The following is a 55485-nucleotide window of genomic DNA, read 5'->3' as shown; positions in this document are numbered from 1 at the left end:
GAGGTGCCCGGTGCCCTGGTGGTGATCCGGCCGGCCGCCGTGTCGATCCCCGCCACGCACCGCAGTTCCACCGTCGCCGAGTGCGTTTCCGCGGCGACGCGGCGGGCGAGGGCGCGCAGCCGCGGATCCCGCCAGGTGCCGTCGAGGATCACCGATTGCCCTTCGCCCAGCCGCGTGCGCGCCTGCCCCAGCGCGGCCTCGTAGACGGTCCCGACGTTGCCGGGGTGGTACAGCCCCTCGTTCAGCACGCCGGCGTCCCCCCTGATCGTGCCCGCATCCCGCAATTCCCGCCGCACGTCGTCGGTGGAGATGACCTGCGCGCCAGTCTGTTCGGCGAGCGCCCGGGCGACGGTGGACTTGCCGGTGCCCGGGTTGCCGCCGACGAGTGCCAGGCGCACGCGAGAAGTCTCCAGGTGCTCGACGGCGATGGCCAGGTGCCTCGCGGCGTCCCCGGCGGCCTGCGGCTTGCCCTGGGACAGCCGCACGCAGTCGACCTTCGCCCGGACGCCGGCGCGGTAGGCGATGTAGAAGTGCGCCAGCGCCGGCGGCACCGCACGCTCCGAATGCGCCGCATACCGCTCGAGGAAATGCTCGCCAAGGTCCTTGCGGCCCAAGAACTCCAGATCCATCGCGAGGAAGGCCGCGTCGTCGACGCAGTCGACGTAGCGGAGCTTGTCGTCGAACTCGAGGCAGTCCAGCAGCGCGGGTTCGCCCCGCACGCAGAAGATGTCGTCGGCGAGCAGATCGCCGTGACCGTCGACGATGTGTCCTTCCGCGACGCGCCGCCCGAACAGGGGCCCGCGTCCCGCGATGAATTCGGCGACGAGCTGCCGAACCCGCGACAGGGACTCGGGCGGCAGCGTGCCCGCGCAACGGTCGAGTTCGGCCAGGTTGTCCCGCCAGCGCCGGTCGACGGCGCCCGCCTCGCCCTCCGCGCCGATCGCCGGGCCGCGCTCGGCGCCCCGGTGAAACCGCGCCAACACGGCGGCGATGGCGTCCAGCAAGTCCCCGACGGTCTCGCCCGCGCCGTTCGTCACGAGGGACGCCAGCCGATCCTCGTCGCGGTAGCGACGCATGACGACGACCGGTTCGGCCGGCCCGCCGGCCGGGTCGCTGAGGTGCGCGAGGCCCAGGTAGCTGTCGGGCGACAGCCGACTGTTCAGCTCCACCTCGCGCAGGCACGCGCGCTCGCGTTGTTGCGCGGTGCGAAAGTCGAGAAAGTCGGTCAGCACCGGCTTTTTGGCCTTCAAGGCCCGGTCGCCCACCAGCACAACCATGCCCGTGTGGGTTTCGTGCACGTCGATGTAGGGCACCGCAGCGTTGGTCACCGACCCAGCGTCCGTCGCCGGGGCCGTCCGTGCCAAGTCCTAGATCGGCCGCGCCACGATCACCGGCATCCGGACCGAGTGCACGACGGCGTTGCTGACCGAACCCAGCAGGGTGCGCGCGATGCCGCCCCGGCCGTGGCTGCCGACGACCACCAACTGCGCGGACTCCGACTTCTCGATCAGCTGGCGCGCCGGTCGGTCGCACACCAGCAGGCGCTGGACCGTGACGTCGGGGTAGCGTTCCTGCCAGCCGGCCAAGCTTTCGGCCAGGCTGCGCTCGGCCTCGGCCTGCACGACGGCCCAATCGAATCCGGGAAGTTCGAGCACCTCGACGTCACTCCACGCATGCAACGCGTGCAGCTCGACCCCGCGGCGGGATGCCTCGTCGAAGGCGATGGCCGTGGCAAGCTCGGAGGCCGGCGACCCGTCCAAGCCCAGGAGCACCGGAGCTTGCTGGGGGTGCGGCATCAACGGGTCCTCGTCGCGGATGACCGCGACCGGACACTTCGCGTGCTGGACCACGCCCGTGCTGACCGAGCCCAGCAGCAGCCGGCCGACCGCCCCGCGGCCGTTGCTGCCGACGACGACCATCTCGGCCTGTTCGGACAGCTCGACCAGCGTCGCCACCGGGGGCGAACACTTCAGTTCGCTGCTGATGGAAAGCCGTTGGTGTCCCTGGACGGCGTCCTCGGCGATCTTGACCGCCTGCTCGAGGGCCTGCCGGCCGTCCTGTTCCTGCCACACCGTGACGCCGGCCGGAAGCGGTATCTGGGGGAAGGTCGGCACGTAAGTGCTGTACATGTGGACGAGGGTCAGCGGCACGTTCCGCATCGCCGCGTCGCGGGCCGCCCAGCAGACGGCGGCGTTGGACGCGGGCGAGCCGTCGACGCCGACGACGATGCCGTGGCGGTTCATGGATGTGGACATGGAGTTCCTCCCTCGGTCAGTGAAAACGCTATTGTCCGAACGGTCGTCGATCATGAGGCTTTAGTCCCCAAAGCCGTGGACATGAGGCCCCGTTGACCGGGCCCGCCAAGTGGCATCGTCACAGGGGTGACCGAATGGCCCGCCACCGTCGACAAGCGCTACCACGACGCGGTGATCGTCAGCCTCGACAGCCTTGTCACCGAGACGGAAACGGCTGCCGCCGAGCCGCGGGACTCGACCGTCCCGCTGCTGCGTCGGCTGCGCGACGTCGGCGTGCAGACGGCCGTGAACTCGCCCGGCCGGGACTGCACGCAGGCGTTGCGCGCCGCAGGAATTGACGATCTCGTGGGAGCCGTGGCCGACGGCCTGACCGAGACGGCGAACCTCCTGGGGGTGCGCCCGGTGCGTTGCGTGGCTATCGACCGGCGCCCGGGCGGGGTCAAGGCCGGCAGGGAATCCGGCTTCGGCCTCGTCATCGGGTTCGAGGGAAACGGGGGCGCCGACGAGTTGCTGGCGTCCGGCGCCGACACCGTGGTTGCCGACCTGGCCGAGATCACGGTGCGGCGCGGCGGCGCGGCCATGTCGGAGATCGCGGACGCGATGCAGGCCTACGGCCAGGTGAAAGAACTCGCGGCGACCCGACGGCCGGTGATCTTCCTCGCCTTCGACGGCACGCTGTCCGACAGCGTCGAGCACCCCGACTCGGCGACGCTCGTCGAGGGAGCCGAAGAGGGGTTGCGCGCCTTGGCCGCCCAGTGCCCCGTCGTGGTGGTCAGCGGCCGCGACGTCGCCGACGTCCGCGAACGCGTCAAAGTGGACGGGCTGTGGTATGCGGGCAGCCATGGCTTCGAATTGACGGCACCGGACGGCACCGACCAGGAGTATCCGGCCAACGGTGCCGCCGAGGCCCTGACCCGCGCCGCGGACCGCCTGAGCCGGACACTGACCGGTGTCGCGGGAATTGCCTTGGAACGCAGGCGGTTTGCGGTCGCTGTGCACTATCGCGACGCCGATGCCAACGACGTCGACCGGGCGATACTGGCAGCCCGCGAGGTCGGCCGCTCCGAGGGCCTTCGGGTCACCGCCGGCCGCAAAGTCGTAGAGCTCCGCCCCAACATCGAGGGCGACGAGGGCACGACGCTGGGCTGGCTCCTGCAGCGCATCGTGGGCGGCGACGACGCCGGCCCCACCGCCGTGCTGCCGATCTACGTCGGCGGCGACATCACCGACGAGGACGCGTTCGACGCCGTCCAATTCCACGGCCTGGGGATCGTCGTGCTGCACGACGAGGACGGCGATCGCTCGTCGGCCGCGCAGTTCAGCCTCGAAAGCCCGGCCGCCGTGGCCGAGTTCGTCGGTCGGCTGGCCAACGACCTGCAAGCCGCCACGTCGACAACCGACGACGCCTGGGAGCTCGTGTACGAGGGCTATGACCCGCAGTACGAGCGGCTGCGCGAGGCGCTGTGCACCGTCGGCAACGGCTACGTCGCCACCAGGGGTTGCGCGCCGGAGGCCGCCGCGTCCGACGCCCATTACCCGGGCACCTACGCCACGGGTGTGTACAACATACTGGCCGATCGGGTCGCGGGCCGGACCATCGAGAACGAGAGCCTGGTCAACCTGCCCAACTGGCTGTCGCTGACGTTCCGGATCAACGGCGGGCCGTGGTTTCACGTCGACGACGCCGAAATCCTGTTCTACCGGCAAACTTTCGACCTGCGCCACGCGACGCTGACCCGCAGCATGCGATTCCGGGACGCCGCGGGCCAGATCAGCACGCTGACGCAGCAGCGTTTCGTATCCATGCACCAGCCCCACCTGCTGGCCATGCGGACCACGCTGGGTGCCGAAAATTGGTCGGGCACACTCGAATTCAGGTCTCTGTTGGACGGAAGCGTGCAAAACACCATGGTCGAGCGCTATCGGTCGTTGTCGAGCGCTCACCTGCGGCCGTCCGTGATCGGCGAAACGACATCCGGCTCGGTGATATTGCGGACCGAAACGTCGCAGTCGCACATCTCGATCGCGATCGCCGCCCGAACCAACGTGTGGCTCGACGACGCCCTGGCCGACGCCGAATACGTTTTCGTGCGCGAGGGCGACCGCGGCGGCCACGACATCCGGGTTGCGCTGACGCCCGGACAGTCGGTCGCCTGCGAAAAGATCGCGACCATCTTCACCGGCCGGGACAGCGCGATATCCGAACCGGCAAGTGCCGCGCAGCAATATCTGGACGCGGCCGGCCGGTACGACGACCTCCATCGGCAGCACGCCCGGGCGTGGGCCCGGTTGTGGGAACAATGCAACGTCGGCCTGGCCGACGGAACACCGGCGCTGCGGGTCCTGCGGCTGCATCTGGTGCACCTGCTGCAGACCATCTCCCCGCACACCGCCGAGCTCGACGCCGGGGTCCCGGCGCGCGGTCTGCACGGTGAGGCGTATCGCGGCCACGTCTTCTGGGACTCGCTGTTCGTCTCCCCGGTCTTGAGCCTGCGCATGCCGAACGTGTCCCGTTCGCTGCTGCTCTATCGGTACCGGCGCCTTGCCGAGGCGCGCCGCGCCGCCAGCAGGGCCGGTTACCTCGGCGCGATGTATCCCTGGCAGTCGGGCAGCGACGGGCGTGAGGTGAGCCAGGAGGTGCACCTCAATCCGCAGTCGGGCCGGTGGAATCCCGACGCCAGCGCGCGTGCCCATCACGTCGGGCTCGCGGTCGCGTACAACGCGTGGCAGCACTATCAGATCACCGGTGACCGGCAATATCTCATCGACTACGGCGCCGAGATGCTGGTCGAGATCGCCCGTTTCTGGGTGGGCCTGGCCACCTTCGACGACAGCCGCGGCCGCTACACGATCCGCGGAGTCATCGGTCCCGACGAGTTCCACTCGGGCTACCCGGGCAAGGAATACGACGGGATCGACAACAACGCCTACACGAACGTCATGGCCGTCTGGGTGATCATGCGGGCGATGGATGCGCTGGACCGGTTGCCGCTGCGCGACCGGCTCGACCTCGTCGGAAAAGTCGAACTGACGGCCGACGAACTCGATCGGTGGGACCACGTGACGCGCCGGATGTACGTGCCGTTCCACGACGGGGTGATCAGCCAGTTCGAGGGCTATTCCGAACTGGGCGAACTGGATTGGGAGGGCTACCGGCGGCGCTACGGCAACATCCAGCGGCTGGATCGCATCCTGGAAGCCGAGAACGACAGCGTGAACAACTACAAGGCGTCCAAGCAGGCCGATGTGCTGATGCTGTTCTTCCTGCTGTCGTCCGAGGAGCTGCTGGGCCTGTTCGGGCGCCTCGGCTACCGCTTCGCACCGGAGCAGATCCCCACGACGATCGAGTACTACCTGTCGCGGACGTCGGGCGGTTCGACGCTGTCCGCGATCGTGCACGCGTGGGTGCTCACCCGCGCCCACCGGCACCACGCCATGCGGTACTTCGTCGAGGTGCTGGGCTCCGACGTCGTCGACATCCAGGGCGGCACCACCTCGGAGGGCATCCACCTGGCGGCGATGGCGGGCAGCGTCGACCTGCTGCAGCGGTGTTTCACCGGGCTGGAAACGCGCGACGACCGGCTGGTGCTGGGCCCGCACTGGCCCGAGGCCTTGGGCCCCATCGAGTTCCCCTTCGTCTACCGTGGCCACCGCGTTCATCTGCGGATCAGCGGGCGGACCGGCGTTCTGACATCCGAGGCCGGCAACGCCGGAGAAATCACGGTCGAATGCCGCGGCCGGGTGCAGCGCCTGTTGCCCGGGCGCAGCATCGAGGTGGCCTGACGGTGCAATGGACCATTGCCCCCGAATGTGGGTCGAACGGCCCTCCTGACACGCCGCCGTCGGCCAATAACGTCATCGAATAGCGGTTCCCCGGGACTGACCGGCGGGGAGGCCATGTAGATCGGGAGGAATCATGAATCATCCGCAGGCAACGGCGCGGATCGTGGTAGGGATCGATGGCTCACAGGCGGCAATCAACGCGGCGAAGTGGGCGATCATCGAGGCGGTCAGCCGCAACGTGCCGTTGCGGCTGATCCATGCCATCCCGGACCGGCCCGCCGATGCGGCGGGCGACGAAAGCATGGAGGTCGGCTACGCCCAGGCGTCCCTGCGCGACGCCGACGCCGCGCTGCAGGCGACGGGCAAGCCGGTCAAGGTGGAATGCGACATCGTGCGGGGGTCCCCGGAGGCCATCCTGATCGACGAATCGCGCCGCGCCGCAATGGTCTGCGTGGGCTCCGTGGGGATCGGCCGCATCGCCCGCAAGCTGCTCGGCTCGACCGCCGATGCCGTCGCGCGCAAGGCGCAATGCCCGGTGGCGATCGTTCGCAGCAACGGCCCCAAGCCGGATCCCGGCTGGGTCGCCGTCGTGGTCGACGATTCGCCGGCCAACGACGCGGTGCTCGAGCACGGGTTCCGCGAGGCGCGGCTGCGGAGGGCACCGATACTGGCGCTGGGGGTGTGGCGATGGGGCCTGGGCGAGATCCCCTACCGGCAGCTCGAGCAGCGGCTGGGCCCGTGGGTGTCGCGGTATCCCGAGGTGCATGTCATGCCGGCCGCCGCGCGGCGCGGGCCCGCTGAATTCCTCGCCCACACGCAGGAATCCGTGCAACTCACGGTGGTGGGAAGCGAGGACGCTGACAAGGTGGCCCGGATGGTCGGTTCGACCGGTCCGCACTTCGCCGGCCCCGCCGGGTGTTCCGTGCTGGTGGTCCGCGACTGACGCGCACTACCGAGGGTTAACCGGCGGCCCATTCCTTGGCGCGGTCGAGCTCCTCGAGCCCGAACACCGCGAGCTCGCCGGGGATCATCCACGCGACGGCGTGCAGGGCATGGCCGACCCAGTCCTTGTCGGACACGATCGCGATCCGCTTGAAGGCCGAATGGTGCGCAAAGACCATGCCGAAACCCAGCTTGATGTCCTCGGCGAAGCCGCCTGGCCCGAAGCCCTCGTAGTCGGGGGCGATGACCTCCACGATCCTGATCTCGCCGGCGTTCAGCATCTCTTCGATCTCGGGCTTGAAGTGGCGCAGCTCGTCGCCGCGCAGCCGACCCGACACGCGGACACCGGTCACCCCCTCCGGCATGTCCGGCAGCAGCTCGATCATCGAATCCTCCTAACGAACGACAATCACGGGAACTTTCGCAGATTGCGCCACCGCCGAACTCACCGACCCGAGCAGCATCCCGGGAAAACCCCCACGACCGCGACTGCCGACCACGACGAGCTGGGCGCGTTCGGACTCCTCGAGCAGCCACCGGGATGGCTTGTCGCAGAACAGCAATCGCTCGACGTGCACGTCCGGATACCGTTCCTGCCAGCCGGCCAGGCGTTCGGCGAGGATCTCCTGCCCCTCGCGCTCGCGGTCGCGCCAGTCCATCCCGAGGATGGGGAACACCCCGACGTCGCTCCACACGTGCAGCGCGCGCAGCCCCACCCCGCGGCGCGAGGCCTCGTCGAAGGCCAGGGCGGTCGCGGCTTCCGACGCGGGCGATCCGTCGACGCCCAGGAGGACCGGCGCGTTGGTGTCAGGCGCGGCGTCCTCGCTGGAGTGGATGACCGCGACCGGGCAGCGCGCGTAGTGGATCAGTCCCGTCGTGACCGAGCCCAGCAGCAGCCGGCCCAACGCGCCCAGGCCCTGGCTGCCCGCGACGACCATCGCCGCGTCCGTCGAGGCCTCGACCAGCGCCGGCACCACGCCGGAATAGACCACCTCCGTGCGGATTTCGGGTGGCTGCGCGCCCGCCAGGCCGGCGGTCAGCGTCTTGCGGGCCTGATCGACGACGTGCTGTGCGTCGTCGTGCTGCCACTGCGGCATGTCGGCATACAGTTGCCCCTCCGGCCAGCCGACGACGACCGGCGCCACGGCGTGCATCAAGGTGACGGGCAGTTTGCGCATGATGGCCTCGCGGCTGCCCCAGGCGACGGCGGCGTCGGACGCCGAGGATCCGTCGACGCACACCAGCACTCCGAATTTCTTTGTCATGTCAGACATTTCGCATCCTCGTCGCTCACATCGGGCAGCTCGATCTCCAGGTGACGCACCGATCCGTAATCGGCCGGCTCGCAACGCCAGCCCAGATCGAAGACGACCGTCAGCATCAGGTGATTCTCGCCCAGGACGTCGGCGACGAAGCGCCCGATCCCGTGCACCCGGGCGACGCGGGCGAGCTGCCTGAGCAAGGCCGTGCCCACGCCGACCGAGTGATCCTCATGGGCGACCACGATGGCGAACTCGGCGGCTTTCGGCGCCTCGCGGACGACGACGTAGTGGGCCACACCGATCAGCCGGCCGGCGTCGAACGCGCCGAGCGCGCACAACCCGTCGGGGGGCTCGGTCAGCTTGCCGACGAGTTCGGCCAGCTCCACCGGCTGCAGCGTGAAAAAACGAAAGTAGCGGTCGTGGTCGGACAGGTGCTGGTGCAGCGCCAGGACCGCCGCGCCGTCGTCGGCGCCGAGCCGGCGCAGCGCCACCACCCGCCCGTCGAGCAGCCGGGCCGTCGCCGCGAATTCCACCGCCTGATCGCCCATGATGAACGACGTTATTCGGCGGCGGGGCGGTTCGGCAGGGGCCGTTGGACCCCACCCCCGCGGATTTGGTCCCGCACGGTCCGGATTATTGCCCGGAGAGCGGCGCGACCCAGTGGACCCGGGTGCCGCCCTCCAGCGGATTGCTGATCTCGCAGCTGCCGCCGAGCCGTTCCGCCCGGTGCTTCATGTTGGCCAGGCCGCTGTGCCGCGAGTTGTCGGCCGGGATGCCGCAGCCGTTGTCGCTCACGTCGAGGACGAACATGTCGGCGACGTCGACCTCGACGGTCAGTCGCGAGGCGCCCGAGTGGCGCAGCGCGTTGCTGACGGCCTCGGCGGTCACCGCTTCGGCGTGCTCGGCGAGCTCATCGGCTACGGCGGTCATCGGTCCGTGCAGCCGCATCGTCGTGACGATCTCGCGATTCTCGGTCAGGTCGGCGACGACCTGCTGAATCCGCTGCCGGAAGTCGCCGTTCTTTCCCAACGGGGACTTGAGCTGGAAGATCGTCGTGCGGATCTCCTCGATGATGGTCTGCAGGTCGTCGAGGGTGCGGTTGAGCCGCTCGGCCACCTCCGGGGACCGCGCCCGGGCCAGCGTGCCCTGCAGGTCCATCCCGGCGGCGAACAGCCGCTGGATGACATGGTCGTGCAGATCGTGCGCAATGCGCTCCCGCTCGGCGAGGATGGTCAGCTGGCGCGCGTCGTCGCGCGCGGCAGCCAGGAGCAGGGCCATCGCGGCATGGGTGGCGAAGTCGCTCACCAGGTCGACGTAGCTCTCGTCGAACGGTGGCTGGTCGGCGGCGCGGGCGATCGCGATCACCCCCGCCACCCGATCGTCGGCCCGCAGCGGCATCAAGATGGCAGGGCGCTGCCCGACATCGGTGAATGCCTGGATCGGGTACTGCAGCGACTCGGTGATCAGCGGTTTGCCGGAACGGAAGACCGCGCCGCTGCTGGACTCGTCGACCGGGACCCGCCGGCCCATGACCTCCTCGGCGTGCACCCCCACCGCGGCGGACACCACCAGCGTGTCGGTTTCGTCGTCCGGCACGTCCGCGTCGGCCGGGACCAGCACGATCGCCTGCTCGGCGCCGGTCAGGATCCGCGCGCTCTCGGCGATCAGCTGCATCGGCCGCCGGTGCGGCTGGGTGCTGGACAGCAGGGCGGTAGTGATCTCGCGGCTGGCCTCCATCCACTTCACCGACATCCGCTCCCGCTCGAAGAGCTGCGCGTTGTCGATGGTGGCCGCGGCCGCGAACGCCAGCGCCCGGGCGGCGACCTCGTCGGACTCGGAGAACACCCGGTCGGGGTCGACGTGCGTCAGGTAGATGTTGCCGAACACGATGTCGCGGATGGTGATCGGCACCGCGAGAAAGCCCCGCATGGGCGGGTGGTGCTCGGGAAACCCGACGGCGGCCGGGTGCTCGGTCAGGTCGTCCACGCGCAGGGCCGGTGTGTCGAGCAGCGACAGGCTCAACAGCCCCTTGCCCACCGGCAGATGCCCGATGAGCTTGACGGTTTCGGCGTCCATTCCCTCGTGGATGAACCTGAGCAGGTTGCCGTCGGGATCACGGATGGCCATCGCGCCGTAGGGGGCCGACGTCAGCTCCCTGGCCGCGGCGATGATCCGGTGCAGGGTCGCGTCGAGGTCACCGACGTTCCCGCCGATGTCCACGAAGACGCGGAGTAGGTGCTCCATCTGGTCGCGGGCGGCCAGCAGCTCGTCGAGCTGGGCATGCATCCTGCTGACCAGCCCACGTTGGCCAAGCCCGGCAAAAGCCGAGCTGCGTTCGTCGCCGGCCACCCGACCTGCACCTCCACGACGCCTTCAGCGATGGGGCAGCCCGCGCCGGGCAAGCCGAAACGTAGAAATTGAGCGACGCGAGATGCCTGGGGTCAGCTTAACCCCTGGGGGTAAAGCACCCAAGGTGACCGACCGCGCGCCAGCTGGCCGCCGGCGACGTGAAGCCGACCTCACAGCAAACCCGGACTAGCCGGGCGGCCCCTCCGTGGGCCGGCCGGACCGCTGATCCAGCTTGGAGGCGAACACCGCCGCCTGCGTCCGCCGCTCCATGCCCAATTTGGCCAGCAAACGCGAGACGTAGTTCTTCACGGTCTTCTCGGCGAGAAACATCCGCGCGGCGATCTGCCTGTTGGTCAAACCTTCACTGAGCAGCCCGAGCAACGTCCGCTCCTGTTCGGTCAGCCCCGACAGCGGGTCTTCCCGTTCCGTGGAGCCGCGCAGCTTTGCCATCAGCGCGGCGGCGGCCCGGTTGTCCAGCAACGACTTACCGGCACCGACCTCCTTGATCGCGTGGGCCAGCTCCATGCCTTTGATGTCCTTGACGACGTAGCCGCTGGCACCCGCCAGGATCGCCTCGAGCATCGCCTCGTCGGAGGTGAAGGAGGTCAGCATCAGGCAGCGCAGGTCCGGAATGTCGGACACCAGGTCGCGGCACAATTCGATGCCGTTCCCGTCGGGAAGGCGCACGTCAAGGACGGCGACGTCCGGGCGCAGCGCCGGAATTCTGGCTTTGGCCTCCGACACGGACCCGGCTTCGCCGACGATCTCGAGCTCGGGGTCCGACGCGAGCAGATCGGCGAGGCCGCGCCGGACCACTTCGTGGTCATCGACGAGGAAGACCTTGACCATGACGAATTCTTTCTGCCGGGCGGGTGAGGCAACGGCCGTGAAGCCCCGCCTCAATATCCCACAGTTTTATGGTTGCCCGGGCTCACAAGTGCTGCTGATCGACGATCAGCACCGAGCAGTCGGTGTCCTGGAGAACGGCGCTGCCGGCCGGGCCGAGGAGCTCCCGCACCTGCTGACCGTTGCGGGCGCCGACAACGACCAACCCGACGGACCTCCGGTGGTAGGTCAGGTACTCGAGCAGGCCGCCGTGCACGGCCGTCGAGTCGACCCGCAGGTCCGGATAGCGGCGCTTCCACCGGGCCAGCCGGCGGTCCAGGCCGGCAAGCGCCCGGCGATCGTCCTCGGCCTGGCCTTGCGGCGCGGGTCGGCGGCAGATGATCGCCCGGACGGCCGCGCCGCGCAGCCGGGCCTCCTCGACGGCGGCGCCCAGCAGGACTCCGTTGTCGGGCGACCCGTCCAGTTCGACGAGGATGGAATCCGCGGCGGGGCGGCCGTCGCGGCCTCGAATGATCGCCACCGGGCACCGCGCGGAAATCGCCAATGCGGCCGCGACGGAACCCATCCGGCCGGGTTGGAAGTGGCGCAAGCCGACCGCGCCGACGCACACCATGGCCGCCGACGCCGACGCGCTGATCAGCGATCCGATCGCCCGCCCCGGGACGACTTCGGTTTCTATCTTGACGGGCTTGCCCGCGGCTTCAATTGCCTTGACGGCGCGGCGAATCGACGTCGCTGCGGCCTCTCGCGTGTCGCCCGGCTCGGCCGCGCACAACAGGCGTAAGGGCGCGTCACGGCTCACCGCCTCGTCGATCGCCCAGAGCGCCGCCCGCATCGCCGACTTCGAGCCGTCGATGCCGACGACGACCGATTGCGGAATGGCCAACTCTGGCATCGAAATGGCTCTAGTGGCGGACCACAAGCACCGAACAGTCGGGGTAGCCCACGATCGGATGGCAGTTCGGGGTGGCCAGACCGGCGATCTCGGCGGCGTCGGCGCTCCCCACCACCGCCAGTTCGATGGCGCCGGTGTGCTTCTCGCCGGTTTTCACCCCGGTGCCCGCGGCGACGGTCTGGACGTGCACGTCCGGGTAGCGCCGGACCCAACTGTTCAGGCGCCGGTCGATCTGGCGGACGGTGGCGTGGCGGCGTCGGCCCTGCTCCATGGCCTGGTGCACGACTTCGTCGTTGTCCGGCTCGTCGTTGAGCACCACGGCGATCACCCCGAGCTCGGTCGGCGAACCGTCGGGATTGGTTCGGATGATCGCGACCGGGCATTGCGCTTCGGCCACCAGCGCGGTGGCCGTCGGCCCCAGCAATCCGTCGGACGCCCAGCCCCGCCGCGAGGTGCCCACGCAGACCAGCGCGGCGTCGTGCGATTCATCGATCAACACCTGCCCGGGATCGCCCGAGAGGACGGCCGTGTCGATCTCGACCGGCTTTTTCGCCTTCTGCACGGCGGACTCCGCCTGGGACAGCGCCGTTTCGGCGCGCTCGAGCTCCCACTCGGAAATGGGCGCCGACCCGAATTCCGCCCCCCGTCGGGGGATGACGTAGACGAGGCGCAACGGCAGCTGCCGGCTCACCGCCTCTTCGATCGTCCACTTCGCTGCGTTGACCGCGGCCTGCGAACCGTTGATGCCCACGACCACCGACTTGGCGTCCAGCTGGTTCATGTCGGCTCCTGACTCGTTCCACTCCCTCTCAGGCTATTGCGCCGCCGCTCGTCGGACAGGAGTCGTTAGGCCTTATCTGGGAAGCCGTTCGTCAGTAGGGATGTCGCACGGTTCGGCGGTGGCCGCGAAGAGCATCTCCACATCGGCCCGACTGCAGGAGGCCGTTCCGGGCGTCATCAGCATGGCCGCACCCGCGGCGATGCCCAGCCGCACGGCTTTGACCAGTGGCCAGCCCCTGCAGAGGCCGACCGCGATGGCGGCGACCATCGCGTCGCCGGCCCCGACGCCGCTGCCCCCCGGCATCGGAACCGCTGAAAAGCGCTGGCTGCCATGCCGTGTGGCGAGCAGCGCGCCGTGTGATCCCAAGGACACCAGCACCACTTCCGCCCGGCCGTCATCGACGAGTTCGTGGGCGGCGCCGAGTTGCTCGGCCTCGGTTTCCAGCGGGCGCCCGACGCACTCCCGCAGCTCGCGCACGCTCGCCTTGAGCAGGAACACCCCGGAGGACACGTGCCGCAGGCCGCCGCCGGAGGTGTCCAGGATGAGGCGGACGCCCAGTTGCCGGCACATGTCGGCGACCCGCTGGTAGAAGTCGGCGGTGACGCCCGGCGGCAGGCTGCCGCTGGCCACCACGAACTCGGCCGATTTGGCCGCGGTCCGCAGTTGCTCGAGGCAATGCGCCTGTTCGCGCAAGGTCAGCTGCGGCCCCGGCAGCACAAACCGGTATTGCTGGCCGCTGGTGGCTTCGTTGACGGTGAAGCTCTCCCGGGTGGCCGCGGCGATCGGGACCTGCCAGAACGGCACGCCCTCGTCGCCCAGCAGCTTCGCGATCAGGCCACCGGTCGTTCCGCCCGCGGGGAAAACCGCCAGCACCGATCCGCCGAGCACATAGGCGACGTGCGCGACATTGATGCCGCCGCCCCCCGCGTCGTACCGGGTGGCCGCGCAGCGCAGTTTGTCCGTCGGGCGCACGACGTCGACGCTCGTCGTGATGTCCAGAGCCGGATTCATGGTCAACGTGACGATTTGCGGCCGGCTCGCAGGCGGCGGTGCGGGCGTCTGCATGGTCACTCCGGGTCGTCGGGACGGCTACAGGCCGGTCGGGTAAGTCTCCGGCGTTTCGCCGGCGACCCAGACGCTGGTCACCTCGAGGGGCTCGAGCGCGCGGGTCTGGTCGATGTGGATCATCGCGTCGAACTGGTCGGCGGGCCGGACGTGGAAGTAGTGGCTTTGCCGTTCCGTCTCGGGTCGGTAGATCACGCCGATGGCCCGTCCCAGCCGAACCGCGCTGAGCGGCTCGGTGGCTTCGGGGCTCAGCAGCGCCGACACCAAGAACGCGCTGTGGCCCGTCTCGTGCAACAGTTCCTCGATGCTGCCGCCCAGCGCCGGGCGCACGACTTTCCGCTCGGCGGCGCCGCCCCAGTCGCTGGCGGCGGTCACCGTGCCCGCATACGTGCTGAACCCGATCAGGCGCGCGTCATCGCCGTAGCGCTGCCGCGCCAGCTGACCGAGCGTGAGCTGCCCGTCGGCCCACACCTCGGTCGCCCGCGCGTCGCCGACGTGAGAGTTGTGGGCCCACACCACGATTCGGGCCGAGGGCGCGTCCTGAACGTCCCTGTGGCGGTCCAGGTGCGTCAGCAGCGCCTCAAGGGTTTGCGCCATGTGCTTGTCGCGCAGGTTCCACGACGTGACGCGCCCGCTGAACATCGCGCGGTAGTACGCCTCCGCGTTGCGGACCGTTTGCGCGTTCTGCTCGGCGTAGAACAGTTCGTCCTCGGCCAGCAGCCCGTCGGCGCGTGCATAGGCCAGTGCGTTGCGCTGGATCTCGACCAGCTGCTCGATCGCTTCCTGCTCGCACGAGGGGCCGGCGCCGAACGCCGCCGAAAAGCCGTACGCCTGACCGTCATCGGCCGAGGTGTGGTCGAAACAGCCGTACCGCTCCCGTGCCCGCGCGGCCGCCGTCGGGTCGATCTTGTCCAGGTAGGCGATCACCTCGCCCATGGACCGGTGCAGGCTGTAGAGGTCCAGGCCGTAGAAGCCGGCCTGCCGACGGCCGTTCGACTCGTGCAGCCGGTTGTAGGCGCGCAGCCAGTCGGCGAAATCGCTGACGACGGTGTTGCGCCACATCCAGGCCGGGAAGCGCTCGAATCCGCTCAGCGCCTCATCGGCGCTCTTGTCGTCCCCGAGCCCGCGCACGTACCGATTGACCCGGTAGGCGTCGGGCCAGTCCGCCTCCGCCGCGACGGCGCAAAAGCCCTTCTCCTCGATCAGCCACTTGGTGATGGCGGCCCTGGCTTCGTAGAACTCGTGTGTCCCGTGCGAGCTTTCGCCGATCAACACGACCCGCGCGTCGCCGATCAGCTCCTCGAGCGCCTCGCGGGGCGGCAGACCCTGGGGCGCGTCGATGGCCACGCCGCGAACCACCTCCGCCGGGGTCCGCGCCGCCGGCCGGGCCGCCGCGGCACCGGTCGTCGGGGTGGCGAGCAGCTGGCGCACCTCGTCGTCGCTGACCTGGCGGAAATCCCAGAACGACTCCCCCACCGCGAGGAACGGGGTGGGCATCGAGGCGCACACCATGTCGTCGACGAGGCCGGCGAACTCCCGGCAGGTCGATTCGGGCGCGGCGGGCACGGCGATGACGATGTGCGCGGGCTCGGCTTCGCGGAGCGCCTGCACCGCCGCGAACATGCTTGCGCCGGTGGCCAATCCGTCGTCGACGAGGATGACGGTCTTGCCGGCCACCTCGACGGGCGGCCGTCCGTCGCGGTAGGCCGCCTCGCGGCGGACGAGCTCGCGTCCTTCGCGCTCGGCGATCGCGCGCAGTTCCTGCGGTGTGATGCGCAGACCCCGCACCACGTCGTCGTTCACCACGACCCGACCCCCGCTCGCCAGGGCGCCGACCGCGAACTCCTCGTGGCCGGGGGCGCCGAGCTTGCGCACGATGAACGCGTCGAGGGGGGCGCGCAGCGCGGCCGCCACCTCCCATGCGACGGGGACCCCACCGCGCGCCAGGCCGAGGACGATCACGTCCCCCCGGTCGCGGTAGGCGCCGAGAAGGCTTGCCAGCACCCGGCCGGCCTCGCGGCGGTCGCGGAACACCCGCCGCGGCGAGCGCCGGGTGGCGTCGGCTGCTCTGGTCATGGTGCCATCCGATCAGTCGACCGCACTCGGCGATAGGGACCGAAGTCCCGGCGTTGCGGGTCGTTCGTCGCCGCGCGATCGCTAGTCGGAAAGCCGGGCCCGCGGCGAGTGTTTGTCGAGATCGACGCCAGCGCGGAAAAGTTCAAGAGAGATGCACGCTAATGTCGATTTCGCTTCTTCAAAGCGCGATCGCTAGTCGGAAAGCCGGGCCCGAGCGGCGATGTAGGCCATCACCCGGTCCAGGATCAGGCCGTAGGTGTCGCCGTCTTCGACGAGCCGGACCAGCCCCTCGCGGCGGAGAAAGCCGTCGAGGCGGCGATCCAGCGGCCAATCGGCGTAGTCGTCGCAGGCGTAGGACGAGTGCAGGAATTGCCACGCGAGCGCGTCGACGTCGCCGTCGGTCAGGATCGGCGGACCGCTTGGCAGCGAGGCCGTTTCAGTGGCCATGGGCCTGGGCGGAGATGGCCGCCTGCATCGCGACAAACCGTGACCGCGCCCGCTCGTCGGCGGCCTGCTGCTCGGCCGCGGTGACGACGATCGCGTCCGGACCCGGGTACACCGTCGCCCGTTCGTCGGTGTCCAGCCACCGAACCTGGTACGGCGGCTCGCCTTCCGGCGATCCGACCTCGGTGATCAGCCCGCGCAGGTCCCGGCGACCGATCGTGCCGCCCTTGATCACCAGCCAGTCCCCGACTTTCGCTTTCATGGCCGGCGAATCTCCAGCACGTCGGTCAACGGCCGCCGCGGGGTCGGCGCGGGCTCCGGCTCGCCCTCGGGTTCGACGCCGACCCGGATCAGAACCTGGGGCACCGCCGCGCGACGGCCGGTGAGATCGGCGATGATGTCCCGGCTGGACACCAGCTCCGTGAGGTGAGTGACCGGGCACGTCGCCAGTCCGGCCATCGTGCACTCCAGCAGGATCGCCGACAGCGCCGCGCCGGAATTCAGGGCGTCGGCGCGGGTGTCCAGCGGGGTGGACAGCACGAGGATCTTCGCCTGGTCGTAGGTGCCCGCCGAGCTGCGCTCGTCGGACGCGTCGACGGGAAACCGGCGGTTGACGTCGACCCGGCGGGCGTCCGACTGCGACACGAGCGCGGTGTCGGGTATGCCCTCCGCCTCCCGCAACGGCGATGTCCACCAGAGCAATTCGTGCTGATACGAATCGTCGTAGCGGCGCAGCGAGTCCGTGAGCCGCGACGCGTCGGCCAACTGCGGGCGCGCGTTGTCGGTCAGCACGTCGAGGAAGACAGCGTCCTTGTCAAAGGTGCTCCGCAACACCGGTTCGAAGGATCCCCAATGCTTGGGGGCGCCGAACGGCAGCCGGCTGGTCCGCCGATGCGCAATCGCGTCGGCGCGGTCCCGCCGTGCCTGCGCCACGAAGTCGACCGGGGCAAAGTCGACCGAGGCGAGGTGATCGAGGTTGTTCGGGTTGGGAAATGGATCGACGTTGGTGTCCCACCCCGCCGCGGCCATCGCGACGCGAAAGTGATCGAGCGCGGCGCCACAGCTGATGATCGCCTCGCGGCCCGACCTGTCGGTCGCGGTGACCGTTCGATCCGGGTCGAGGAACAACTCGACGCTCGTGCCGCCCGCAACCCAGCGCCAGGGCTGGATGTTGTGCAGGGAGGGAGCTCGGCACGCCAACTCGACGGCGCCGGTGATCACGCCGATGTCCACCATCGTCTGCGTCATTCGCCCACTCACTTCCTGCCCCACATCGACCTTCGGGCATGTGCGCACCGCGCGCCAGGGTCCTTGGTCCCCTGCACGAGGTCGATGGGCCCGCGTCCGTTTGATGACTTTCGTCTCTATTGCGGAATCGAGGGCCCGGCAAACGATGGGGGTGCCCAGACGAGAAGAAAAGGGCCCCCCATGGATGTCATCCGCAAGACGCCCGACGACTACGCCGTCCGTCCCAACCTCACCGACTACGAACGCACGCGCGCGCAGTTCCACTGGTCCGACGTGCCCGCGCTGTGCGAGGGCATGGGACCGGGCAGGTGCAACATCGCCTACGCCGCGGTGGACAGGCACGCCGAGGGCCCGACGGCCACCCGCACCGCGCTGCGTTTCATCACCGACGGCGGCTGGGACGGCGCGATCACCACGCGCGACCTCAGCTACGCCGAGCTCGGCCGGCTCGTCAAACGGTTCGCCGGCGCGCTGCGTTCGCTCGGGATCAACAGGGGCAACCGGGTGTTCACCATCATGAACCGCTCCCCCGAGCTCTACATCGCGATGCTGGGCGCGCTCCGCAACGGCAGTGTGGTTTCGCCGTTGTTTTCCGCCTTCGGGCCCGAGCCGATCGCCACGCGGGTCAACATCGGGCAGGCCGACGTGCTGGTGACCACCCGCGCGCTCTACGACCGCAAGATCGCCAAGATCCGCGATCGACTGCCGTCGGTGCGGCACGTGTTCGTCGTCGACGATGGTCGGGCCGGCGGCCCGCCACCCGGGACGCTCGACTTCTGGGGCTGGGTGGAGGCGGCCGACGAGGACACGCCGATCGAACCCACCACCGCCGACGACCCGTCGCTGCTGCACTTCACCAGCGGCACCACCGGTACGCCGAAGGGCGCGATCCACGTGCACGGCGCCGTCACGATGCACTATGTCACCGGCCTGTACGCGCTGGACCTGCATCCCGACGACACCTATTGGTGCACGGCGGATCCCGGCTGGGTGACCGGAACGTCGTACGGCATCATCAGCCCGCTGCTGCACGGGGTCACCTCGATCGTCGACGAAGCCGAGTTCGACGCCCAGCGGTGGTATCAGATCCTGCAGGACCAGGGCGTGTCGGTGTGGTACACGGCGCCGACCGCGATACGGATGCTGATCAAGGCGGGCCCGGAACTGCCCGCGCAGTACAGCTTTGGGCGCCTGCGATTCGTCGCGAGCGTGGGCGAGCCACTCAACCCCGAAGCGGTCTGGTGGGGAAAACGGGTGCTGGGCTTGCCCATTCACGACAACTGGTGGCAGACCGAGACCGGCGGCATCATGATCGCCAACACCCCCGCGTTCGACATCAAGCCGGGCTCCATGGGCCGCCCGCTGCCCGGCGTCGACGCGTTCATCGTGCGCCACAACGACGACGGCACCACCGAGGTCGTCGACGAGCCGGACGTCGAGGGCGAGTTGGCGCTCAAGCCGGGCTGGCCGTCGATGTTCCGTGGCTACCTCAATGCGCAGGAGCGGTACCGCAACAGCTTCGCGGACGGGCTTTACCTGACCGGGGACCTGGCGAAAAGGGACGCCGACGGCTACTTCTGGTTCGTCGGGCGCAAGGACGACGTGATCAAGTCCGCGGGGCATTTGATCGGGCCGTTCGAGGTCGAGAGCGCGCTGACCGATCACCCGGCGGTCGCCGAAGCGGCCGTCATCGGCATCCCCGATCCGACCGTCGGGGAGATGGTGAAAGCCTTTGTCACGCTGAAGAATGGCGTGATCGCCGACGAGGACCTGCGCCTGCAGCTGCTGGGTCACGCGCGCAAGCGGCTCGGGGCCACCGTGGCGCCCAAGGAGATCGAGTTCGTCGACGCGTTGCCGCACACCAGCAGCGGCAAGATCATGCGGCGGCTGCTCAAGGCCCGAGAGCTGGGGCTGCCCGAGGGCGATACCTCCACGATCGAAAGACACCCGGACCACCACCCCGAGGGGGTGCCGTCATGACTGACACCAAGCTGGCCCATGAGCTGTTGTCCGACATGATCCGGGTGCGCCACATGGAGGAGAAATGCGCGGAACTTTACAGCGCGGCCAAGATTCGCGGGTTCCTGCATCTCTATGTCGGTGAGGAGGCCGTCGCCGCCGGTGCGTTGCGCGCGCTGGCCGACGACGACGCGGTGGTCGCGACGTACCGCGAGCACGCGCACGCGCTGCTGCGCGGCATCCCGATGACCTCGATCATGGCCGAGATGTTCGGCAAGCAGGAGGGCTGCTCGCGCGGCCGCGGCGGCTCGATGCATCTGTTCGACGCGTCCAAGCGGTTCTACGGCGGCAACGCGATCGTCGCCGGCGGCCTGCCGCTGGCCGTGGGCATCGCCCTGGCCGACGCCATGCTGCAGCAGAAGCGGGTGACGGCCTGCTACTTCGGCGACGGCGCGGTGGCCGAGGGCGCGTTTCACGAGTCGCTGAACATGGCCGCACTGTGGAACCTGCCGGTGCTGTTCTGTTGCGAGAACAACCTTTACGCGATGGGCACCGCCCTGGACCGGGCGCAGTCGCAGACCGACCTCACCGTCAAGGCCGCGTCGTACCGGGTCCCCACGATGGCCGTGGACGGGATGGACGTCGAGGCGTGCCATGTCGCCGCGCAGCAGGGCGTCGACCACGTCCGCGACACCGGCGGGCCGTTTTTCATCGAGTTCCGCACCTACCGGTTCCGGGCGCATTCGATGTTCGACCCCGAGCTGTACCGGGAGAAGGCCGAGGTCGAGCAGTGGCGGCACCGCGACCCGATCCGCTCGTTCACCGAGAAGTGCCTGGGCGACGGCACACTGTCCGAGGACGATGTGCGCGAGATCGAGGACGCGGCCGCCGCCGAGATCGAGGCCGCGGTGGCCTTCGCCGAGGCCGGAACATGGGAGGACGTGGCGGATCTCGAACGCGACGTCCTCACACCCGCGGAGGCGGCGCGATGAAGACGACGAAGACCACCTACCGCGCCGCGGTGCACGACGCCATGCGTGACGCGATGCGCGACGACCCGCGCGTCGTGCTGATGGGAGAGGACGTCGGGCGGTACGGCGGAACGTACGCGGCGTCCAAGGGCCTGCTGGAGGAATTCGGGCCCGAGCGGGTGCGCGACACCCCGCTGTCGGAACTGGGCTTCGTCGGGATCGGAATCGGGGCCGCCCTGGGCGGGCTGCGCCCGATCGTCGAAGTCATGACCGTGAACTTCAGCCTGCTGGCGCTCGACCAGATCGTCAACACCGCTGCGGCCCTTCGCCACATGTCGGGCGGGCAGTTCTCCGTCCCGCTCGTCGTCCGGATGGCCACGGGCGCCGGGCGCCAGCTCGCCGCCCAGCACTCGCACAGCCTGGAGCCCTGGTACGCCCACATCCCCGGCATCAAGGTGCTGGCACCCGCCACCGTCGAGGACGCCTACGGCATGCTGGGCCCGGCGCTGGCCGATCCGGACCCCGTGGTGATCTTCGAGCACGTCCAGCTCTACAACACCTCGTCGGACATCGAGGACGACCTCGGGCCCACCGACATCCGGCGGGCGGCCGTCCGGCGCAGCGGCACCGATGTGACGGTGGCGGCCTACGGCGGCTCGCTCTGGAAGGCGCTCGACGCCGCCAACGAGCTGTCGCTGGCCGGAATCGACTGCGAGGTGATCGATCTGCGGATCCTGCGGCCCCTCGACGAGGACACCATCCTCGACTCCGTGCGCAAGACGCATCGCCTCGTCGTCGTCGACGAGGCCTGGCGCAGCGGCAGTCTCGCCGCGGAGATCACCGCGCGGGTCGTGGAGGGCGCTTTCTACGACCTGGACGCCCCCATCGCCCGGGTGTGCAGCGCCGAGGTCCCGATGCCGTACGCGAAGCACCTGGAACAGGCGGCCCTGCCGCAAACCGCCCAGATCGTCGCGGCCGTCCAGAACCTCTTCGGTGAACGGCAATGATCGAGTTCACGATGCCGGCGCTGGGCGCCGACATGGACGAGGGCACGCTCAACGAGTGGCTGGTCAAGCCCGGCGACAAGATCACCCGCGGGCAGATCGTCGCGGTCGTGGAGACGACCAAGGCCGCGGTGGAAGTCGAATGCTGGCAGGAGGGGACGGTCAGCGAGCTGCTTGTTCCGGTGGGTGAAACCGTCCAAGTGGGCGCCCCGTTGGCGACGCTGCTGGCCCCCGGCGAGAAGGCGGAAAAGCGGGCCGAAAAGCCCCGGCCGGCGGCGCGCGAGGTCACCACACCGTCGGCGGCGCCGTCCCAGCCGCATCCGGCCGTCACCTCCCCCGGCGCCCCGCAACATCGTCGCTGGGTCTCGCCGGCCGCGCGCCGGCTGGCCCAATCGCTGCACGTCGACGTCGGCGCGGTGAGCGGCACCGGTCCGCAGGGCGCCGTCACCATCAGCGACGTCGAGCACCCGGCCGCCGGCCTCGCGCACGCCGCCGCCGCCCGGCGCGCCGCCAAACCGGCGGCCGAGCCCCCGGCCAAGACCAAGCCGGCCGACCGCGCGGCGCTGATGCGCAAGTCGATCGCGGCGGCGATGAGCCGGTCCAAGCGCGAGATCCCGCACTACTACCTCGCCGAGGAGATCGTGCTGGAGAACGCGCTGACGTGGCTGACCACCCGCAACGCGCAGCGCTCCATCGACGAACGCGTCCTGCCGGCCGTCCTGCTATTGAAGGCCGTCGGCGTCGCCGCGCAGCGGTTCGGCGAGTTCAACGGGTTTTGGCGGGACGACGGCTTCCAACCCGCCAACGGGGTCCACGTCGGGGTCGGGATCTCGCTGCGCGGCGGCGGTCTCGTCGCACCGGCCATCCACGACGTCCCGGAGAAGAAGCTCGACGAGCTGATGGACGACCTCACCGATCTGGTCGCGCGGGCGCGCTCCTTCTCGCTGCGGAGCTCCGAAATGTCGGATCCGACGATTACGGTCACCAACCTCGGCGACCAAGGCGTCGACGCGGTGTTCGGTGTCATCTACCCGCCGCAGGTGGCGCTGGTCGGTTTCGGCCAGCCGGCGCAACGCGTCTGCGTCATCGACGGCGGGATCCGCGTGGTCCCCACGGTGCAAGCCACGCTCGCCGCCGACCACCGGGCGAGTGACGGCCACCGGGGGGCTCTGTTCCTGAAAGCCATCAACGAGTTGCTCGGCCAGCCCGACCTCTTAGAAAAGTGAGCTCACGATGACGACGACGAACGAAGACACCCGCTCGGCGGTGCTGTCCGTGCTGACCACGATTGCCCCCGAAGTCGAGCCAGGCGACATCCGCGACGACGTCCTGCTGCGCGACCAGGTCGACCTCGATTCGATGGACTGGCTGAGCTTCCTGCGCGGCATTCACCGCCGGCTGCACGTGGACATCCCCGAATCGGACTACGCGTCGCTGCGGACGTTGGCCGACGTGGTCGGCTACGTCGAAAAGAACGCCTCGGCTTAGGCCCGTTGGGGCCCTTCGGCATCCGAATGACCCCCGCGGGCTGGGTCGAACGGCCCTGGCCGCCGGCCCGGATGACGCCTACCGTCGAGGTATGAACGCGACGCCGGACGCACCGACCCTGACAAGGGCGGTGCAGCTCGCGTGCCGGGCTCCCTCGGTGCACAACAGCCAGCCGTGGCGGTGGGTGGCCGAGGATGGCGCCCTGCACCTGTTCGTCGACCGCGACCGGACGGTGCCGGGCACCGACCGTTCCGGCCGGGAAGCGATCCTCAGCTGTGGCGCCGCGCTCGATCATGTCCGGGTCGCGATGCTCGCCGCGGGCTGGGGCGCTCAGACCGAACGGTTTCCCAACCCCAACGACCCGAACCATCTCGCGACGATCGAATTCCGTCCGGTCGAGCTTGTCACGCGCGCGCAGCGCGACCGCGCCAACGCGATCCTGCATCGCCGCACCGACCGGCTCCCGATGGGCGAGCCCACCTATTGGCACCTCTTCGAGCCCGTCCTGCGCAGCACCCTGGACGAGAGCGAGGTGACGCTCGACGTGCTCGCCGACGACGCGCGACCCACGCTGGCGCAGGCCTCCCGGCTCACCGAGGCGCTGCGCCGCGACGACGCGTCCTATCACGCCGAACTCGAGTGGTGGACTTCGCCGTTCGCGTCGCACGCGGGCGTGCCGCCCCCCGCGCTGTTGTCCGACAAGGAAAGCGGCCGGGTGGACGTGGCGCGCGAATTCCCGGTCCGGACCCACGCGGACCGGCGTCCCGAGGTCGCGGTGGACTGGTCGAAGATCCTGGTGCTGTCCACCCCCGGGGACACCCGTGCCGACGTGTTGCGGTGCGGCGAGGTGTTGTCGACCGTGTTGCTGGAGTGCACGATGGCGTTCCTGGCGACCTGCACGCTGACCCACCTGATCGAGCTCGACGAAAGCCGCGACATCGTGCGCGGCGTGCTCGCCGACGGCGGCCAGCCGCAGGTGCTGATCCGCGCCGGCATAGCGCCGCCGATGGAGGCCGTTCCCCCGCCCACCCCAAGGCGCACGCCGGACCACGTGCTGCGCGTCCACTAGCTACACTTGCACGAACCGCCAAGTGGTTGAAGAACTTTGACCCATCGAAGAAGGGTGGCTGATGTCCGGGACCGATGATGTGGTGACCATCCTGCCGGTGCACGAGTGTTGGGACCTGATGGCCGGCGTCACGCTGGGACGGTTGGTCACCAGCGTGGACGGCCAGCCCGAGATCTTCCCCGTGAACTACGCCGTCCAGAACCGCACCGTGCTGTTTCGCACCGCGGAGGGCACCAAGCTGGTCAGCACCGCGATCAACAACCGGGTGCTGTTCGAGGTCGACGACCACAACGTCGCCGAGGGCTGGAGCGTCATCGTCAAGGGCCGGGCGCGCTCGCTGCGCACCGACGAGCAGATCGAGGAGGCCGAACGCGCCCAGCTGCTGCCGTGGACTTCGACCGAGAAGACCCACTACGTGCGGGTGATGCCCGAGGTGGTCACCGGCCGCCGGTTCCGGTTCGGCCCGCCGCTGCTGGGCAGCCGCGAGCGCGCCTGACTCATCGCACCAGCCGGTGGCGCCGCGGGCGCGGCAGGAACTCCAGCGACAGCAACACCAGCAGCGCCGCCGGGATGTGGTGGGCGCAGAGCACCACGTAGCGCCGCTGCGCCAGCGCATGGAACTTGCGCAGATAGCGGTACAGCGACTCGAGCCGGATCAACGGGTCCAGCAGGTGGATCAACCGATACGCGACCCGCTGCGCCGCGGCGGGTTGGGCGGCATCGAAGATCTCCGGAAAGGCGGCGAACGCCAGCGAAAAGCGCAGCGCCCCCTTGCTTTTCGCATCGGTGATCATGTCTGCGCTGAGGCGCTCGTCGACGCCGTTCGGGGCGTCCGGGCGGCGAAACGGCGCGTCGAGGCTGACTTCTCGCCCCGCATCGGCGGTCGCGTACCGATGAAACGCCACGACCCGCCCGCGCCGGTCGCGCGCGATCGCCAGCTTGACCCCCGGGTAGCGGCCCCGCAGGGCCCCGTCGAGGTTCATGCAGAACCCGCGTTCGGTGCGCGCCGCGCGGTGCGCGGCGTAGAGCACCTCGGTCAGCTCGGCCGTCAGCGCGGCGTCCAGCTCCTGCTCGTCGACGATCTGCGTGGTGACTCCGCCGTTGCGGGTCCGCTGCACCGCCTGGCGCAGGTTGCGAAAGCGGCGCCCCCGCAACGTGAAGCGGCGGACGTCGACGACGACGTCGCGGCCGATCGGCACCGCGAGCATCTTGTGCCCGACCACGTCGTCGCGCCAGAGCCCCAGGTGCCGCTCCCCGCCGGCCAGCACGATGATCTGCCACCCCCGGCTTCGGCACATGCCGACGAAATCTGCCACCAGCGGTTCGAATTGGGCGGCGTCGCCGATCGGGTCGCCGCTGACGACGGCGAAGCCGAGCCGGGTGCGGTACGCGATCGCCGCGGAGCCCTCGGCGCTGAAGTAATAGCTCTTGCTCGAGTGCAGGGCAAAGGGCGCCAGCGCGTCGCCGGATGTGGCGTCGACGAGCGCCCAGACCCGATCCAGCAGCTCCGGTTGCGGTTTGGCCGTCGTCGGCGACATGAGCGCGAGCCCACTGACCGCGATGAGGACGTTCCCGAGCGCGCCATATGACAGGAAGTGCGCGGACACGCCCGCGCCCGCCGCGGCGGCCGCGACCGTCGCGTGCCCGGCGGTAACCGGCCGGCCCAAAAAGATGCCGCGCGCGATCAGGGCCGCCGCGGCCAGCAGCGCAACCGACCATCCGAACCGGCCCGGGGCGGCCCGCTCGTAGCCGAGGTACTCGCGCACCGCCAACAGCGCCAACCAGCCCAGGGCGCAGAGCAGGATCGCGACGCTGCCGAAGCGGGCCGCCGGGACGCCCGCGCCGACCAGGACGCGTTGGCGACCGCGCGCCGCGACCGCGCTCGCCCTAAGTCCCATGAGCGGCGACCCGCCCGATCTCGCCCACCGCCATGTCGACCACCTCGGCAACCGCGCGCTCGACGGGAGGGGTCAAGCCGACGCCATGACCGGTGTCGGCCACTTCGACGGTGAGCAACACCAGCTCGGCCGGCACCCGACCGAGCGCCTCGCCCAGGGCGTGGGTGCGCACGAGATCGATGCCGTGCGAACTCAGGCCGTCGCCGGACGCCACGTCGCCCAGGGCGCAGCGCCGGACGCGGCCGGGCGCCGGCGGCGACCCGACCGCGCCATCGATCACCACGGCGAACCGCGCCCCCGACCACGCCTGAAGCAGGCTCATCGGCTCCGCGATGTCGGTGACGACCCGAACCCCGCTCAGCCCCAACCGCTCCAGCTCGTCGGCCGCCACGATGCCGACGCCGTCGTCTCGGCGGTAGCGATTGCCAAGGCCGATAACGACTGCGTCGACGACCCCGGCCGTCATCGCCGGTCGACCGTCAGCTTCAGGAAGTGCGCCGAACACGAGATGCACGGGTCGTAGCTGCGAATCAACTGCTCGCACAACGCCGTCAGCGCGGCATCGTCGAGGGCGAGGTTGCCGGACACCAGGCGGGCCAGGTCGGCCTCGATGGCCGCCTGGTTTTGGGAGGTCGGCGGGACGATCGTCGCCGCGGAAACCAGCCCGTCCTCGCCGATCCGGTAGCGGTGATACAGCAGGCCGCGGGGCGCCTCGCTGACGCCGTGCCCTACGCCGGGCCGCGCCGGGACGTCGACGAAGGGGCGCGACGGCCGCTGGTAGTCGCCGATGATCCGCAGCGCCTCCTCGATCGCGTAGACGACCTCGACGGCGCGGACGACGATGCTGCGGAACGGGTTTCGGCATCCGCCCGTCAGCCCGGCCCGGGCGGCGGCCTGCGCAGCGACGGGCGACAGCGTCGCCGAGTTCAGCGAGAACCGCGCCAGGGGCCCCGTCAGATAGCGTCCGCCGTCGAGGGTCGCGTGCAGCGCGGTGGAGTAGGGCACCTGCGACTCGGCGACGTGCGCGGTGAAGTCGGCCACGGGAAACGACGGGCCCGCGCTGCGCGCGATCGTGCCGTCCTCGATGGGGTACCGGCCCGGCGCCGCGAGCGCCAGGAACTCGTGGTCGAGCTCGAGGTCGGGGAACTCGAAACCGGACACCCATTCGACGGTCGCCAGCGCGCCCTCCAACGCGTGGCGCAACGTCTCGGCGATCGGCTTGAAGTCTGATCGCGTTGGCACCGAATAGAATCCGCCCAGCCGCACGTTGACGGGGTGTATCGCGCGCCCGCCGACGAACTCCATCAGCTGGTTGCCCGCCTTCTTCAGCGCCAGCCCGCGCTCGACGGCCTGGGCGTGGTCGCGCGCCATCCCGATGATGTCGGGATAGCCGAGGAAGTCCGGCGCGTGCAGCAGGTAGATGTGCAGGACGTGGCTGTGGATCCATTCGCCGCAGTACAGCAGGCGCCGCAGCGCGACCAGCTCGTCGTCCACCCGGACGCCGCAGGCGTCTTCGATCGCGTTGCACGCGCTGACCTGATAGGCGACCGGGCAGATGCCGCAGACCCGCGCGGTCAGGTCGGGCGGCTCGGTGTGGGCGCGCCCGCGCAGAAAGGCCTCGAAAAACCGCGGCGGCTCGTAGATGTTGAGCTGCACGCTGTCCAGGGCCCCGTCCTTCAGCGTGACGTGCAGCGCGCCCTCGCCTTCGACCCGGGTCAGCGTGCCGACGCTCAGCGTGCGGTTTGACTCGGTCACGGGCGGCTCCGCTCGGCGTTGAAGGTGGTGACGTTGAACGTCGAGAACACCCGGTCGACGTCGCCGTCGGACATCCCGTCGCGGCGCAGCAGCGGGATCAGCGTCGCGGTCCGGGGCACCGCGGACGGGCCGAAACAGCCGAAGCAGCCGCGATGGTGCCGGGGGCACAGCGCCCCACAGCCCGCGTGCGTCACCGGGCCGAGGCACGGGATGCCCTCGGAGACAACGACGCACGTGACCCCGCGCAGCTTGCACTCGGTGCACACCGTCTTGGCCGGCAGCCGCGGTTTGCGCCCGATCAGCAGCGCCGCGAGGGTGTCGAGCAGTTGACCGCGGTCGATGGGGCAGCCCGGCAGCTGGTAGTCGACCTTGACGTGCGCCGAGGCCGGCGTCGAGGTGGCCAGCGTGTCGACGTACTCGGGCTTGGCGTAGACGACGGACGCGAACTCGGCGACGTCGGCGAAGTTGCGCAGCGCCTGCACTCCCCCGGCCGTGGCGCACGCGCCGATGGTGACCAGAACCTTGGACTGCTCGCGGATCTCACGGATGCGCTGCTCGTCGTGGTGGGTGGTGACCGAGCCCTCGACCAGCGACACGTCGTAGGGCCCGCCGACCATCGCGCTGGACGCCTCTGCGAAGGTGGCGATCTGCACCTGGTCGGCGAGGGTGAGCAGCTCGTCCTCGCAGTCCAGCAGCGTCAGCTGGCAGCCGTCGCAGGAGGCGAACTTCCACACGGCCAACGTGGTTGGGCTCATCTACAGCTCCTTCACGGCGAGCAACGGGCCGGCGACGTCGTAGCCGACGACGGGGCCGTCGCGGCACAGCAGCAGCGGGCCCAACTGGCAGTGACCGCACCAGCCCACCCCGCACTGCATGTTGCGTTCCAGCGACACCCTAATATCCCGCGCCGCAATGCCTTTGGCGAGCAAGGCCTCGGCGCCGAATCGCAGCATCGGCTCCGGCCCGCACAGGAAGGCGGTGGTGCGGGCGGGGTCGAGCGTGAGCCGGCGCAGCGGCTCGGTGACCAGGCCGACCTCGCCGCTCCAGCCCTGGACCGGGACGTCGACGGTGACGTGCAGCTCGATTTGCGGCTCCTGGGCCCACTTTTCGAGCTGGTCGACGAACACGAAATCGGCCCGGGAGCGGGCGCCGACGACGAGCGTCACCTTGCCGTAGCGGGCGCGCCCGGCCAGCGCACCCAGCACCGCGGGACGCAGGGGGCACAGGCCCACCCCGCCGGCGACCATGACCAGGTCCCGTCCGGCGGCTTCGTCGAGCCCCCAGGTGGTGCCGAACGGGCCGCGGACCCCGACGACGCTGCCCGGTTCGGCGTCGTGCAGCGCGCGGCTCACCGCCCCGACGGCGCGGATGGTGTGCGTGATCGACCCGTCGGTCACCGACGGGTCGCCGCTGATCGAGATCGCGGCCTCGCCCACCCCGAACGCGTAGAGCATCATGAACTCCCCGGGTTGCGGGATGCGCAGCGCCTCGCCAACGGGCTCCAGGCACAGCGTCGCCGAATCGGGGCTCTCCACCACGCGGCTGCGCACCCGGTACGGGACGGGCGCCATCGCCGACGCCGGCTCACTCATCGCCGGCCATCTTGTTCATCTCGGCGGTGATGTCGATGCCGGTCGGACACCACGCGATGCAGCGGCCACAGCCGACGCAGCCCGACATGCCGAACTGGTCGTGCCAGCTGCCCAGCTTGTGGGTCAGCCAATGCCGGTAGCGCGAGGCGCCGGACTGCCGGACGCTGCCGCCGCCGTGCACGTAGGTGAAGTCGAATTCGAAGCACGACGACCAGTGGCGCCAGCGCTCGGCGTGCTCGCCGGTGAGGTCGCTGACGTCCTCGGTGGTGGTGCAAAAGCAGGTCGGGCACACCATCGTGCAGTTGCCGCAGGTCAAACAGCGGTCGGCGACCTCGTCCCACTGCGGCGATTCGCGGTTTTCGATCAGCAGTTGCCGCAGATCGGTGTCCGGCATGTGGCGGCCCATGCGATGCGACGCGGCCTCGACTTCGCCACGCGCAGAGGTGATTTCGTCACCATCGGCGTCGCGGTGCGCAACCGCCGCCAGCACGTCGGCGCCCTCGGGGCTGCCGACGTCGACCAGGTAGTCCGGCGCGTCGCCCCCGAGCCGCTCCGTCAGCGCCAGGTCGTAGCCCGGCCCGGCCGCGGGGCCGGTGCCCATCGACGCGCAGAAGCACAGCCCGCCCGGCTCGGTGCAGTTCACCGCGACGACGAAGGCTTGCCGGCGGCGGCCGACGAAGGAGCGGTCCGGGTAGTCCGGGCGGCCGAGCACGCCGTCGAGGGTGGCGATCGCGGCCAGGTCGCACCCGCGCACCCCCAGGAACGCATAGCGCGGGACTTCCTCGTCAGCGTCGCCGGCCCCGTCGCGGGTGCCGGACCACATCCGCTGCCGCGGGGGGTGCAGGAACTGTTTGAACGACTGCGGGCCTGCCGAGTGGCCGAAGACCGCGTCGTCGTCGCGGCGGCGTACCCGGTAGTGCCCGGGGGCGACGTCGACGCCCCAGCCGCGCGGCAGGTCGTCGGCCGACTCGAGTTCGGCGAGCACGATCGCGTTGTCCCGCAACGTCGGACCGATCACGCGGTAGCCCCGCTCGATCAGCACCTCGACGAGGCGGTGCAGGCCGGCCGCGTCGAACAACGCGACCCGGTGGTCTCCGGTCACCGCCACATCATCCGCCTAAATCGCCTGCGCCGCTGCCGTCGCTACTCGTTCACCCATTCGACGAAGTCGGACAGTTCGCGCCGCGGCGTCGCCGGCAACGGGTCGGCGTTGATCGGCGCCCAGCCCACCCGCAGCAGCATCTGCGGGTAATCGCCCCCGCCGAAGATGTCGGTCCGGACCAACTCGCGCGTTCCGGGAATCTCCAGCGGTTCGGTGACCGGGCAGCTGGCCAACCCCATCGACGTCGCGGTCAACAGGACGACGCTGGTGGCCTCACCGGCGCGCAGCCGCGCCAGCCGGTCGTCGGTCCGCGTCCCCAGCGCGAGGACGACGGCGCTGTCGTCGGCGGGCGCCGAGTGCGGCGCCTGGGGCAGCGTGGGGCCGGCGAAGAACCGGCCCGGTATTTTCGCCGCGGGATCGGATGCCGGCGTGCTGTGGGCCGGAACCCCCGCGACCGAGGCGTAGCGCCCGCTCCACGCGGTGAGCTCCGCGAGGTAGTCGCGGTTCAGGTGCTCCGCAACGGATTCGGCGACGATCTTGTGCAGCTTGTCGAGGTCCTCGACCTGGCACAGCGTCACGCCGTTGCGGGCCGCCCGCGCGGCCATCAGCGCGATGTCGGCGACCGGCACCGGCCAGGAACTGTAGTGCCGCCGGTCGGTGCGGCGCCGCGGTATCGCCGCGGCGATCGCGATATCGGCCGCGTCGGCGGGGTACGGGGACAATTCGATCGACGCCAGGTGATTGGGCTCGTCGGGGTTCGGCAAGCGGGTCACCTTGGACAGCCACCCGACGGCCGCGAACGCTGCGACGCAGTGATGCAACGCGGTGCCGCAGCTCAAAATCAGGTCCCGGCCGTCCGGGTCGGTGTTGGGCAGTTGCCGTTCGGGGTCGGCGTACAGATGCAGGCTCGCGGCGTCGACGCGCCACCGCCACGGTTGGGTGTTGTGCACCGAGGGTGCCCGAGACGCCAGTGTCAGGACGGTCCGGACCGTGCCGGCGTCCGGAAAGCGTGCGTTCATGGCGGTTGTTCCCTTCGGGTAAAGCGTCGTCACGTCTTCCACCATCGCGCAGACTCGGCCGGTGAAACGAGAGCACGACGGCACTAGGCAAAGGGACTTTGTGCCAATCCCTAGGCCGCGGGTGCGGCGGGCTCCGGCGCCTTGACGCCCGCCTGGTGCCGCGCGGCCAGCGCCCCCGCGATGGAGGTGCAGGCGACCGTGACCAGGGCGCCGAACATCAACGCCGACGCTTCGCCCTTCACGAGCAGGTGCTCCTGGGTCCCGATGGTGGCCGCGGCCACCGGGACCCCGAGCTGGCCCGCCGACAGCACGGCGAGCGTCAGCGGCTGGCCCAGCAACCTTCCCGCGCAGTGCGCCACGACGGCGCCCAGCCCCAGCCCGATGCCCAGCAGGATCAGTATCGGGTGCGAACCCAACTCCCGCACTTGCAGCGAGGCGCCCAGCCAGACGAAGAACAGCGGGCTGAAGAACCCCTCGGTGATGCCGAACAACTGGCGGGCCAGGCGGTGCGGTTCGCCGACCAACGCGATCACCAAACCCAACGCGAAGCCCGCCAGCATGATCGACACGTGGGTATCGGAGGCCAATGCCGCCAGCGTGAACAGCACGACCAGGTTCGTCCGCAGTTCCAGCGCGAAGCGGCGCTCCTCGGAGTACCGGTGCAGCCGCCGGCGCAGGCCCCGGCGGTCGGCCACCCGCAGCGCCACGAACAGCACCAGCGCGCAGGCCGCGATCGCGAGCCCACCGAGCGCAGCGATCGGCGCGCGCTTAAGGTCAATCACCAACGGCAGCAACACAATACACGCCGCGTCGGCGATGGCGATCTGTACGGTCACCGACAGCACATCCGGACCCCGCAGCCGCAGCGAATCGATCACCGGCAGGGCCAGCGCCGCCGACGAGGAGGCCATCAGGACCGCATACAGCGCCGCGTGGCCCGTATGGAAAGCCGCCGCCAGCCCGACGCCGATCCCCGCCGCGACGGCGCCGATCACGACCGCCCGCAGCAGCGCCCGCGGCGCGGCCGCGCGCAGCTTGGGATCGCGAACGGGAACGTGGGTCCCCACCACGAACATCACCAGCGCGAAGCCGATGTTGGCCAACAACCCAAAGGTGGGGTTGGCGTCGTCGACGACGCCGAAACCGGTCTTGCCGACGATGAGGCCCGCGGCCAGTTCGCCGATGATGACCGGGATTTGCAGGCGCGGCAGCGACGCCAGCAGCGGACCGGCGAAACCCACCGCGGTCAGCAGCGCCAGCGTGTGGAAGCCGAACCCATGCACGTCAGCGGCCCTTCCGCGCGGTCAGCACCACGTCATTCTGCATCCCGGTTCGCCGCGGGCAGGCGAATGGCGCCGGAGAGTCCTACGACCGCCTGTTCACGGCCCTAGGCCCCATACTCGTCGCTCACCGGCCATCCGCACATCTCGAGATGCCGCTTGACGCGTTCGACCTCAGCGGGTGCGGGCATCTGGTCCGTAATCTTGCTGATCATGACCCGGATAGTCGTTGCGTCCACGGGCACGTCGCCGTGCTCGACGAGCTCCGCCGCGATCCGCATGACCTCCCGATCGGCCAGACGCCGACGCAGCAGCGCCAGCAACGGGAAGGTGTCGGTCGCCGGTATCCCCTCCGGGTAGCCGGCGCGCACGAACCCCACGATCCGCCCGATGACCCCGGAAACAGACATCGGCTCTCCTCGGGCCTGAAAGATGACGCGACGTCCGATCTCGACGGCGTGGTCGGCGAAGCGTTCGTAGTACCGGCCGAGCAGGGTGACGTCGACGGTGGCGGCCACGCCATGGTTCCACGGCTTGTCGATCATCAAGGTGAACAGCTGCCGGTGCAACCCGTCCATGGCGTCGTCGTCGCGCCGCAGTCGGGCGGCCGCGACGGGGTCGCGGGACCGCACGGCGTGTCCGGCGATGTTGCTGAGATCGGCGGCGATGCGGCCCATTTCGGTGAAGTGATCGATCGCCTCGTCGGGCACGGCGCGCGCGGGGTAACGACGGCGGGCGATTTCTGCCACGTGCGATGCCAGCACACCCATGCGCTGGGCGTCGGCGACGTTCTTCAGGTCGCCAACGACCACCCGAAGGTCACCGGCCACCGGGGCCTGAAGCGCCAACAGTGCCAAGGCCTTCCGTTGGGCCTGGGCGCCGTGACGCATGATCTTGTCGTGGTCGTTGAGCACGCATCCGGCCAGCGACCCATCGGCGTGCAGCAGCGCGTGCGTAGCGCGCTGCATCGCACCGCCGGCCCGCGCGCACAGGTCGGCGACGGAGGCCGTCAGCGCCTCGAGTTGCCGATGGAACGCGGTCCGCATGTGCGCCCACACTAAGGCGGCCATTGCTGCGCGACAACGGCTTTGGCCGGTGACAGCGCTCGTTGCCAAACCTCGACCCGCCGCTCGGCACTGTCGGCGGGCACCGGGCGCTGAGGCCATTTCCGCTGGTAAACCTCTACCGGAATCGACGCGCTTGGCAGAAGATGGTGTATGCGCACGGCGGCAACCGCCGCCGTCGGGTCGATGACCGGATGAAGGAGCCCGCCATGTTTCTCCCACTCTGCTTGTCAAGCCGGCTGATGGTCGGCGCGATCGGAGCAGGCGCGGTCTTGTGTGCGAGCGCCGCGACCGCCGCGGCCGATACGTTGCCCCGGCCGGCCAACTGCACGGCCGCCGACGTGGCCGGTGTCGCTGCGGGCGTCGCGGCGTCGCTGTCGACCTACCTGTTCACGCACCCGGACGTCAACGGGTTCTACACCGGACTGCAGGACCGTCCCAAGGACCAGATCCGCGACGACGTGCAGAATTACTTCAACGCCAACCCGCAAGAGCAGGCCGACCTGGAGAACATCCGTCAACCGCTGGTCGACATCCGGCAGCGCTGCCAGTGGACCCCACTGGCCGGGGAGCCCGGCGCCACGCCCTAGGCGGTGCATGGGAAGGGAGATGACCATGAATCTGTCGGTGCGATCGTGGGCTGTCGCGGGGATCGCGACGTTGGCTCTCACGGCGATCCCCGAAATGTACGCCGTCGTGCAGCCCTCCGGTGTGGCCAACGCCGACGTCTGCGCGAGCGTCGGCCGGCGCGTTTCGGTGAGCGGATGCACGAACGTGGCCGACACGGTCGACACCTACGCGCCGCCGCCGGGCGACTATGCGCCGCTGCCGCAGGACTTTCCGCCGCCGAACGTGAGCGTCTGCGCCGGGGTGGGCCGGCGGATCCATGTGAGCGGCTGCACGTAGCAGCGGCGGCCGGGCCTAGTCGTCCGAGTCGTCGGAGTCCTTGTCGTCGGAATCCTTCTCGCCGGAATCCTTCTCGTTGGAGTCCTTCTCGTTGGAGTCCTTGTCGTTGGAGTCCTTGTCGTCGGAATGCTCGGACTCGTCGGTGTTTTCCGACTTGTCGGAATCCTCGGACTGGTCGGTTGTCTCGGACTTATCGGACTCGTCGACCTTGTCGGCGAACTTCGTCAGGAGCCCAGCTAATGCACGGGCCTCCTGGGGCGCCAACAGATCCTCGAATACCTGTTTGTCACCGTCAGAGATGCGCTCAAGGCACACGGCGTTGCTTTTGACGCTGACGTCCCACCGGCCCTCCTCTTGACTCGCCATGCGATCCGCCTTCCGAAGCTGACTTGTGTTTGGCCGCCCGATTACTGGGTTAGGTACCCATTTCCGCCGCCCGCGCAACCGCCACGATGTCGGGGATCGGTGGCGTCAGTCGGCGCCGGAGCGGCGACCGCGCGGAGCGGCGGAGCGGGGCGGCCGGGAACGCATGTGGTCGCGGGCGCGGCTCATCACCTCACCGAGGGTGCGTACGTCGCGCTCGGAGAGCGAGTCGAACAGCAGGTCGCGCACCACCTCGATGTGGCCGGGCAAGACCTTGGCGACTCGGGCACGGCCCTTCTTGGTGATGGTGACGACCGTGGCGCGCTGGTCGTCGGGCGAGGCCGCGCGGGTGATGAGGCCTTCCGTTTCCAAGAGTCCGGCCTGATGCGTCAGGCCGGAGCGGCTGTACACGACGCCGTCGGCCAGGTCGGTCATGGTGAGGGGGCGCTGCGCGTCGGCGAGTTTGGCCAGGATCTCGAATTGCACGTAACTCAGATTTCCGTCGGCCTGGAGCTGCTGGCGCACCTCGTACTGCAGCAGGCTGACGGCCTCCATCAAGGCGAAGTAGGTCCGCAGCTGGACGGGGTTGAGGGCCTTGGCCACGCCTCGAGAATAGTGCTTCGATGTCGAAGTGTTCAGCGATAGCGCGTGGCGAGTTCCGGGCGTTGCGCGCCGAAGGCGGCGAGGTCGGCCTGGAACACGGCGTCCAGGAGGCTGGCGTCCTCGACGCCGGGGGCGCAAACCGTCTCGCCCAGCTGCAGGCCCCGCAGGCTGGCGGTGACGACGTCGTCGGCGCTCATCCGGGGCACCGCGCTGAGGTCCATGTTCTGACGTTCGTGGAACTCGGTCGCCACCACCCCGGGGCACACCACCTGCACGGCGACCCCGGTCCCTTCGAGCTCGGCGCCGAGGGTCTGCGACATCGCGACGAGGTAGGCCAGGGTGCCCCCGTAGACGGCGCGGCGGGGCAGCTGGGAGTGCGGGGCGGGACCGCTGAAGGCGATCATGCCCGCCATGTTGACGATCGCGCCCGTGCCGCGCTCCAGCATTCCGGGGACCGCGGCGCGGGTAAGCATCGTGGGCGCAAGGACTTTCACGTTCACCAGTTCGGCGGCCTTGCCCGCCGGGAGCTCGGCCAACGGCATGTAGTGGGCGACCCCGGCGTTGTTCACCAGCATCGTCAGCGGCTCGGACGCGCAGATCTCGGCGACCCGGTCGACGTCATCGCCGTTCGCAAGGTCCGCGACCTCGGCTCGGACCGTCACGCCCGGGTGGGCGCCGGCGAACTCCGCCAACCGCTCCGCACGCCTGCCCACAATGATCAGGTCATGGCCTTCGGCGGCGAGGCGTTCGGCGTACGCCCGGCCGATTCCCGAGGTGGCGCCGGTGACGAGTGCGAGCTTGTCCATGGGCTGTTTCCTTTCGGGTGGGGCCGTCCCGGCGACGGCCCCACCTCAGTGTGGTTGTGGCAGTGCGTTACTGACCGGCGGGGACGAGGATGGTCTTGCCGTGCAGGCGCCCGGCGTCGGAGGCGGCGTGCACGTCCGCGGCCTGCTCCAGCGGGCGGCGGTCGGCGACCTCGATGCGCAGCTGCCCCTCGTCGACGCGACGGACCAGCCCGGCGAGCTGGCTGGCGTCGCTGCGGACGAAGATCCGCTGCGTGCGGACTCCCCGCCCCGGATTGTCGGGCCCGAAAACCATGGTGCCGACATGGAATCCGCCGTCGGCGACCACGCCGATGAGGGCCTCGGTCTGCTCGTCGGTGGTGCTGACCAGGTTGAGCACCGCGTCGAACGGCGCACCCTCGACGTCGATCGGCGAGTGGGCGTCGTCGACGTAGTCGACGATGCGGTCGGCACCCAAGCCACGCAGCCGGTCGGCGTCGCGCGCCTTGGCGGTCGCGGTGACCACGGCGCCGGCCTGCTTGGCCAACTGAATCGCGTAGCCGCCGACCGCGCCCGAGGCGCCGTTGATCAGAACCGATTGGCCGGCGGTGAGTCCGGCGATCTCGAACAGCGCCTGCCACGCGGTCAACGCGGCCTCCGGCAGCGCCGCCGCGTCGGCCAGCGGCACCGTCGTCGGTGCGGCGGCCAGCAATTCGGCCGGCACCAGCGCGTACTGGGCGGCGGCACCGTCGGCGTCGAGCGCCAGAAACGCCACGACGGCGTCGCCGACGTTCCAGCCCGTGACGCCCTCGCCGAACTCGGCGATGGTCCCCGCCACGTCGACGCCGGGAATGTGCGGGAAGCTGATCGTGTACACCTCGGCCAGGTAGCCGCCGCGGATGCCGGCGTCCACCGGGTTGAACGAGGTGGCGGCCACCTTGACCAGCACCTGCCCCGGGCCCGGCACCGGTCGCGGGGCCTCCTCGTACCGCAGCACGTCGCTGTCGCCGTACTCGTGGTACCGCACTGCCTTCATGGTGTCCCTCCTCGGTCTCGGTTGCTTCGACTTCGAAGCGGTTACGCGCCGTGCAACTCGCTTCGATGTCGAAGCAATTCCCGGGTGTTGGGAGATCGTGGTCACACGAGCAGGAGCGCGGTCGTGACGAGCATGACGGCGGCGGTCCCGCCGTGGACGCCCCAGGCGACCGACCTGGAGCCGCCGTTGCGCAGCACGATGGCGGCGTCGGCGATCGGGATGATGGTGGCGGCCAGCATCACGCAGCCCACCAGGTGGGTGGCGCCCGCGATCATCAGGATGAGGACGAGCAGCCCGGTGGCGATGTCGCGGATGCCCTTGACGCTCAGGTAGGCGCCCGCACCCGGCCGGTCCAGATCGGGCAGCACGCCGTAGCCGGCGGCGGCGACGCGCGGCGCGACGAGGAAGCGCGCGCCGATGAAGATGATGGCCGCGGCGAGGATTCCGGCGAGGACGTAGCCGGTGGTGGCGGTGATGGTCATCTCGAGCCCTTCTGGGTGTGGTTACTGAATCGGCGAAAAAGCCGTCGGATCAAGCAATGTCGTCCGGACGTCGACGATGTCGGCGACGTCGAAGCCGGCCATGTCCGCGGCGAATTCCGGGCTGGCCACGATGTGCCGCGTGAGTTGGTCGGGGTCGGCGCCCTCCGGGTAGCCGATCAGCGCGACGAGTCGGTTCGCGTCGCCCCCGAGCTCGGTCCACACGCCGTGCGTGGTGACCCCGAACGTCTCGAACGTGGCCAGGTGCCGCGCCCAGTGCACGACCGCGTACCGCCTCAATGCTTCCGGCGATCGCAGGGTGTAGGTCCTGAGCTGAAACATCGAAATCTGTCTTGTTGCAATGAGATTGGGTTAAGATCGGCTCCACAGCACCGCGCAGAGGGCCGCCACGGCCAGGCCCTGCAGCATCGCGCGAGCGTTGATGATCGAGTCCCACTTCGCTTGCAGCACGCGCCCGTTCGGCAGTGGCCGTCCGGCTTCGGCGGCCGCGGTCAGTTGCCGATTGATGGGCGCGCTCACCTGCGTGTAGAGCGCCAGCCAGATCAGCAGAAGGGCCAGGGCGGCGCCCGCCGGGATGGCCTGCGCCCAGTGCGCGCCGACCGCGGCCAGCACCGTCGTCACCGCGGCGGCGACGACCCCGAGCACCCCCGGCACCGGCATGCGCCGGTCGCCGTAGCGATGCACGTGCCCCGTCACCGCGACCAAGGCGCCGTCGTCGACCAGCGCCAACGCCGGTCGCAGCACCATCGCGCAGAAGACGTCGGTTCCGTAGACCACCGCCGTTCCCAGCACCGCGACCAACGCCGCGGCGCGGGTGATGTCGTCCAAAGCCATGTTCCCAGCTCCCCTCTCGTAGGTGTTAGCAACGCTAACCCCTCGGCGGAAGTGCGTCAATAGCGTTGCTAGCTTTTCTAGCCTTGATACGATGAGGCATGGCCATTGAAGATCGTCGTGAGCGCGAACGCGCCGCCCGACGACAGCTCATCGTCGGGACCGCGCGCCGGCTCGCCGAGGCCGAAGGGTGGGAGGCCGTGACCACCCGGCGGCTGTCCACCGAGATCGAGTACAGCCAGCCGGTGTTGTACAAGCACTTCGCCGGCATGGAACAGATCGCCGACGCCGTCGCCCTCGACGGGTTCGCCGAACTCGCCGGGGTGATCCGGGCCGCCCGCTCCGGCAGCGACGCCGCCGGAGACACCCTGACCCGAATCGCCAACGCCTACCTGGATTTCGCCCGCGACAACCCAGCCGTCTACGACGCCATGTTCACCCGTACGACCGGCCTGCGCTTCGCCGCCGAGGACACACCGCGCCAGCTGATCGACGCCTTCGCCGCGTTGCATCAAGCGGTCGGCATGGTCGGCGCCGACCAGGACACCGACACGCTCACCGAGGTGTTCTGGGCCGCCCTGCACGGGCTGGCCACCCTCGGCCGCACCGGACGGCTGCGCCCCGAGTACGACGCGGCCCGTGTCCAATTGCTCGTCGACGAGTTCACCGGCGGACGGGAAGGGGCGCGCTAAGGCGGGGCGCCGACGCCAGAAAAATGGCCCCAGGAGTTTCCTCCGGGAGCCATTTCCGCTGGTAGCGGGGACAGGATTCGAACCTGCGACCTCTGGGTTATGAGCCCAGCGAGCTACCGAGCTGCTCCACCCCGCGTTGGTAAATGACAGGTTACCGAACGCACGTCGCGGCGGCCAAATCGCTGCCTGACCAGCTCGTTCTCAGCGGCGCACGCGCGCGGTCAGTGCGCCGAGGCAGCGGAAGTCGCCCACGGGCTGCAGGCCCACCACCAGCCGCCCGTCGATCAGCCAGGCCGGTGTGCCGTCGACGCCGCGGTGCCGCGCCACCCACTCGGCCTGCCCGACGGACATCGCCGCGCCGCCGTCGGCCAGGGCGGCGTGCAGCCGGCCCACGTCGACGCCGGCCACAAGGGCGTGCCGGTCGATCACCGCCTGGTCGTCGATGTCCTCGCCGAAAACGAAGTGCGCGTCGAACAGCCGCCGGTGCAGTTCACCGAACGCGTCGGGCTCGTTGAGCCGCGTCCACTCCGCGGCCGCCAAAGCCCTTCGGCTGTGCGGTATCCGCCTCGGCCAGCGCAGCGGCATCGCCACCGCGCGGGCTTGGCGCTCGATCATGGCGTGCCTGGGCCCGTGGCCGAACCGCATCGGCAGGCCACCGGTCGGCATGCCCGGGTGCGCTTGAAACGGCAGCAGCACGACGTCGAACCCGGCCTCGACGAGGATCGCGGTCCGGTGCTGCGCGAGGTAGGAGAAGGGGCACACGAAGTCGTACCAGTGCAGCACCGTGCGGTCGTCGTAGTAGGTCTCAGTCATGGTTTCCTCCCTGGCGCGGCGTGGATTCACGGATCAGCGCTTCGGTGACCCGCGCGAGCAGGTTGGCGGCGTCCTGTGTGCAGCGCCGCGGATCGGGCTCGAGCTCGGTCAGGGTGCGCACCGCGGCGAAGCCGGCCGAGCGGGCCTGGGCGCTGGTGAGGGTGGACACCCCGGCGATGGCGAAGGTCGGCACGCCGTGCTTGTGAGCGCACCGGGACACGCCGACGGGCGCCTTGCCGCGCAGCGATTGCACGTCGAGGGACCCCTCGCCGGTCACCACCACCTTGGCGCCGGCCAGGTTTCGGTCGAGCCCGATGAGTTCGAGGATCATGTCGATGCCGGGCCGCATGCGCGCGCCCAGCACGGACAGCGCCGCGAATCCCACGCCGCCCGCGGCGCCGGCGCCCGGTTGGTTGCGGCAGTCGGTGTGGGTCGCCCGGTCGACGAGATCCGCCCACCGGGACAGGGCGCGGTCGAGGGCCGCGACCTGGTCGCCGTGGGCGCCCTTCTGGGGCCCGTAGACGATCGCGGCGCCGTGCGGTCCGCACAGCGGGCTGTCCACGTCGGCGGCCAGCGTGAAGGCGCTCTCCCCGATGGCGGGATGCAACCCGCTCAGGTCGAGGTGCGCGGCGTGCGCCAGGCCGCAACCACCGGGCGGGATCGGGTCGCCGTGGCGGTCAAGGATTTCGGCGCCGAGCGCGACGAGCATGCCGGCGCCCCCATCCGTGCTCGCGCTGCCGCCGACGGTGACGACGATGTCGCGGCAGCCGTCGTCGAGCGCGAGGCCGATCACGCTGCCCAGCCCGTAGGTGGTGGCCGTCATCGGCGCGGGCGACGCCGCGGGTAGCCGCGGGGCACCGCAGACGTCGGCCAGCTCGATGACCGCGCGCGCGCCCCTCCGCGCGTAGGCGGTGTGCACCCGCGCACCCGTTGGTCCCGTGACGTAGGCGGGCATGCGCTGAAACCCGGCGGCCAGCACCGCATCCCGGGTCCCCTCCCCGCCGTCGGCGACGGGACAGGCGACGGTGGTCGCGTTCGGATCGGCCCGCCACACGCCCTGCGCCATCGCCCGCGCGGCCTCGTCTGCGCGCAACGATCCCTTGAACTTGTCGGGCGCCAGGACGATGTGGCCGCCCATCACACGACCATCCAGCCGAGCCACGAGGTGCTCTGCAGGTACACCAGGACACACATCAGGGCCAGTAGGAACAGGCTCCACTTGAACACCTTGCGGAACAGGTCGCCTTCCTTGCCCTTCATCTCCACCGCGGCGGTGGCGATGACCAGGCTCTGCGGCGAGAGCATCTTGCCGATCACGCCGCCGGACGAGTTCGCCGCCGCCAGCAGGGTCGGGCTGAGGCCGGCGGCGTGCGCGGCGCTGACCTGCAGCACCCCGAACAGCGAGTTCGAGGAGGTGTCCGAGCCGGTGACGGTGACCCCGAGCCAGCCGATGATCGGGGCGACGATGCCGAGCAGGCCGCCGGCGCCGGCGATCCACAGGCCCAGCGTGGTGGTTTCGCCGGACAGGTTCAGCAGGTAGGCGAGCGCCAGCACCAGGCCGACGGTGATTGCGGCGCCGCGCAATTGGATCGCCGCCTGCGCGTAGGCCCGTGCCGCCTGGCCGACCGACGTGCGCAGCACGACCATGGTGAGCAGCCCGCTGACGAGCAGCAATGTGCCTGCGGCAGACAGGAAGTCGAGCTTGTAGATCATCAGCGGGGACGCCTTGTGCGCCGCGTTGGCGACGTGCAGGCCGGGCCAGGCGAAGCTGGTGCCGCCGTGCTTGAGCAGCGCGGTGAACGGCTTCCACATCGACAGCGAGAAGATCGCGGTGACCATCACGTACGGCGCGTAGGCCAGCAGCACGTCCCTGCGGGAGTCGGCCACCTCGTCGCGCACCCCGCTCGCCGCGTGGGCGGTCAGCACCGCGCCATCCGGACGGCCCACCGGCGCTGCGGCGCTTGGGGTTTCGTGCGTGAGCGCGACCTCCTCCGTCGCGCCCACCAGTGGCGCCTTCGGGCGCCAGACCCGAAGCAGCAACACGATGGAACCGGCGCTGATGATCGACCCGGCGATGTCGGTGAGCTCGACGGAAAAGAAGTTCGAGCACAGGAATTGGACGATCGCGTAGACGCCGCCACCCATCGCGGCCGCCGGCCAGGCGTGTTTGAGGCCGGCGCGGCCGTCGACCATGAAGATCAGGATGAACGGGACGATGCAGGCCAGGATCGGGGTTTGCCGACCGACCATGGCGCCCAGCGTGTCCAGGGGCAGCCCGGTGACCCCGGACAGCGCGACGATCGGGATGCCCAGGGAGGCGAACGCCACCGGGGCGGTGTTGGCCACCAGCGCCACGGCGGCGGCCTTCAGCGGCGAGAACCGCAGCGCGACCAGCATCAGCGACGTGATGGCCACCGGGGTGCCGAAGCCGGCCAGGCCCTCGATGAGCGCGCCGAAGCAGAACGCGACGATGACGGCCTGGATCCGCTGGTCCGGGGAGATCGACGCCATGGACCGGCACAGCACGTCGCGATGGCCGGTCTGGACGGTCAGGTTGTAGATCCAGATCGCGTTGAGTACCAACCACATAATGGGAAACATCCCGTAGGCGAACCCGAGCACCGCCGAGTCGGCGACCTGCGCGACGGGCATGTGATAGACCCCCCACGCGATCAGCGCCGCCGTGCCGACGCCGACGGCGGCGGCGATGGGCGCGCGCACCCGAAGCCCGCCGAGCAGGACGAACATGATGACCAACGGCACCGCCGCGACGGCGGCGCTCCAGCCGAGGGAATGGGCGACGGGGGTGTAGTCCGGCTGGAACATCTAGAGCACCGCCCCCGGGTTGAGGATGTTCTGCGGATCGAGGGCCCGCTTGATGCGGCGGGTCAGCTCCATCACGTCGGGTCCCACCTGATCCGGCAGCCAGGCCTTCTTGAGCCGGCCCACGCCGTGCTCACCGGTGATGGTGCCGCCGAGTTCGATTGCCAGGTGCATGATTTCGCCGAACGCGAGGTGCGCGCGGCGCGACTGGTCGGGATCGGCGGGGTCGTGCACGATCAGCGGGTGGGTGTTGCCGTCACCGGCGTGCGCGATGACCGCGCAGACGATGTCGCGTTGCATGGCGATGGCCTCGATCCCTTCCACGAGCGCGGGCAGCGCCGGCAGCGGCACGCCGACGTCCTCGAGCAGCAGGTCGCCGAGGCGCTCGACGGCCGGGATGGCGAACCGTCGCGCGGCGGTGAAAGCCTCGCCCTCATCCGGGTCGTCGGTGGCGAACACGTCGGTGGCGTTGGCGTGCGTGAAAGCCTGTGCGATGAAGGTCATTTCGCTCTCCCGGTCGCCGGGCGAGTCGGACTGGGCGATGAGCATCGCGCGGGCGCCGAGATCGAGGCCCATCTTGAGGTGGCTTTCGACCGCGGCGATCGCCGTGTGGTCCATGAACTCGAGCATCGCGGGCCGCATGACCCGGGTGATGCTGCAGACCGCGTCGGTGGCGTCGCGCACCGAGGAAAAGGAGGCCACCACGGTGCTGGCGGGCGGCTGCGGCGGCAGCAGCCGCAGGGTCAGCTCGGTGATGACGCCGAGCGTCCCCTCGCTGCCCACGAACAGCTTGGTCAGCGACAGCCCGGCCGAGTCCTTGAGGCGCGGCCCCCCGAGGCGCACCACCGTCCCATCGGCCAGGACCACTTCCAGACCGAGGATGTAATCCGTTGTGACGCCGTACTTGACGCAGCACAGGCCGCCCGCGTTGGTGGCGGCGTTGCCGCCGATGGAACAGAACTCGAACGACGACGGGTCGGGGGGATACCACAGACCGTGCTCGGCGACCGCCCGTTTGACCTCGGCGTTGGTCAGCCCCGGCTGCACCACCGCGGTGCGCGTCACCGGGTCGACGTCGATGCCGCGCATCAGCTCGGTGGTCAGCACGACGCCCCCGTCGACCGCCGTGGCGCCGCCCGACAAGCCGGAGCCCGCGCCGCGCGGCACCACCGGTACCCCGGCCGCGCTGGCCCAGCGCAGCACGGCCCGAACGTCGTCGGTGCCGCGGGCCCGCACCACCGCCAACGGGCGCCCGGCGTCGGGATCCTTGGCGCGGTCCTGTCGATAGCCCTCGGTCACGTCCGGGTCGGTGAGCACGAGCAGGTTCGGGATGCTGGTGACGAGGTCACGTTCGTCGAGTGCCGTCATGGGCGATTCCATTTCGTATATTGGAATTGTTATTTCGCTTGAGTCACGGTGGCATGGCTCACGTTTCGCTGTCAAAGGAAACCCGTGTTGTCAGTAGCGGTTTGGGCGAACTACGCGGTCCCTGAACAGGCTTCACGCAAAATTTGCGGATGCGGCGGTTGACAATTCGCGCGGGGAGGGCCTTCACTGATTCCGTAATTCGGCTACATTATTTCGTATTGCGGAAGGAATCCCGTGACCTCTGCGACCTACGCGGTGAACTGCTCGATCCTGTTCACCGACCTGCCCCTGCTGAAGCGGCCGGACGCCGCCCGGGCGGCGGGCTTCGACGCGGTCGAGTTTTGGTGGCCGTTCGCCGAACCGGCGCCGCCGGAGGGCGACGTCGACGCGTTCGTGCGCGCCATCCGGAACGCCGGGGTTCAGTTGAGCGGGTTGAACTTCGCGGCCGGTGACATGCCCGCCGGCGACCGGGGCATTGTGTCCGATCCGGGATCGGTGGCCGCGTTCCGGGACAGCGTCGAGGTTGCCGTCGACATCGCGAAAACGCTGGGCACCCGGGCCTTTAACGCGCTCTACGGCAACCGCATCGAGGGCCTGGCGCCGGCGGCCCAGGACGACGCGGCCGCCGAAAACCTCGCGTACGCGGCTCAGGCCGCGCAACGCATCGGCGCCACGCTGCTCATCGAGCCGGTCAGCGGCGCACCGCGTTACCCGATCAGGACGGCGGCGGATGCCGTCGCGGTGATCGACCGGGTGCGCAGCCGCTCAGGGTACGAAAACCTGCGGGTGCTGGCCGATCTTTACCACCTGTACGTCAACGGTGACGACGTGGCCGCCGCGCTGCGCGCGCACGCCGACCGGATCGGCCACGTCCAGATCGCCGACGCCCCGGGTCGCGGCGAGCCGGGCACCGGCGAGATCGTGCTCGCCAGCTATCTCGCGATCCTGCTCGACCGCGGGTATGACGGCTACATCGGCCTGGAGTACAAGCCCAGCCGCCCCGACACGTTCGACTGGTTGCCCGAAGCGGATCGGGGTCGTGCCGGCGTCAATATCGAATCCCTTGCGGCACTTGTGGAAACGAGGAGTCAATGAGCACCATCGCGTTCATCGGGTTGGGCATCATGGGCGGCCCCATGGCATGCCACCTGGCCCGGGCCGGCCACACCGTCGTCGGCTACAACCGTTCGCCGCAACGCACCGCCGCGCTGGTCGAGGCGGGCGGGGTCGCGGCGGAGTCGATCGAGGCGGCGGTCAAGGACGCCGACGTGGTGGCCGTGATGGTGCCGGACTCCCCCGACGTGCAGGCCGTGTTGGCCTCGGACGGCGGGGTGTTCGCGCACGCCCAGCCCGACACCCTGGTGATCGACTTCTCCTCGATCCGCCCCGACGTCACCAGGGAACTGGCGGAGGAGGCGAGGAGACGTGGGTTGCGCATGATCGACGCCCCGGTATCCGGCGGTGAGGCCGGCGCCAAGAACGCGTCGCTGTCGATCATGGTCGGGGGCACCGCGGACGATTTCGCCGCCGCCAAGCCGATTTTGGCTGCGGTCGGCACGACGATCGTCCACGTCGGCCCCAACGGGGCGGGTCAGACCGTCAAGGCCGCCAACCAACTGATCGTGGCGGGCAACATCGAACTGCTCGCCGAGGCGATCACGTTTCTGCGGGCCTACGGGGTGGACCTCGACGCGGCGGTCACCGTGCTGGGCGGCGGCCTGGCCGGCTCGGCGGTGCTGGATCAGAAGGCCGCGAAGATGTTGGCCCGCAACTTCGACCCGGGATTCCGGATCGAGTTGCACCACAAGGACCTGGGCATCGTGACCAGCGCCGCCCGCGAGGCCGACGTCGTCATCCCGTTGGGCGCGGTCGTGGCCCAACTGATGGCGTCCGCGCTCGCCAACGGCGACGGCGCCCTCGATCACTCGGGCCTGCTGCTGGGCGTCGAGCGGTTGTCGGGACGCGGGGAAAGCTAGCGCGATGACGCGGATGCGCACGGTCGACGCGGCCGTCAGGATTCTTCAGATCGAGGGCGCCACACAGGCGTTCGGCCTGCCGGGTGCCGCGATCAACCCGTTCTACTCGGCGATGCACGCCCACGGCGGCATCCGGCACGTCCTGGCCCGCCACGTCGAGGCCGCCAGCCACATGGCCGAGGGGTACACCCGGGCCGCGGCCGGCAACATCGGCGTGTGCGTCGGCACCTCCGGGCCGGCGGGCACCGACATGATCACCGGGTTGTATTCGGCCAGCGCGGATTCCATTCCGATCCTGGCGATCACCGGGCAGGCGCCGGTGAACAGGCTGCACAAGGAGGACTTCCAGGCCGTCGACATCGCGGCGATCGCGGCGCCGGTGACGAAGATGGCGATGACGGTGCTGGAACCCGGGCAGGTGCCCGGCGCGTTCGCCCAGGCGTTCCACCTGATGCGCTCGGGACGCCCGGGCCCGGTGCTGATCGACCTGCCCATCGACGTCCAGCTGGCCGAAATCGACTTCGACCCAACGACTTACGCCCCGCTGCCGGTCTACAAGCCCGCCGCCGGCCCCGCGCAGATCAACAAGGCGCTCGACATGCTGCAGACGGCGCAGCGCCCGCTCATCGTGGCGGGCGGGGGGATCATCAACGCCGACGCCTGCGAGCTGCTGGTCGAGCTCGCGGAGGTGCTCAACGTCCCCGTGGTGCCCACGCTGATGGGCTGGGGCTCGATTCCCGACGACCATCCGCTGGCCGCCGGGATGGTCGGGCTGCAGACGGCGCACCGCTACGGCAACGCCACCCTGCTCGAATCCGATTTCGTGCTCGGGATCGGAAACCGTTGGGCCAACCGCCATACCGGCGGGCTCGACACCTACCGCCGCGGCCGTCGCTTCGTGCACATCGACATCGAGCCCACCCAGATCGGCCGCGTGTTCGCGCCGGACCTCGGCATCGTCTCCGACGCCCGGGCCGCGCTGGAGCTGCTGGTGGCCCTCGCGACGGCGCGGGCGGCGGCCGGCACGCTGCCGGACTGGACCGACTGGGTCCGCGCCTGCCGGCACCGCAAACAGACCCTGCACCGCAAGACCCACTTCGACGACGTGCCGATCAAGCCGCAACGCGTCTACGAGGAGATGAACCGCGCCTTCGGCCGCAACGTCCGCTACGTCACCGCGATCGGGCTCTCGCAGATCGCCGGCGGCCAGTTTCTGAACGTATTCAAGCCCCGCCATTGGATCAACTGCGGCCAGGCCGGGCCGCTCGGATGGACGGTGCCGGCCGCCCTGGGCGTGGTCACCGCCGACCCCACCGCCACGGTGGTCGGCCTGTCGGGCGACTACGACTTCCAATTCCTCATCGAAGAGCTCGCCGTCGGCGCCCAATTCAACCTGCCCTACGTCCATGTCGTGGTGAACAACTCCTACCTCGGGCTGATCCGCCAGGCCCAGCTGAACTTCGACATGGACTACTGCGTCTCGCTGGCCTTCGACAACATCAACGCCCAGGAGTCCGGTGACACCGAGCTGCCCAAGGGATACGGCGTCGACCACCGCAGCGTCGTGGAAGGACTGGGCTGCAAGGCCATTCAGGTCACCGCGCCGTCCGAGATCGGCCCGGCGCTGAACCGCGCGCAAGAACTGGCGCGCGAACACAAGGTACCCGTCGTGGTCGAGGTCTTCCTGGAACGGGTCACCAACATCGCGATGGGCACCGAGATCGACAACGTCACCGAGTACAACGAGCTCGCGACGGCGCCCTCCGACTGAGCGGCGGGCTGCTTGCTGCCGGCGTCGATTTCGTGATACGAAAAAGCGCAGGCGGGATGACGGGCCCTCGGGGCTGGATCGGAAGCGGTGATGGCTCGCGAGACCCCACGTACGGGCGGTGTTCAGTCGGTTGAGCGGGCGTTCGAGCTGCTGGAGATCCTGGCCACGATGGGCGGGACGGGCGCGCTGGCCGAGCTCGCGGCCCGCGCCGACCTGCCGGCGCCGACGATCCACCGCCTGGCCCGCACCCTGTTGGGCATGGGTTACCTGCGGCAGCTGCCCAACCGGCATTACTCGTTGGGGCCCAAGCTGATCCGCCTGGGCGAGAGCGCGGCGCACCTCGTCGGGACGTGGTCGCGGCCGCATCTGCTCGAGCTGGTGGAGCGCACCGGCGAGACGGCGAACATGGCGCTGATGGACAACGACATGGCCGTCTACGTCGCGCAGGTGCCCTCGCCCCATTCGATGCGGATGTTCACCGAGGTCGGCCGCCGCGTCTACCCCCATTGCACGGGCGTCGGCAAGGCGCTGCTGATGCAGCTGCCCAACGACGCGGTGCGCGCCCTGGTGTCGCGGACGGGGATGCCCGCCTCGACCGAGAACTCGCACACGACCCCCGAGGCGCTGCTCTCCGACATCGAGCTGTGCCGGTCGCGCGGCTACGCCGTCGACGAGGGCGAGCAGGAAGTGGGCGTGCGGTGCTTCGCCGTGCCGGTGCCCGACGCGCCGTCGCTGACGGCGATCTCGATCTCGGGTCCCGCGGCCCGGGTCACGCTGAAATCCGCGACGGAGGTCACCCCCCTGCTCAAGAGGGTCGCCCGCGACATCGCCTCGGAATTCGACAAGGAGGCGGCCGGCTAGCTGCCGCGGGACGCACCGGCCTGGCGCCGGGCCCACCGCTTGGCCCACCTGCCCAGCGGTTCATAGGCCGCCAACAAGCTGCGGCCCTCCTCGGAGAGCCGATAGCCGTTGGCCCCTTTGCCGAGGATGCCCGCCTCGCGCAGCTCGTGCAGCCGGCTGTTGAGCGCGCTCGCCGACACACCGCTACAGCGTTGCTGCAGTTGGCGAAACGTCAGCTCGTCGGCGCGCAATTCCCAGATGACTCGCATCGCCCACCGCCGTCCGAGCAGGTCCAGCAGGGCCATGATCGGTTCTTTCGAGCTCTCGGGCACAGCAGCAGCGTAACTCCCCGGGCCGGCTTGCGCTCTGATTTGCAGAGCGCTATGGTGGTGCTTCGATAATCAGAGCACGGAGGTGGGTGTGTCGCGTCGAGTACGGATCGCTCCGCTGGAGCCGCCCTACGAACCCGATACCGAGCGGCTGCTTGCCAAGTGGATGCCACCCGGGTCCGAAGTGCCACCGTTGGCGTTGTTCCGCACCTTGGCCGTGCACGACGAGCTCGCGGCGCGCATGCGCCCGCTGGGCGCAGGCATCCTGGGCAGCCGCACGGTGGCGCCGCGGACGCGCGAGGTGCTGATCGCCCGCACCTGCGCCCTGTGTGGCGCCGAGTACGAATGGGGTGTGCACGCCGCCGCCTTCGGTAGACCGCTCGGCTTGACCGACGAGCAGCTGTTTTCCACGGTGCACGGCGGACCCGACGACGCCTGCTGGGATGCCCAGCAGCGCAACGTCATCCGGCTCGCCGACGATCTGCACCACACCAGCGCCATCTTTGATGACCTGTTCGACGACCTGCGGGCCGACTTCGACGACCGACAGATCCTGGAGCTGACGGTTACGGCCGGCTGGTATCACACCATCGCCTACCTCATCGGCGTCGCGGGCGTCGCGGCCGAACCGTGGGCGCCGCGGTTCCCCTCAGTGTGAGGGCGGGTCCAGCCCGTATCGCCGCGCGATGTCGTCCATCCAGTCCGGTGACCCGTAGGTCAGCCCGTATTTGTCGGCCAGCGCGCCGAATTCGGGCAGCTCGTGCAGGGCCTTGCCGACCGGGTCGCCCGCGTGCTCCATGAGCAGCTCACCGAGCTCGCGGAAGTAGTTCTCGAATCCGCCGGGGGTGATGACCTCGATGATGCGGCCGGGCTCGCTGCCGGCGTTCCACATCGCGTGCATCTGCCCGCGCGGCTTGGTGATGTAGCCACCCGGACCGAGGACCACTTCGCTGTCGTCCGAACGGAAACCGATCTCGCCCGCCAAGACGATCGAGTGCTCGTCCTCGCGGGTATGCCGGTGCGCCGCGGTGAGCAGGCCAACCTCGAACGGGTGCTCGACGATGGAGACCTCGCCCCCGTTGGTCTTGCCGGACAGCTTGAACACCGCGCCGAAGCCGGGCAGGGCCACGTAGTCCCCCTCGCCCGGCTGCACAACGGTGACCCCGATGTGATTCGCGGCTTGATCCATGGGGACTACCTCCTCACAGTGCCCGCTATTCGGGCCAGGTGTTCTTCATGATGATGTCGACGAAGTCGGCGCGGACGAACGTGGGGTCGAAGTGCGCCAGCACGTCGGCGTTCACCGTGCCGAAGGTGCTGTCCGGACGGTGCTTCATCCCGTCGTTGAACGCCGCCAGGATCCGCCGCTTGAAATCCGGTCGCGGGTGGGCGGCGGTGACCGCCGCAAGAGCTTCCGGGGACAGGTCGTCGCGGCCGATGCCCAGCACGTCGGTCTCCACACCCGCGGTGACGCAGGCGATCTCGGGCGCCAGGAACTCGGGCACGCCGGGCGTGGTGTGCAGGGCGATGCTCAGCCACACCTTGTCGGCGTCGGCCTCATCGACGCCGTGCCGCAGCAGGAACTCTCGCGCCGCGTTGGCGCCGTCGACCTCGAAGCGCAGGGCGGAGCCGCGGTAGGGCTCGGTGAGACCCAGGTCGTGGAACATCGCCCCGGCGTAGAGCAGCTCCAGGTCCGGCTGCAGCCCCCGGCGCCGGGCCTGCAGCGCGCCGAACAGAAAGACCCGGCGCGAATGGTCGAACAGCAGGTCGTCCTCGGCGGCGCGGATGTATTCGGTGATCTCGCGCACCAGGTCGGTGTCGGGTATCGCGATGTCGGCGATGGTTTCCGGCGTCTGGATGGCCATGATCTCGTCTCCTGTCATCCCACGGCGACCAGGCCGGCCGTCTCGTCCTGAGGCGACCACAGCGGTCGCGGCACCTCGACACCGAACGGCGCATCCCAGCGGTTGCGGGACGAAACCTCATGCACGGGACGGCGATTGGCGGCCACACCCCACCTTCCCCGCGGGTAGCCAAGGGTCAGCATCGCCGACATCTGCCAGCCTTCCTCGACGGGCACCCCCAGCAGCTCGTTCACCCTATCCCGATAATTGTTGAGCACCATCGTCATGACGCCCCCGACACCTTCGGCGCGGGCGGCGAGCAAAACGCTCCAGATCGCCGGGTAGATGTTGGCGCCGCCGAGGTCGTCGATGGCGAAGACGAAGAGCAACAGGGGAACCTCTTCGAAATGGTCGGCCAGGTAGTCCCCCGAACCCTTGATGCGGCGCATCGTCCCGGCGTGCGCGGCCGCATCCGCCCCGGGCGCCGGTGTCACCATCGGCCCCTGGCCGGTCCGGAACTTGTCGTATTCGAGCGCGCGGGCCTGCCGGAACAGCTGGGCGAACTCGCGGATGAGTTCGGGATCGTCAACGGCCACGAAGTGCCACCGTTGGGTGTTGCCGCCGTTGGGCGCGCGGACGGCCGCATCGAGGATGCGCGCCTGCACGTCCAGCGGAACCGGGTCCGGCCGCAGCCGCCGCATCATCCTGGTGGTGTACAACGCCTCGTGGATCTCCATTTGTCCACTCCTTCCGCTATTCGGGCCAACTGCTGTTGACGATGCTGTCGACGAGGTTCGCCGGCGTGAAGGCGGGGTCGAAATGCGCCAGCACGTCGGCGTTCATCGTGCCGAAGGTGGTGGCCGGACGGTGCTTCATCCCGTCGTTGAAGGCCGCCAGGATGCGGTTCTTGAAGTCGGGACGCGGGTGGGCGGCGGTCACCGCGCCGACCGCTTCCGGGTCCAGGTCGTCGCGGCCGACGCCGACCACGTCGGTCTTGACACCGGCTGCGAGCAAGGCGGTTTCGGGGCTGAGGCGTCCGGTGACCTCAGGCGTGGTGTGCAGGGCGATGCCGAGCCACACGTTGTCCGCGCCGCAGCGGTCGACGCCGTGTGCCAGCAGGAACTCGCGCGCGGCGTCGGCGCCGTCCATCTCGAAGCGCTGCGTCGAGGTGCCGTAGCGCGCGGTGAGGCCGAGGTCGTGGAACATCGCGCCGACGTACAGCAGTTCCGGGTCCGGAGCCAGGCCGAGGCGGCGCCCGTGCAGCGCGCCGAACAGGAACACGCGCCGGGAGTGGTGGAAGAGCACGTCGTCCTCGGCGCCGCGAATGAACTCGGTCGCCGCCCGGACCAGTGCGGTGTCGGGTATGACGATGCCGGCAATGGTTTCGACGGATTGAACGGCCATGATCGCTCCTTTTTGTCCAGGCCCATCCTGCGGCACCGCGCGGCCGCCCGACGACGTCGTTTCAGCCGTCTTTCCCATGGATTGCGACACAATGTGTGCGTGGCTGAAACCGGTGGGCAGTCGCGCGTGATGGTGATCGTCGTCTTCGACGACGTGACGATGTTGGACGTCGCGGGAGCCGGCGAGGTCTTCGCGGAGGCCAACCGGTTCGGCGCCGATTACCGGCTCAAGATCGCGTCGGTGGACGGTCACGACGTCACCACGTCCATCGGGACCCGGCTGGGTGTCACCGACGCGATCTCGTCGATCGAATCCGCCGACACCATCCTGGTCGCGGGCAGCGACCACCTGCCGCGGCGGGGGATCGATCCCGAGCTCGTCGACGCGGTCAAGTCGGTCGCCGGCCGCACCCGGCGGCTGGCCTCGATCTGCACGGGCTCATTCGTCCTGGCGCAGGCCGGCCTGCTCAACGGCCGGCGCGCCACCACGCACTGGCATGACGTGCGGTTGTTCACCCGGGCCTTCCCCGACGTCACCGTCGAGCCGGACGCGATCTTCGTCCGCGACGGTGAGGTCTTCACCTCCGCGGGGGTGTCGTCGGGCATCGACCTGGCCCTGGCGCTCGTCGAAATGGACCACGGCGCGGACCTGGTCCGGGAGGTGGCCCGGTGGCTGGTCGTCTACCTCAAGCGCGCGGGCGGCCAGTCGCAGTTCTCGGTGCTGGTCGAGGCCGATCCGCCGCCGCAGTCGCCGCTGCGCAAGGTCACCACCGCGATCTCGGCCGACCCGGCGGCCAACCACGACGTGAAAACCCTTGCCGCCCGGGCGTCGTTGAGCACCCGGCAGCTGACCCGGCTGTTCCAGTCACAACTCGGCACGACACCCGCCCGCTACGTCGAGATGGTGCGCATCGACGCGGCACGTGCGGCACTGGACGCCGGCCGCAGCGTCGCCGACAGTGCGCGCCTGGCGGGGTTCGGTAGCACCGAAAGCCTCCGGCGGGTCTTCGTCGAGCATCTCGGCCTGTCGCCGAAGGCCTACCGGGAGAGGTTCCGCACGGCGGCGCGGGGCTGAAACGTTCCGGCATACTGTTCCGCCATGCACATCGACGTGATGACGGTCCCGCAATCGCTGGACAAGATCGGTGATTTGGCCCGTCGAACCCAGGCCGCCGGGTTTGCCGGGATGCTGTTGACCGAGACCGGGCGCACGCCGTACCTCAGCGCCGCCGTCGCCTCGCAGGCCGCACCGGGCCTCGAGCTGTCCACCGGGGTTGCGGTGGCCTTCCCGCGCAGCCCCTTCGTCACGGCCGCCACCGCCTGGGAGCTGCAGGAGTCGACCGGCGGGAGGTTCCGGCTCGGCCTCGGCACGCAGGTGCGCACCCACGTGGTGCGGCGCTACGGGGTGGCGTTCGAGCGGCCGGGGCCACGGCTGCGCGACTACGTGCGCGCCGTCAAGTCGTGCTTCGCCGCGTTCCGGACGGGCAAGCTCGAGCACCACGGCGAGTTCTACGACCTGGACTTCATCACCCCGCAGTGGAGCGCCGGACCGATCGACGCGCCCGACCCGAAAGTCGATGTGGCAGCGGTGAATCCGTGGATGCTGCGGATGGCCGGTGAGGTCACCGACGGCGTGCACGTCCACCCGCTCGGCGAGCCGGGCTACCTGGCCCGTCACGTCGTGCCCAATGTCGCCGAGGGGGCCGCGAAGGCCGGGCGCTCCCCGTCGGACATCGCCATGATCGTGCCGGTGATGACGATCGTCGGCGACACCGACGAGGAGCGCGCCAGCGAGCGTGAGTCGGTGCGCGCCAGCATGTCCTTCTACGGCAGCACGCCCAATTACGCGTTCATCTGGGACGAGGCGGGATTCGAGGGCACGACGGCCCGCATCCGGGAGCGGCAGAAGGCCGGCGACTTCGCCGGCATGGCGGCCCAGATCACCGACGAGCACATCGCCGCGTTTGCCACCGAGTCGACGTGGGACGGGTTGGCCGGCGCGCTGAGCGAGAAGTACGCGGGGGTCGCGACGCGCCTGGTGCTGTACAACGCGCAGGGGGCGCAGGGCGAGCGCTTCGAGCGCTACGGCGAGGTGGCGCGGCGGCTGCAGGGGTAGGTGGCGCCGGCGCCTACCCCTGTCCCGCGAGCGTGCGCAGAATGCCGTCGTTCACGGCGTGTCGCCGTACAAACACGCACGCTCGCGGCAAAAAAAGGGGGCAAAGCTATTTGGTGGCGTTGTACTTGTTGATCGCGTCGTCGAGGCGCTGCAGCGCCGCGCCGTAGGCGGCGAAATCGCCCTTCTTCTGGGCGTCTTTCGCGGCGCCGATGGCGGCCTGGATGTCCTGCAGGGCCGCGGCTTTGGCCGCCGACAGCGTCACCGACCCGTCCGGCGACGGCGGCACCGCGGTGGGCGGCGGCGGTCCCGGTGGCGCGGCGGGGGCGGGGGGGGCGCCGGGGC

At 69.8% G+C, this 55485-nt stretch carries 59 protein-coding genes, 1 tRNA gene and 1 pseudogene (1 of these 61 only partly in view); 19 read left to right on the top strand and 42 right to left on the bottom strand.

Going from position 1 to position 55485, the window contains the following annotated elements; translation table 11 throughout:
- Positions 1–1277 carry the 5' portion of a bifunctional aminoglycoside phosphotransferase/ATP-binding protein gene (locus tag A5673_RS17020; protein ID WP_082958794.1) on the bottom strand. 133 nt of this gene lie to the left of the window's left edge, so the window shows 1277 of its 1410 coding nt (coding positions 1–1277); its start codon is at positions 1275–1277; its stop codon lies off the left edge, out of view.
- A gap of 90 nt (positions 1278–1367) precedes the next feature.
- Entirely contained in the window at positions 1368–2255 is an 888-nt protein-coding gene (locus A5673_RS17015) for a universal stress protein (protein WP_068234674.1), read from the bottom strand.
- A gap of 126 nt (positions 2256–2381) precedes the next feature.
- Here A5673_RS17015 and otsB point away from each other — a divergent pair, with 126 nt between their 5' ends.
- A complete protein-coding gene (gene otsB / locus A5673_RS17010) occupies positions 2382–6038 on the top strand; it encodes a trehalose-phosphatase (RefSeq protein WP_068234672.1) in 3657 nt (1218 codons plus the stop codon).
- Positions 6039–6171: 133 nt separating this feature from the next.
- Entirely contained in the window at positions 6172–6981 is an 810-nt protein-coding gene (locus A5673_RS17005; RefSeq protein ID WP_068234669.1) for a universal stress protein, read from the top strand.
- 16 nt (positions 6982–6997) lie between these two features.
- Here A5673_RS17005 and A5673_RS17000 read toward each other — a convergent pair whose 3' ends face one another.
- The 12 genes from A5673_RS17000 to A5673_RS16945 all read right to left on the bottom strand — a co-directional run bounded on the left by A5673_RS17000 (position 6998) and on the right by A5673_RS16945 (position 17946).
- Positions 6998–7366 carry an STAS/SEC14 domain-containing protein gene (locus tag A5673_RS17000; RefSeq protein WP_068234665.1) on the bottom strand — a complete coding sequence of 123 codons (369 nt, stop codon included), beginning with the start codon at positions 7364–7366 and terminating at the stop codon, positions 6998–7000.
- Positions 7367–7375: 9 nt separating this feature from the next.
- Positions 7376–8254 carry a universal stress protein gene (locus A5673_RS16995; protein WP_068234662.1) on the bottom strand — a complete coding sequence of 293 codons (879 nt, stop codon included), beginning with the start codon at positions 8252–8254 and terminating at the stop codon, positions 7376–7378.
- The gene (locus tag A5673_RS16990; RefSeq protein ID WP_068234659.1) at positions 8242–8790 is read right to left on the bottom strand and encodes a GNAT family N-acetyltransferase; all 549 of its coding nucleotides are present in this window, start codon (positions 8788–8790) and stop codon (positions 8242–8244) included. Before A5673_RS16990 ends, A5673_RS16995 begins: the two co-directional genes overlap by 13 nt.
- Positions 8791–8875: 85 nt before the next feature.
- Positions 8876–10528, bottom strand: a complete 1653-nt coding sequence (locus A5673_RS16985; protein ID WP_068234811.1) for a GAF domain-containing sensor histidine kinase — start codon at positions 10526–10528, stop codon at positions 8876–8878.
- Positions 10529–10777: 249 nt separating this feature from the next.
- A complete protein-coding gene (locus A5673_RS16980; protein ID WP_068234655.1) occupies positions 10778–11440 on the bottom strand; it encodes a response regulator transcription factor in 663 nt (220 codons plus the stop codon).
- 82 nt (positions 11441–11522) lie between these two features.
- Positions 11523–12332 (bottom strand): universal stress protein, encoded by an 810-nt coding sequence (locus A5673_RS16975; RefSeq protein ID WP_068234651.1) that lies wholly within the window; start codon positions 12330–12332, stop codon positions 11523–11525.
- Positions 12333–12342: 10 nt separating this feature from the next.
- Positions 12343–13113 carry a universal stress protein gene (locus A5673_RS16970; protein WP_068234648.1) on the bottom strand — a complete coding sequence of 257 codons (771 nt, stop codon included), beginning with the start codon at positions 13111–13113 and terminating at the stop codon, positions 12343–12345.
- A 72-nt stretch (positions 13114–13185) separates the two neighbouring features.
- A complete protein-coding gene (locus tag A5673_RS16965) occupies positions 13186–14178 on the bottom strand; it encodes a 1-phosphofructokinase family hexose kinase (RefSeq protein ID WP_068234808.1) in 993 nt (330 codons plus the stop codon).
- 24 nt (positions 14179–14202) lie between these two features.
- A complete protein-coding gene (locus A5673_RS16960) occupies positions 14203–16254 on the bottom strand; it encodes an erythromycin esterase family protein (RefSeq protein WP_068234645.1) in 2052 nt (683 codons plus the stop codon).
- Between the two features lie 192 nt (positions 16255–16446).
- Positions 16447–16701 (bottom strand): hypothetical protein, encoded by a 255-nt coding sequence (locus A5673_RS16955; protein ID WP_068234642.1) that lies wholly within the window; start codon positions 16699–16701, stop codon positions 16447–16449.
- Positions 16691–16960 carry a DUF1918 domain-containing protein gene (locus A5673_RS16950; protein ID WP_068234639.1) on the bottom strand — a complete coding sequence of 90 codons (270 nt, stop codon included), beginning with the start codon at positions 16958–16960 and terminating at the stop codon, positions 16691–16693. The genes A5673_RS16955 and A5673_RS16950 overlap by 11 nt, the downstream gene beginning before the upstream one ends.
- Positions 16957–17946: a nitroreductase family protein gene (locus tag A5673_RS16945; RefSeq protein WP_068234636.1), complete on the bottom strand. Its 990-nt coding sequence runs from the start codon at positions 17944–17946 to the stop codon at positions 16957–16959. The genes A5673_RS16950 and A5673_RS16945 overlap by 4 nt, the downstream gene beginning before the upstream one ends.
- Before the next feature lie 180 nt (positions 17947–18126).
- On the opposite strand from A5673_RS16945, the gene acsA reads away from it, so the two are divergent.
- From acsA to A5673_RS16910, 7 genes are all read left to right on the top strand, one after another.
- On the top strand, positions 18127–19926 hold the full coding sequence (gene acsA, locus A5673_RS16940) for an acetate--CoA ligase (protein ID WP_068234633.1): 1800 nt from the start codon (positions 18127–18129) through the stop codon (positions 19924–19926).
- A complete protein-coding gene (gene pdhA, locus A5673_RS16935; protein ID WP_068234631.1) occupies positions 19923–20897 on the top strand; it encodes a pyruvate dehydrogenase (acetyl-transferring) E1 component subunit alpha in 975 nt (324 codons plus the stop codon). The genes acsA and pdhA overlap by 4 nt, the downstream gene beginning before the upstream one ends.
- Positions 20894–21883 carry an alpha-ketoacid dehydrogenase subunit beta gene (locus A5673_RS16930; protein WP_068234628.1) on the top strand — a complete coding sequence of 330 codons (990 nt, stop codon included), beginning with the start codon at positions 20894–20896 and terminating at the stop codon, positions 21881–21883. Before pdhA ends, A5673_RS16930 begins: the two co-directional genes overlap by 4 nt.
- Positions 21880–23106, top strand: a complete 1227-nt coding sequence (locus A5673_RS16925) for a dihydrolipoamide acetyltransferase family protein (protein WP_068234625.1) — start codon at positions 21880–21882, stop codon at positions 23104–23106. Before A5673_RS16930 ends, A5673_RS16925 begins: the two co-directional genes overlap by 4 nt.
- A gap of 7 nt (positions 23107–23113) precedes the next feature.
- Complete coding sequence (locus A5673_RS16920; protein ID WP_068234622.1) at positions 23114–23368, top strand: acyl carrier protein; 255 nt, start codon at positions 23114–23116, stop codon at positions 23366–23368.
- 91 nt (positions 23369–23459) lie between these two features.
- On the top strand, positions 23460–24437 hold the full coding sequence (locus A5673_RS16915) for an NAD(P)H nitroreductase (RefSeq protein WP_068234619.1): 978 nt from the start codon (positions 23460–23462) through the stop codon (positions 24435–24437).
- A 61-nt stretch (positions 24438–24498) separates the two neighbouring features.
- Positions 24499–24933, top strand: a complete 435-nt coding sequence (locus tag A5673_RS16910; protein ID WP_068234616.1) for a pyridoxamine 5'-phosphate oxidase family protein — start codon at positions 24499–24501, stop codon at positions 24931–24933.
- 1 nt (position 24934) lies between these two features.
- Here A5673_RS16910 and A5673_RS16905 read toward each other — a convergent pair whose 3' ends face one another.
- The 10 genes and pseudogenes from A5673_RS16905 to phoU form a co-directional block, all read right to left on the bottom strand.
- Positions 24935–26335, bottom strand: coding sequence for a bifunctional lysylphosphatidylglycerol flippase/synthetase MprF (locus A5673_RS16905; RefSeq protein ID WP_068234613.1), 1401 nt, complete (start codon positions 26333–26335; stop codon positions 24935–24937).
- Entirely contained in the window at positions 26325–26801 is a 477-nt protein-coding gene (locus A5673_RS16900) for a hydrogenase maturation protease (RefSeq protein ID WP_068234606.1), read from the bottom strand. Before A5673_RS16900 ends, A5673_RS16905 begins: the two co-directional genes overlap by 11 nt.
- A complete protein-coding gene (locus A5673_RS16895; protein ID WP_068234603.1) occupies positions 26798–28090 on the bottom strand; it encodes a Ni/Fe hydrogenase subunit alpha in 1293 nt (430 codons plus the stop codon). The genes A5673_RS16900 and A5673_RS16895 overlap by 4 nt, the downstream gene beginning before the upstream one ends.
- Entirely contained in the window at positions 28087–28845 is a 759-nt protein-coding gene (locus tag A5673_RS16890) for an oxidoreductase (RefSeq protein ID WP_068234601.1), read from the bottom strand. The genes A5673_RS16895 and A5673_RS16890 overlap by 4 nt, the downstream gene beginning before the upstream one ends.
- On the bottom strand, positions 28846–29682 hold the full coding sequence (locus tag A5673_RS16885; protein ID WP_068234599.1) for an FAD/NAD(P)-binding protein: 837 nt from the start codon (positions 29680–29682) through the stop codon (positions 28846–28848).
- A complete protein-coding gene (locus A5673_RS16880; RefSeq protein WP_068234807.1) occupies positions 29675–30784 on the bottom strand; it encodes a 4Fe-4S dicluster domain-containing protein in 1110 nt (369 codons plus the stop codon). The genes A5673_RS16885 and A5673_RS16880 overlap by 8 nt, the downstream gene beginning before the upstream one ends.
- A 41-nt stretch (positions 30785–30825) precedes the next feature.
- Complete coding sequence (locus A5673_RS16875) at positions 30826–31803, bottom strand: NAD(P)H nitroreductase (RefSeq protein WP_068234805.1); 978 nt, start codon at positions 31801–31803, stop codon at positions 30826–30828.
- A gap of 110 nt (positions 31804–31913) precedes the next feature.
- Entirely contained in the window at positions 31914–33086 is a 1173-nt protein-coding gene (locus A5673_RS16870; RefSeq protein WP_068234593.1) for a cation:proton antiporter, read from the bottom strand.
- A 104-nt stretch (positions 33087–33190) separates the two neighbouring features.
- On the bottom strand, positions 33191–33493 hold the full coding sequence (locus A5673_RS30075; protein WP_231971121.1) for a DUF3349 domain-containing protein: 303 nt from the start codon (positions 33491–33493) through the stop codon (positions 33191–33193).
- A gap of 3 nt (positions 33494–33496) precedes the next feature.
- Positions 33497–34129, bottom strand: a pseudogene (phoU, locus tag A5673_RS16865) (phosphate signaling complex protein PhoU); the annotation flags it as partial.
- Positions 34130–34356: 227 nt separating this feature from the next.
- Here phoU and A5673_RS16860 point away from each other — a divergent pair.
- Positions 34357–34737, top strand: coding sequence for a heme-binding protein (locus A5673_RS16860; RefSeq protein WP_068234803.1), 381 nt, complete (start codon positions 34357–34359; stop codon positions 34735–34737).
- Positions 34738–34762: 25 nt separating this feature from the next.
- On the top strand, positions 34763–35053 hold the full coding sequence (locus A5673_RS16855; RefSeq protein WP_197518404.1) for a hypothetical protein: 291 nt from the start codon (positions 34763–34765) through the stop codon (positions 35051–35053).
- A gap of 15 nt (positions 35054–35068) precedes the next feature.
- On the opposite strand, the gene A5673_RS16850 is transcribed toward A5673_RS16855, so the two are convergent.
- The 7 genes from A5673_RS16850 to A5673_RS16820 form a co-directional block, all read right to left on the bottom strand.
- On the bottom strand, positions 35069–35419 hold the full coding sequence (locus A5673_RS16850; RefSeq protein ID WP_068234583.1) for a hypothetical protein: 351 nt from the start codon (positions 35417–35419) through the stop codon (positions 35069–35071).
- A 105-nt stretch (positions 35420–35524) separates the two neighbouring features.
- Positions 35525–36019 (bottom strand): MarR family winged helix-turn-helix transcriptional regulator, encoded by a 495-nt coding sequence (locus A5673_RS16845; RefSeq protein WP_068234580.1) that lies wholly within the window; start codon positions 36017–36019, stop codon positions 35525–35527.
- 32 nt (positions 36020–36051) lie between these two features.
- The gene (locus A5673_RS16840) at positions 36052–36825 is read right to left on the bottom strand and encodes an SDR family oxidoreductase (protein ID WP_068234577.1); all 774 of its coding nucleotides are present in this window, start codon (positions 36823–36825) and stop codon (positions 36052–36054) included.
- Between the two features lie 67 nt (positions 36826–36892).
- Positions 36893–37837, bottom strand: a complete 945-nt coding sequence (locus A5673_RS16835) for an NADP-dependent oxidoreductase (protein ID WP_068234573.1) — start codon at positions 37835–37837, stop codon at positions 36893–36895.
- A gap of 101 nt (positions 37838–37938) precedes the next feature.
- Positions 37939–38319 (bottom strand): DUF4267 domain-containing protein, encoded by a 381-nt coding sequence (locus A5673_RS16830; RefSeq protein ID WP_068234570.1) that lies wholly within the window; start codon positions 38317–38319, stop codon positions 37939–37941.
- 21 nt (positions 38320–38340) lie between these two features.
- Complete coding sequence (locus tag A5673_RS16825; RefSeq protein WP_068234567.1) at positions 38341–38658, bottom strand: NIPSNAP family protein; 318 nt, start codon at positions 38656–38658, stop codon at positions 38341–38343.
- 30 nt (positions 38659–38688) lie between these two features.
- Positions 38689–39171, bottom strand: a complete 483-nt coding sequence (locus A5673_RS16820) for a DUF1772 domain-containing protein (RefSeq protein ID WP_068234564.1) — start codon at positions 39169–39171, stop codon at positions 38689–38691.
- Between the two features lie 98 nt (positions 39172–39269).
- Here A5673_RS16820 and A5673_RS16815 point away from each other — a divergent pair, with 98 nt between their 5' ends.
- Positions 39270–39860, top strand: coding sequence for a TetR/AcrR family transcriptional regulator (locus tag A5673_RS16815; protein WP_068234561.1), 591 nt, complete (start codon positions 39270–39272; stop codon positions 39858–39860).
- 59 nt (positions 39861–39919) lie between these two features.
- On the opposite strand, the gene A5673_RS16810 is transcribed toward A5673_RS16815, so the two are convergent.
- The 5 genes from A5673_RS16810 to A5673_RS16790 all read right to left on the bottom strand — a co-directional run bounded on the left by A5673_RS16810 (position 39920) and on the right by A5673_RS16790 (position 44864).
- Positions 39920–39996: transfer RNA gene (locus tag A5673_RS16810), tRNA-Met, on the bottom strand.
- Positions 39997–40061: 65 nt separating this feature from the next.
- Positions 40062–40673 (bottom strand): DsbA family protein, encoded by a 612-nt coding sequence (locus tag A5673_RS16805; protein WP_068234557.1) that lies wholly within the window; start codon positions 40671–40673, stop codon positions 40062–40064.
- Positions 40666–41811 (bottom strand): glycerate kinase, encoded by a 1146-nt coding sequence (locus tag A5673_RS16800; protein ID WP_068234554.1) that lies wholly within the window; start codon positions 41809–41811, stop codon positions 40666–40668. Before A5673_RS16800 ends, A5673_RS16805 begins: the two co-directional genes overlap by 8 nt.
- Positions 41811–43499 carry an L-lactate permease gene (locus tag A5673_RS16795; RefSeq protein ID WP_068234551.1) on the bottom strand — a complete coding sequence of 563 codons (1689 nt, stop codon included), beginning with the start codon at positions 43497–43499 and terminating at the stop codon, positions 41811–41813. Before A5673_RS16795 ends, A5673_RS16800 begins: the two co-directional genes overlap by 1 nt.
- Positions 43500–44864 (bottom strand): FAD-binding oxidoreductase, encoded by a 1365-nt coding sequence (locus A5673_RS16790; protein WP_068234549.1) that lies wholly within the window; start codon positions 44862–44864, stop codon positions 43500–43502.
- Between the two features lie 234 nt (positions 44865–45098).
- Between A5673_RS16790 and A5673_RS16785 the strand changes: the two genes are divergently transcribed.
- The 4 genes from A5673_RS16785 (at position 45099) to A5673_RS16770 (ending at position 49472) form a co-directional block, all read left to right on the top strand.
- Positions 45099–45959 carry a hydroxypyruvate isomerase family protein gene (locus tag A5673_RS16785; RefSeq protein WP_068234546.1) on the top strand — a complete coding sequence of 287 codons (861 nt, stop codon included), beginning with the start codon at positions 45099–45101 and terminating at the stop codon, positions 45957–45959.
- The gene (locus A5673_RS16780) at positions 45956–46840 is read left to right on the top strand and encodes a 2-hydroxy-3-oxopropionate reductase (protein WP_068234544.1); all 885 of its coding nucleotides are present in this window, start codon (positions 45956–45958) and stop codon (positions 46838–46840) included. Before A5673_RS16785 ends, A5673_RS16780 begins: the two co-directional genes overlap by 4 nt.
- A 4-nt stretch (positions 46841–46844) precedes the next feature.
- Positions 46845–48611 carry a glyoxylate carboligase gene (gene gcl / locus A5673_RS16775; RefSeq protein ID WP_068234541.1) on the top strand — a complete coding sequence of 589 codons (1767 nt, stop codon included), beginning with the start codon at positions 46845–46847 and terminating at the stop codon, positions 48609–48611.
- Positions 48612–48701: 90 nt separating this feature from the next.
- Positions 48702–49472 (top strand): IclR family transcriptional regulator, encoded by a 771-nt coding sequence (locus A5673_RS16770; RefSeq protein ID WP_068234538.1) that lies wholly within the window; start codon positions 48702–48704, stop codon positions 49470–49472.
- On the opposite strand, the gene A5673_RS16765 is transcribed toward A5673_RS16770, so the two are convergent.
- Complete coding sequence (locus A5673_RS16765) at positions 49469–49783, bottom strand: helix-turn-helix domain-containing protein (protein ID WP_231971119.1); 315 nt, start codon at positions 49781–49783, stop codon at positions 49469–49471. The genes A5673_RS16770 and A5673_RS16765 overlap by 4 nt on opposite strands.
- 88 nt (positions 49784–49871) lie before the next feature.
- Here A5673_RS16765 and A5673_RS16760 point away from each other — a divergent pair, with 88 nt between their 5' ends.
- On the top strand, positions 49872–50438 hold the full coding sequence (locus A5673_RS16760; RefSeq protein ID WP_068234797.1) for a carboxymuconolactone decarboxylase family protein: 567 nt from the start codon (positions 49872–49874) through the stop codon (positions 50436–50438).
- On the opposite strand, the gene A5673_RS16755 is transcribed toward A5673_RS16760, so the two are convergent.
- From A5673_RS16755 to A5673_RS16740, 4 genes are read right to left on the bottom strand one after another with little or no spacing between them, the layout of a single operon-like run.
- Positions 50430–50969, bottom strand: a complete 540-nt coding sequence (locus tag A5673_RS16755; protein WP_068234534.1) for a cupin domain-containing protein — start codon at positions 50967–50969, stop codon at positions 50430–50432. The genes A5673_RS16760 and A5673_RS16755 overlap by 9 nt on opposite strands.
- 25 nt (positions 50970–50994) lie before the next feature.
- Positions 50995–51645 (bottom strand): HD domain-containing protein, encoded by a 651-nt coding sequence (locus tag A5673_RS16750; protein WP_068234793.1) that lies wholly within the window; start codon positions 51643–51645, stop codon positions 50995–50997.
- A 14-nt stretch (positions 51646–51659) separates the two neighbouring features.
- On the bottom strand, positions 51660–52361 hold the full coding sequence (locus A5673_RS16745; protein WP_068234532.1) for a nitroreductase family protein: 702 nt from the start codon (positions 52359–52361) through the stop codon (positions 51660–51662).
- A gap of 16 nt (positions 52362–52377) precedes the next feature.
- Positions 52378–53028, bottom strand: coding sequence for an HD domain-containing protein (locus A5673_RS16740; protein WP_068234526.1), 651 nt, complete (start codon positions 53026–53028; stop codon positions 52378–52380).
- A gap of 129 nt (positions 53029–53157) precedes the next feature.
- Between A5673_RS16740 and A5673_RS16735 the strand changes: the two genes are divergently transcribed.
- Positions 53158–54102, top strand: a complete 945-nt coding sequence (locus tag A5673_RS16735; RefSeq protein ID WP_197518406.1) for a GlxA family transcriptional regulator — start codon at positions 53158–53160, stop codon at positions 54100–54102.
- 24 nt (positions 54103–54126) lie between these two features.
- Entirely contained in the window at positions 54127–55143 is a 1017-nt protein-coding gene (locus A5673_RS16730; protein WP_068234524.1) for a TIGR03617 family F420-dependent LLM class oxidoreductase, read from the top strand.
- Positions 55144–55249: 106 nt separating this feature from the next.
- Here A5673_RS16730 and A5673_RS16725 read toward each other — a convergent pair.
- A partial coding sequence (locus A5673_RS16725) for a hypothetical protein (RefSeq protein WP_156748311.1) occupies positions 55250–55485 on the bottom strand: 236 nt, incomplete at its 5' end.

This window comes from Mycobacterium sp. E3198 (genome assembly GCF_001667015.1).
GTDB lineage: Bacteria > Actinomycetota > Actinomycetes > Mycobacteriales > Mycobacteriaceae > Mycobacterium.
Note: the sequence above shows the minus strand (reverse complement) of the source record. Positions and strands in the feature narration are given on the sequence as shown.

Bases quoted from the DNA above. Each gene is read 5' to 3' on its own strand.
- A5673_RS16950 (WP_068234639.1), bottom strand. From the start codon at position 16,960: ATGAAAGCGAAAGTCGGGGACTGGCTGGTGATCAAGGGCGGCACGATC.
- pdhA (WP_068234631.1), top strand. From the start codon at position 19,923: ATGACTGACACCAAGCTGGCCCATGAGCTGTTGTCCGACATGATCCGG.
- A5673_RS16900 (WP_068234606.1), bottom strand. From the start codon at position 26,801: ATGACGGCCGGGGTCGTCGACGCAGTCGTTATCGGCCTTGGCAATCGC.
- A5673_RS16995 (WP_068234662.1), bottom strand. From the start codon at position 8,254: ATGTCTGACATGACAAAGAAATTCGGAGTGCTGGTGTGCGTCGACGGA.
- A5673_RS16730 (WP_068234524.1), top strand. From the start codon at position 54,127: ATGCACATCGACGTGATGACGGTCCCGCAATCGCTGGACAAGATCGGT.
- A5673_RS16820 (WP_068234564.1), bottom strand. From the start codon at position 39,171: ATGGCTTTGGACGACATCACCCGCGCCGCGGCGTTGGTCGCGGTGCTG.
- A5673_RS16920 (WP_068234622.1), top strand. From the start codon at position 23,114: ATGACGACGACGAACGAAGACACCCGCTCGGCGGTGCTGTCCGTGCTG.
- A5673_RS16930 (WP_068234628.1), top strand. From the start codon at position 20,894: ATGAAGACGACGAAGACCACCTACCGCGCCGCGGTGCACGACGCCATG.
- A5673_RS16970 (WP_068234648.1), bottom strand. From the start codon at position 13,113: ATGAACCAGCTGGACGCCAAGTCGGTGGTCGTGGGCATCAACGGTTCG.
- A5673_RS16850 (WP_068234583.1), bottom strand. From the start codon at position 35,419: ATGGCGAGTCAAGAGGAGGGCCGGTGGGACGTCAGCGTCAAAAGCAAC.
- A5673_RS16960 (WP_068234645.1), bottom strand. From the start codon at position 16,254: ATGACCAGAGCAGCCGACGCCACCCGGCGCTCGCCGCGGCGGGTGTTC.
- A5673_RS16985 (WP_068234811.1), bottom strand. From the start codon at position 10,528: ATGCATGCCCAGCTCGACGAGCTGCTGGCCGCCCGCGACCAGATGGAG.
- A5673_RS16875 (WP_068234805.1), bottom strand. From the start codon at position 31,803: ATGAACGCACGCTTTCCGGACGCCGGCACGGTCCGGACCGTCCTGACA.
- acsA (WP_068234633.1), top strand. From the start codon at position 18,127: ATGGATGTCATCCGCAAGACGCCCGACGACTACGCCGTCCGTCCCAAC.
- A5673_RS16905 (WP_068234613.1), bottom strand. From the start codon at position 26,335: ATGGGACTTAGGGCGAGCGCGGTCGCGGCGCGCGGTCGCCAACGCGTC.
- A5673_RS16915 (WP_068234619.1), top strand. From the start codon at position 23,460: ATGAACGCGACGCCGGACGCACCGACCCTGACAAGGGCGGTGCAGCTC.
- A5673_RS16965 (WP_068234808.1), bottom strand. From the start codon at position 14,178: ATGCAGACGCCCGCACCGCCGCCTGCGAGCCGGCCGCAAATCGTCACG.
- A5673_RS16750 (WP_068234793.1), bottom strand. From the start codon at position 51,645: ATGGCCATCCAGACGCCGGAAACCATCGCCGACATCGCGATACCCGAC.
- A5673_RS16860 (WP_068234803.1), top strand. From the start codon at position 34,357: ATGTTTCTCCCACTCTGCTTGTCAAGCCGGCTGATGGTCGGCGCGATC.
- A5673_RS16885 (WP_068234599.1), bottom strand. From the start codon at position 29,682: ATGAGTGAGCCGGCGTCGGCGATGGCGCCCGTCCCGTACCGGGTGCGC.
- A5673_RS16770 (WP_068234538.1), top strand. From the start codon at position 48,702: ATGGCTCGCGAGACCCCACGTACGGGCGGTGTTCAGTCGGTTGAGCGG.
- A5673_RS16855 (WP_197518404.1), top strand. From the start codon at position 34,763: ATGAATCTGTCGGTGCGATCGTGGGCTGTCGCGGGGATCGCGACGTTG.
- gcl (WP_068234541.1), top strand. From the start codon at position 46,845: ATGACGCGGATGCGCACGGTCGACGCGGCCGTCAGGATTCTTCAGATC.
- A5673_RS16840 (WP_068234577.1), bottom strand. From the start codon at position 36,825: ATGGACAAGCTCGCACTCGTCACCGGCGCCACCTCGGGAATCGGCCGG.
- A5673_RS16805 (WP_068234557.1), bottom strand. From the start codon at position 40,673: ATGACTGAGACCTACTACGACGACCGCACGGTGCTGCACTGGTACGAC.
- A5673_RS16980 (WP_068234655.1), bottom strand. From the start codon at position 11,440: ATGGTCAAGGTCTTCCTCGTCGATGACCACGAAGTGGTCCGGCGCGGC.
- A5673_RS16825 (WP_068234567.1), bottom strand. From the start codon at position 38,658: ATGTTTCAGCTCAGGACCTACACCCTGCGATCGCCGGAAGCATTGAGG.
- A5673_RS16945 (WP_068234636.1), bottom strand. From the start codon at position 17,946: ATGACGCAGACGATGGTGGACATCGGCGTGATCACCGGCGCCGTCGAG.
- A5673_RS16830 (WP_068234570.1), bottom strand. From the start codon at position 38,319: ATGACCATCACCGCCACCACCGGCTACGTCCTCGCCGGAATCCTCGCC.
- A5673_RS16755 (WP_068234534.1), bottom strand. From the start codon at position 50,969: ATGGATCAAGCCGCGAATCACATCGGGGTCACCGTTGTGCAGCCGGGC.
- A5673_RS17000 (WP_068234665.1), bottom strand. From the start codon at position 7,366: ATGATCGAGCTGCTGCCGGACATGCCGGAGGGGGTGACCGGTGTCCGC.
- A5673_RS16815 (WP_068234561.1), top strand. From the start codon at position 39,270: ATGGCCATTGAAGATCGTCGTGAGCGCGAACGCGCCGCCCGACGACAG.
- A5673_RS16990 (WP_068234659.1), bottom strand. From the start codon at position 8,790: ATGGGCGATCAGGCGGTGGAATTCGCGGCGACGGCCCGGCTGCTCGAC.
- A5673_RS16955 (WP_068234642.1), bottom strand. From the start codon at position 16,701: ATGGCCACTGAAACGGCCTCGCTGCCAAGCGGTCCGCCGATCCTGACC.
- A5673_RS30075 (WP_231971121.1), bottom strand. From the start codon at position 33,493: ATGTCTGTTTCCGGGGTCATCGGGCGGATCGTGGGGTTCGTGCGCGCC.
- A5673_RS16735 (WP_197518406.1), top strand. From the start codon at position 53,158: ATGGTGATCGTCGTCTTCGACGACGTGACGATGTTGGACGTCGCGGGA.
- A5673_RS16975 (WP_068234651.1), bottom strand. From the start codon at position 12,332: ATGCCAGAGTTGGCCATTCCGCAATCGGTCGTCGTCGGCATCGACGGC.
- A5673_RS16780 (WP_068234544.1), top strand. From the start codon at position 45,956: ATGAGCACCATCGCGTTCATCGGGTTGGGCATCATGGGCGGCCCCATG.
- A5673_RS17015 (WP_068234674.1), bottom strand. From the start codon at position 2,255: ATGTCCACATCCATGAACCGCCACGGCATCGTCGTCGGCGTCGACGGC.
- A5673_RS16790 (WP_068234549.1), bottom strand. From the start codon at position 44,864: ATGACGGCACTCGACGAACGTGACCTCGTCACCAGCATCCCGAACCTG.
- A5673_RS16890 (WP_068234601.1), bottom strand. From the start codon at position 28,845: ATGAGCCCAACCACGTTGGCCGTGTGGAAGTTCGCCTCCTGCGACGGC.
- A5673_RS16910 (WP_068234616.1), top strand. From the start codon at position 24,499: ATGTCCGGGACCGATGATGTGGTGACCATCCTGCCGGTGCACGAGTGT.
- A5673_RS17005 (WP_068234669.1), top strand. From the start codon at position 6,172: ATGAATCATCCGCAGGCAACGGCGCGGATCGTGGTAGGGATCGATGGC.
- A5673_RS16795 (WP_068234551.1), bottom strand. From the start codon at position 43,499: ATGTTCCAGCCGGACTACACCCCCGTCGCCCATTCCCTCGGCTGGAGC.
- A5673_RS16835 (WP_068234573.1), bottom strand. From the start codon at position 37,837: ATGAAGGCAGTGCGGTACCACGAGTACGGCGACAGCGACGTGCTGCGG.
- A5673_RS16740 (WP_068234526.1), bottom strand. From the start codon at position 53,028: ATGGCCGTTCAATCCGTCGAAACCATTGCCGGCATCGTCATACCCGAC.
- A5673_RS16925 (WP_068234625.1), top strand. From the start codon at position 21,880: ATGATCGAGTTCACGATGCCGGCGCTGGGCGCCGACATGGACGAGGGC.
- A5673_RS16800 (WP_068234554.1), bottom strand. From the start codon at position 41,811: ATGGGCGGCCACATCGTCCTGGCGCCCGACAAGTTCAAGGGATCGTTG.
- A5673_RS16745 (WP_068234532.1), bottom strand. From the start codon at position 52,361: ATGGAGATCCACGAGGCGTTGTACACCACCAGGATGATGCGGCGGCTG.